A 55,856-nucleotide genomic window follows, 5' to 3' on the forward strand; every position below is an offset into this window, starting at 1 on the left:
TGTCGAGCGCCAGCGTTACCTTGGTGCGGTGGCCGCCCGCCGCGGCCATCTTCTCGAGCGCGGCGCGGCCGATGAACTCGTGATCGAACTTCACGAACGGCCCGTAACCCAGATCCCACGGCGTGGTGTAGTAACCCTCGACCGTTTCCGGCACCCAGCTGCCGCCGACCGAGCACTTCGCCTCATAGGAATTGGCCGTCAGCCACGCGCGATAAGGGGCCAGCGCCTCACCGGTGTAGATCGCGGGGAAGGGGGAGGGGATCCAGCCCGATTCCAGCGTGTTGGACGAGTAAGCCCGGCCGCCGACCAGCGCCATGCCGAATTCCTTGCCCGCATCGACCAGCGCGGCATGCACCGCGCCGTAATCTTCCCACGGTCCGAACAGCTCGAAGCCCGGTTGCCCCGCCATGCCGTGGCGCAGCGCGCGCACTTCCTTGCCGCCGATGCTCAGGCGGCACATGTGGAAGAACTTGAGCTCCGGCGGCGTCGCGCCGATGGCCTTCTCGATGATCTTCATCGCGTTGGGGCCCTGCACCTGAAAGCGGTACGAGTTGCGCTTCCCGTCGGTGCGCATCGCCCAGCGCTCGTCGCGCTCCACGGTCACGTTCCAGTTGCCGGTCGCGGCGTGGTATTCCACCCACTCGATCGTCGGCGCGCGGCCGACGAGGTTGAAGTGGTTCTCATCCAGATAGAACAGGATCACGTCGCCGATCACATAGCCATCGGGCGTGACGGGCACGAACTGCTTTGCGCGCTCGGGCTGGAAGTTCTTGAAAGAATTGATGCCAAGATGCTCGAGCATCGCGAAGGCATCCGGGCCTTTCACCGCCAGATCGACCATGTGGTACGACTGGTTGTAGAGCACCGCCGTATGCCCCCAGGCCCACTGCTCCGCACGCCAGTTGGAGTACTCCGCCGGCACGCCCGGATAGACGTTGGGGCCAACCTGCTGGTTGCGCAGGAAGTGGACGAGATCGCTCTGGCCGGCGATCACGGATTCAAGGGACTGGGTCATGGCAGGGCTCTCCCGGAATGCGATTACGGATTCGCCATGCCCGAATTTCATCAGGCTGAAAAGTTCAGTTATGTGAAATAGCGAAAAAAGTTAGTGGGAGCAGGAGGAGGGTTTGACGCAGAGGAGGCAGAGACCGCCGAGAGCGCGAGGCTGCGGCGCAGCCGCCTTCCCTCATTTCGAGCTCTATCCCGAAGAAGCTGAGCATTCGGCTCGTCCGGTCCTCTTTGCGGCTTCTACTTCCTCTGCGTCTCTGCGAGAAACACCTTTCTTCCCGGTCCGGAAACGCAAAAGGCCGGCCCAAACGGACCGGCCCCTTGGCAAACCTTGGCAAGCTGAAATCAGCCCTCGACGTGCTCGGCCAGCACAGTCAGGCCCTTCTCGCTCACCTCGGCAAAGCCGCCGGTGATGCGGATATCCTCAGGCGCCGCGCCTGCGCTGCGATAGACGCGCAGCGCGCCATCCTGGATCGTCGACATGAACGGCGCATGGCCTTCCAGCACGCCGAAGTTGCCTTCGGAGCCGGGGACTTCGACCATGAACACCTCTTCCGAACGGACGAGGCGGGCCGGGGTAACGAGTTCGAAGTGGAGCGACATGTCGGGTTCCTAAGGCCCCCTCCCGCTGGGCGGGAGAGGGCAAAGCAAAATCAGGCTTCGTCAGCCATCTTCTTGGCCTTGGCGATCACGTCATCGATGCCGCCGACCATGTAGAACGCGCTCTCCGGCAGGTGATCGTACTCGCCGTCGACCACCGCCTTGAACGAACGGACGGTGTCTTCGACCTGCACGAACTTGCCCGAGATGCCGGTGAACACTTCAGCGACGTGGAAGGGCTGCGAAAGGAAGCGCTGGATCTTGCGCGCGCGCGCCACGATCAGCTTATCTTCTTCCGAAAGCTCGTCCATGCCGAGAATGGCGATGATGTCCTGCAGCGACTTGTACTTCTGCAGCGTCTCCTGCACGCGGCGGGCGGTCTCGTAGTGCTCCTGGCCGACGACGGCCGGGGTCAGCACGCGGCTGGTCGAATCGAGCGGGTCCACCGCCGGATAGATGCCGAGTTCCGAAATCGCGCGGTTCAGCGTGGTCGTCGCGTCCAAGTGCGCGAACGAGGCAGCCGGTGCCGGGTCGGTCAAGTCGTCCGCAGGCACGTAGATCGCCTGGACCGAGGTGATCGAACCCTTGTTGGTCGAGGTGATGCGCTCCTGCAGCTGGCCCATGTCCGTCGCCAGCGTCGGCTGATAGCCCACTGCCGAAGGAATACGGCCGAGCAGCGCCGACACTTCCGAACCCGCCTGCGTGAAGCGGAAGATGTTGTCGACGAAGAACAGCACGTCCTGGCCTTCTTCATCGCGGAAGTATTCGGCCATGGTCAGGCCCGAAAGCGCGACGCGGGCGCGGGCGCCCGGCGGCTCGTTCATCTGGCCGAACACGAGTGCCACCTTCGAACCTTCCGGGGTCGGGTTGCCGTCGGCGTCCTTGGCGATAACGCCGGCGTCGAGGAACTCGTGGTAGAGATCGTTACCCTCGCGGGTGCGCTCACCCACGCCTGCGAACACCGAAACGCCGCCGTGGCCCTTGGCGATGTTGTTGATCAGTTCCTGAATGAGCACGGTCTTGCCGACGCCGGCGCCGCCGAACAGGCCGATCTTGCCGCCGCGCGCATAGGGCGCAAGGAGGTCGATGACCTTGATGCCGGTGACCAGAATGGCCGCCTCGGTCGACTGGTCGATGAATTCGGGAGCCTTGGCGTGGATCGGCGCGGTCTTTTCCGCGTTCACCGGACCCTGCTCGTCGATCGGCTCGCCGATCACGTTCATGATGCGGCCCAGCGTCATCGGGCCAACCGGCACCGAGATCTGCGCGCCGGTGCTCTTGACCGACTGGCCGCGGGTCAGGCCGTCGGTCGCGTCCATCGCGATGGTGCGCACGGTGTTTTCACCGAGGTGCTGCGCAACTTCGAGCACGAGGCGGTTGCCGTTGTTGTCGGTTTCGAGCGCGGTGAGAATCGCCGGCAGTTCACCGGTGAAGGTCACGTCGACGACGGCGCCGATGACCTGGCTGATCTTGCCGGTAGTGGTCTGGTTGAGGACGGCTGCGGTGGCCATTGTTCGTTCCTTGCCTGAAATGTCTTAGAGCGCTTCGGCGCCAGCGATGATTTCGATAAGTTCGGTCGTGATCGCGGCCTGACGGCTGCGGTTGTACTGGATGGTCAGCTTCTGGATCAACTCGCCCGCGTTGCGCGTCGCGTTGTCCATTGCGGTCATCGAAGCGCCCTGCTCGGAAGCTTCACGCTCCAGCAGCGCGCCGAAGATCTGCGTGGTGACATAACGCGGCAGCAGCGCTTCGAGGATTTCCTCCTCACCGGGCTCGTATTCGACAACCGCTTCGCTCGTCGAAGCCGCCGCCGGAGCGGGGACGGGGATCAGTTGTGCGGTGATCGGGTCCTGCTGCAGCGCCGACTTGAACTTCGGCGCGACGAGGTGGGCGACGTCGAACTTGCCGGCCGCGAACAGGGCAATCAGCTCGTGCGCGATGGCGCTGGCCTCATCGAAACCGGGCGTGCGCACCATGCTGGTGTCATAGCCGTCCGTCTTGGCATTGGGGTATTCGCGCTTCAGCGGCGCGCGGCCCTTCTTGCCGACGAGGTAGAAGCTCACATCCTTGCCAGCGGCTTCGAGCGCGCGGGCCTGGATCTTGGCTTCCTTGACGATGTTCGAGTTGAGACCGCCGCACAGGCCCTTGTCGGTGTTGACCACAACGAGGAGGTGGCGCTGGCTGGAGCCCGTCCCGCGCATCAGCAGCGGCGCGCTATCCTGACCCGCGACCTTGCCGGCGAGGCTGCCCATCACCGCGGCAAGGCGGCTGGCATAGGGGCGCGCAGCTTCCGCCGCCGTCTGCGCCTTGCGCAGCTTGGCCGCCGCGACCATCTGCTTGGCCTTGGTGATCTTCTGGGTCGACTTGACCGAGTTGATCCGGCCCTTGAGTTCCTTCAGCGAAGCCACTCTAGTTTCCTTCCTCGTTCGTCATTCCCGCGTAGGCGGGAATCCAGTCCGGCGTCCGCCTTTGGTGCTCTGGATCCCCGCCTGCGCGGGGATGACGAAGCGAACTTACCTACCGTCGATTACGCGAACTGCTTGCCGAACGCGTCGAGCGCGGCGACCAGCTTGCCCTTGGCCTCGTCGCCGAGATCCTTGGTGTCGCGGATCAGGGTGAGCAGGTCGGCGTGGCTGGAGCGCAGGTAGCTCAGCAGCTCGGCCTCGTACTCGCCCACGCTCTTCACCGGCACGCTGTCGAGGTAGCCGTTGGTGCCCGCGAAGATCACGCAGGTCTGCTCCTCGAAGCCCAGCGGCGAGAACTGCGCCTGCTTGAGCAGCTCGGTCAGGCGCGCACCGCGGTTCAGCAGCTTCTGGGTCGAGGCGTCGAGGTCCGAACCGAACTGCGCGAAGGCCGCCATTTCGCGGTACTGCGCCAGCTCCAGCTTGATCGAGCCGGCAACCTTCTTCATCGCCTTGGTCTGCGCCGACGAACCCACGCGGCTCACCGAGAGGCCGACGTTGATGGCCGGACGGATGCCCTGATAGAACAGGCCGGTTTCAAGGAAGATCTGGCCGTCGGTGATCGAGATCACGTTGGTCGGGATGTAGGCCGAAACGTCGCCGGCCTGCGTCTCGATGATCGGAAGCGCGGTGAGCGAGCCGTTGCCGTTCTCGTCGTTCATTTTCGCCGCGCGTTCCAGCAGGCGCGAGTGGAGATAGAACACGTCGCCCGGATAGGCTTCGCGGCCCGGCGGGCGGCGCAGCAGCAGCGACATCTGGCGATAGGCCACGGCCTGCTTGGAAAGATCGTCGTACACGATCACGGCGTGCATGCCGTTGTCGCGGAAGAACTCGCCCATCGTCGCACCGGTGTAGGGCGCGAGGTACTGCAGCGGCGCGGGCTCCGAAGCGGTCGCGGCCACAACGATGGAGTATTCCATCGCGCCATTCTCTTCGAGCTGGCGGACGATCTGCGCCACGGTCGAGCGCTTCTGGCCGACAGCGACGTAGATGCAGTAGAGCTTCTTGCTCTCGTCATCGCCCGCGTTGGCGGCCTTCTGGTTGATGAAGGTGTCGATCGCGACGGCGGTCTTGCCGGTCTGACGGTCACCGATGATCAGTTCGCGCTGGCCGCGGCCGACGGGTACGAGCGCGTCGATCGCCTTGAGGCCGGTCTGCACGGGCTCATGCACCGACTTGCGCGGGATGATACCGGGCGCCTTGACTTCGACGCGGGTGCGGACCGCATCCACGATCGGGCCCTTGCCGTCGATCGGGTTGCCCAGCGCATCGACCACGCGGCCGAGCAGGCCCTTGCCGACGGGGACGTCGACGATGGTGCCGGTGCGCTTGACCTGATCGCCTTCCTTGATCTCGGCGTCCGAGCCGAAGATCACGACGCCGACATTGTCGGCTTCGAGGTTGAGCGCCATGCCTTTCACCCCGTTCGCGAATTCGACCATTTCGCCGGCCTGGACCTGATCGAGGCCGTAGATGCGGGCAATACCGTCACCGACCGACAGCACCGAGCCGACTTCCGAGACCTGGGCCTCGGTGCCGAAGCTGGCGATCTGGTCCTTGATGACCTTCGAGATTTCAGCTGCGCGGATTTCCATGGAAACGCCTTTCGTAAAACTTTTGGAGCTTCAGCCCTTCATGGCCTGGGCGAGCGAATTGAGACGGGTGCGGATCGAACCGTCGATCATGCGGCTGCCGATCTGAACGACGAGGCCGCCCAGAATAGCCGGATCGACATGAGCCTTGACCGTGACGGAGCGGCCCTCGCGGGCCTTGAGCTTGTCGGCAAGCGCCGCAAGCTGCGCATCGTCAAGCGGGTGCGCGGTGGTCACTTCGGCGGTCACCTCTCCGCGCGCCGCAGCGGCGATCGCGGTGAACGCGCGCACCACATCGGGCAGCGAAGCGAGACGGCGGTTCGCCGCCAGCACGCCGAGGAACTTGCGGGTGAGGCCCGAAAGCTTGAGATAGTCGGCAACCGCGTCGATCGTCTTCGCGGCGGCATCGCGCGAGACTTCGGGGTTCTTGAGCAGCGCGGCCAGATCATCCGATTCGCGCACCGCCGCGCCAAGGGTGTCGAGGTCGGTTTCGACCGCCGTCACAACCCCCAGTTCGCCCGCCAAGTCATAGAGCGCGGCCGCATAACGTCCCGCCAAGCTGGCCGTAATCCCGCCGGAAATCTCCACGCGCCTTGGTCCCCTTCATCCAGGATGGATCGCAAATGTAGCTTGCATGGGCCATGGTGCCGCGCACAAAGCACGGCGGCCCGCAATGGGGGCGCGCCTAGCAACCAAGTCCCTGCCTGACAAGATGCCAGTTGCCGATTCCCGGGACAGGGTGAAAACCAAGCCCTTTCAGGCAGGCCCCTCCGAGCCGTCAGATGCCCCGCGCAATCATCCTCGCGCGATCAGGGCGCGGGCTTGCAGGTGTAGCGCAGTCGCTCGTTGGGCTCGGCCGGCAGCAGGGCCCGGATCGCGCCCTGCGCCTCGCCCAGCGCGCGCGCCGCGGCCTCGTCCACCCCGCCGCAGGCCGGTGCGCTCAGCTTCGCCCGCGCCGCCCGCGCGGCGGTCATTGCGTCGAGCCCCATGAGATAGCGCTCGACCGTATACTCGTGCCGATCCGGATCGAACCGCGTCACTGAAATCGTCGCCTCGCCCTGCGGCACCAGCACCCGGCTCCAGCCGTCCCCCGCCAACCCGTATTGCGTCCGCCCGTTGACGCAGCCGCCCGGCGCCCAGCTCAGCGGCACGTCGGTCACGTCGGAAACGGTCACCCGGCTGCGCTGCGGATCCAGCACGCAGACCAGCTTTTGCGGGCTTTCCGGCGCTGGAGCGCTGGCATCCGCTGCCGGGCTCGCCTCGGCTCTGGCCCTGGTTTCGGCGATGATGTCCTTGGCCCGCTCGTCGATCAGGCTGAGCGGCGGACGCAGCAGCCAGACGGCTACTGCGGCAAGCGCCAGCACCCCCGCCGCGCCGCCCGCGATCCTGAGTTCGCGCTGCTTGCCGCGCTGGAGGAAGGCGAACGCCGCCGCACCTGCCGCCACTGCCGCCACCAGCAGCACCGCCGCCAGCGCCAGCCCGTTGTCGCGCTCAGAAAGGATCTGCAGTTCCGCATCATGCTGCGCCTTGGCGGCAAATTCGGCCTGCGCGGCCTTGCGCGCTTCCGCCGTTGCCGCCAGCCGCGCCTGATCCTCGGCCCCGCGCGCCGCATCCGCCCGGTCGAGATCGGCGAGCGAAGTGCAGGGCGCGCCGCTCACATGCGGGCTCACCCCGGCCTCCTGCAGGAACGCGGAAAGCTCGCGCATCGAGATCGCGAAGTAGAACGCCGAATCGGTCGTGTTCTCGCTCACCGTGCCAAAGCTGTTGACGCCGAGCACTCGCCCGCAGGCATCGAGCAGCGGCCCGCCCGAATTGCCCGAACCGATCGGCGCGGTGTGCAGGATCGTGTCGAACGCGCGGCTGGAACGCCCCGCCGAAACATAGCCGCGCGTCTTCACCGCCGCCTGGGGGCTGACGAGGTCGCCCATCGAAAGCCCCTCGGCCATATCGACATTGCCCGGATAGCCCGCGGCATAAACGTCCTCGCCGTCCGTCGGCGCGCCGGAAAACAGCGTCAGCGCATTGAGCGAAGCGCCCGGCTTCAGCTTCAGCAGCGCCAGATCGCGCTGGGGCGAATAGGCGGCAATCGTCGCGGCATAGCCTCCGCGCCCCTCGGACGGGACGACGCCCGCCACGATCCCGTCGCTGCTGCGCAGGTCTTCCACGACGTGGGCATTGGTCACCACGAGATCGGGCGCGATGGCAAAGCCGGTGCCGTGGCTCACCAGCCGCGCCGCGCCGCCATCATACTGGATCAGCACCACCCGCACCACGCCCCGGCTTGCGGCGGCAATATCGCCCGGATCGGCCAGCGCGGGCGCGGCCAGAGCCAGCGTGATGGCGCCAAGGATGCAGATGATTCGGCGCAGCACGTCCATGCAGGCTAAGTTCCTTTGGCGACCGGGATTGCAGAGCAGCGGTTTCGCATTACACCTTGGGTTCCGCAAGGTGGGGGCATTCCATGGGTTCAGGTACGATTTCGCGCAGGCTCGCTGTGGCCTTGCTGTTGCTCGCGGCACCGGTTGCCGCGGCCGCTGCCGATCAGCCGGCCGAAGCGCCGTTCCGCATCGGTGAGGCGGCCATGGCCATGCCCATTCCCGCCGGGCTCTGCCTCCCGACCGGAGACTCGGCGGCCATTGCCCAGATGACCGCTGCCGCCGATGGCAGAAACGTCACCGTTGCCGATTTCTGGACCTGCGGCGCGGCAAAGCAGGCGGGCACGCACTATGTCCTGCTCAAGGTGCCTACCCAGGTCCTGCTCATGCGGCTGCCGAAGGACGATACGCTCGCCTCGCTTAACGCCACGCTCACCGGGCCGGATTCTCCCAAGTTCGGCGGAGATTTCGATCGCATGGCCAAGGAGGGGATCGACAAGGTCACCGGCCTGCAGACCGAGGTCGAAAGCGACTTCGGCTATATCAGCCGCGATGCAGACTGCATCTACATGGGCGGGCGCGTGTCCATTGCCTTTGAGGCGGGCAAGCCGGCAAAGCCCGGCCTTGTCGCCACCTGCATGACAGTCGTTGGCGAGAAGCTCGTCAACGTCAACGTCTACGACAATCGCCCGGACACCGGGATCAAGGCGGTGATGAACGAGGCGCATGCCATCGCGCTGACCATCCGCCGCACCAATCCGGCAAATTGACCGCAAGCGGCGGGAAGCCTGCCGGTTTCGGTGGCGCTACAAGGCCAGCCACACCCCTCAGCAGGAGCACGCCCATGAGCCGGACCGAACCCACCCCCTCCGCCTGGATCGATGGCGGCCGCGGCGCGGTGATCCGCTGGGATGTCGCGCAGACGTCGCTCGGCCCGATGTTCGTCGCCGCGACGGACAAGGGCGTCTGCCGCCTCTCCTTCGGTGAGGATCCCGCCGTTCTGGCCGATCGCTTTCCCAAGGCCGAACACGTGCGGGGCGGTGAACACTTCGCGCGCCTTCTCGCTGAAATCGTCGCCGCCGCCGAAGCCCCCGGCGAGGTCGATTTCAGCCACATCCCCGTCGATGTTGCCGGCACACCCTTTCAGCAGGACATCTGGCAGGCGCTGCGCCGCATCCCCAAGGGCGAGACGCGCACGTACGCGCAGCTCGCCGCCGAAGTCGGCCGCCCCGGCGCGGTGCGCGCGGCAGGCTCGGCCAACGGTGCCAACCACGTTTCGCTGCTGATTCCCTGCCACCGCGTGATCCGCACCGATGGCAGCCTCGGCGGTTATGCCTGGGGCCTCGATATCAAGGCCAAGCTCCTCCAGCGCGAAGGCGCACTCCTGCTCCTTTAAGCTCTCTCCCACGCTCATCCTGAGCTTGTCGAAGCATCTCGCACCACATTAGCCGCGCGATTAAATCGCCTTCCCATTCCGCCCACCCCTGATGTACGCTCCCCCGGAACCAGAACACCAAGGGAGACCCCACATGCCCATCGTCACGCTCGAACCGGGAATGCCGCAGACCATCGGCGAGGCCTTCGCCCACATCGGCACCGTCACCGCGCCCACGGTCATGGACATCAAGGTCATGTGCCTCGTCGAAGCCGCCAGCAAGGAGCTCTACCGCGCCACTGCTGCGGGCGCCGAAAACCCCGCCGTCGCCGATCTCCTGCGCACCAATGGCGATGAGGAATTCGTCCACGCCCGCCGCGCCGCCGCGGTGCTCAAGGTGCTGACGGGCGAAGACTTCACGCCCCCCGAGGCGGGCGACAACCCCTATCTCGCCAGCGGCGTGTTCCCCATCGGCGAACTCACCCCGCCCGCCCTGCGCAAGCTCGCGCAGACCGAATTCGACGGCGAAACGCTCTACGAAGGCTGGGCCGCCAGCATCGGCAACGAAGAAGCCGCCGCCCTCCTGCGCGCCAACGGGCGGGAAGAAACCGACCACGGCAACCGCCTGCTGCAAGCGGCTGCGCTGCTGGAGGGGTGAGGGAGCAAAGCCCCGCAATCGCAGCCTTCATGGCGGCTGAGGGGTTGCCGGAAACCTACCGCGCCACCATCGAGACGCACTGGCGCCCCCTTGCCGCCGCCATCGCGGCAAGGGCCACCGGCGGGCCGCTCGTCGTCGGTGTCAGCGGTTCGCAGGGCAGCGGCAAGTCCACGCTCTGCCGCATGCTCGAAGTACTCCTCGCCGAGGACCACGGCCTTCGCGTGGCCACGCTCTCGCTCGACGACCTCTATCTCACCCGCGCCGCGCGCGCCGAACTTGCCGCTTCGGTCCATCCGCTCTTCGCCACGCGCGGCGTCCCCGGCACGCACGATGTAGCGCTGGGCCTCGCGCTGCTGAACGCCGTGCGCGCAGGGCAGGCCGGCATCCACCTCCCGCGCTTCGACAAGGGGGCGGATGACCGCGTGCCCGAAACGCGGTGGCCGCTGCTCGAAGACCCGCTGGATGTCCTGCTGTTCGAAGGCTGGTGCATGGCCGCCACGCCCCAATCCGCAGCCGATCTCGCCGCCCCGATCAACCGCCTTGAAGCCGAGGAAGACCCGCACGGCACCTGGCGTACCTATGCCAACGCCGCGCTCGCCGGCCCCTACCGCGCCTTGTTCGATGCGCCCGATTACCTCGTCATGCTCGCCGTCCCCGGCTTCGAAGCCGTCCTCGGCTGGCGGCAACTACAGGAAAGCAAACTGCGCGCCCGCACCGGCGGCGGGATGACGGATGCCGAACTGGCCCGCTTCGTGATGCACTACGAGCGGATCACGCGGCACCTGCTGGCCGATCTGCCCGAGCGCGCTGATGTGGTTGTCTGGCTGGGGGAGGACCATACGGTCGAGACAGTCCGCTACACTATACCCCAGACGCAACCTTGAGCCATCTCCCCTTCAGGGGAGAGGGTCAGGAGAGAGGGCCGCAGAATCCATTTTCCTACAACGCGCCATCCATGGCACATCGGCTCTCTGCTCTTTGAATCGTCAAGCCGCTGAAATAAAACGATCCAACCGGATCGGATATTGTGCTCAGGACTGTGTCAACTGTGTCAACTTGCGCCCGATTTCAGACGAAGGAATAGGGGTCGATATCGACCGCCACGCGCACCCCCGGCGGGAAGCGCAGCGGGGCGAGCCAGCTGCGGATCAGCTTCTGCACTTCGGCCGAACGGCGCGCCGCGATCAGCAGGCGGTAGCGGTGCCGCCCCCGCAGCAAGGAAAGCGGGGCAGGGGCGGGGCCGAGGATCAGGACGCCGGGCTCATCCGGCCGGGTGCCGCCGATGGCGCGGGCCGCTTCGCGCGCTTCGGCCTCGTCCTCGCTCGAAACGATGATCGCCGCCCACCGGCCAAATGGCGGCGCGCCCGCCTCGCGCCGCGCTTCGGTCTCGGCCGCGTAGAACGCGTCGCGCGATCCGCTGGCGAGTGCGGCGATCACCTCGGCCTTGGGATGGCGCGTCTGGATCAGCACCTCGCCCGGCTTGGCTCCGCGCCCGGCCCGCCCGGCGACTTGCGCGATCTGCTGGTAGGTCCGTTCCGCCGCGCGCAAGTCCCCGCCATCTAGCCCCATGTCGGCATCGACCACGCCGACCAGCGTCAGCTCCGGAAAGTGGAACCCCTTGGTCACGAGCTGCGTTCCCACGATCACGTCGATCGCCCCCCCTTCCGCCTGCGCCACGAACTCGGCAGCAGCGGCGGGGCTCGCCAGCGTGTCGGAGGTGACCACCGCCACCCGCGCGCCCGGCAGCAGCTCGGCCACCTCGTCGGCGATGCGCTCCACGCCGGGGCCGCAGGCGACAAGGCAATCGGGCTCGCCGCACTCCGGGCAGACCGGCGGCGGTGGCACCTCGTGCCCGCAGTGGTGGCAGGCCAGCCGCTGCGAGAGCCGGTGCTCGACCAGCCAGGCCGAACAGTTGGGGCACTTGAAGCGGAACCCGCAGTGCCGGCACAGCGTCAGCGGCGCATAGCCGCGCCGGTTGAGAAACAGCAGGCTCTGCTCGCCCTTGGCCAGCCGGTCCTGCAGCGCTTCCACCAGCGGCGGCGCCAGCCAGCGCCCGCGCGGCGGCTGCAGTTCCGTCAGGTTGATGATCTCGATCTTCGGCAACTGCGCCCCGCCGAACCGGCTCGGCAGCACGAGCCGCTTGTAGCGCCCCGCCTCGGCCATCTGCAGGCTTTCGAGCGCCGGTGTCGCGCTTGCCAGCACCACCGGCACGCCCTCGAAATGCCCCCGCATCACCGCCACGTCGCGGGCGTTGTAGCGTACGCCGTCGTCCTGCTTGAACGCTACCTCGTGCGCTTCATCGACCACCACGAGCCCCAGATCGGCAAACGGCAGGAACAGCGCCGAGCGCGCGCCGACCACCACTTTCGCGCCGCCGAACGCCACTTGCCGCCACGCCCGCCGCCGCTCCGATGCTTTCAGCGAGGAATGCCAGGTGACAGGCGTCACCCCGAAGCGCGCCTCGAACCGGCCCAGAAACGCGGCGGTGAGTGCGATTTCGGGCAGCAGCACCAGCACCTGCCGCCCGGCCTCCAGCGCCGCTGCCACGGCCTCGAAATAGGTCTCGGTCTTGCCGGAGCCCGTCACCCCGTCGAGCAGGAACGGCTGGAACCGGTGCGCTGCGACGGCCTCCACCATCTCCGCTGCCGCCTCGGCCTGCTGCTCGGCCAGCGCCGGCGCGGCGAACAGCGGATCGGGCGCGGGGTAGGGCCGGTCGCTATCGACGAGCACCGGCTCCAGCAGCCCCTGGCTCAACATCCCGCGCAGCACGCCTTCGGAAACCCCGGCGATCTCAGCGAGTTCGCGCATCGTCGCCTGTTCGCCCTGCAGCAGATCGAGCGCCTGCAGCCGCTGCGGCGTCATCCGCGCGGGCTCCTCGCCAGTGAGGCGGTATTCGGTGACGGTCCCGCTACCCTTCAGCGCCGCGCTGCTCGACAGCGCCATGCGCGCCACGGCAGAGAGCGGCGCGAGGTAGTAGTCCGCCGTCCACGCGATCAGGCGGCGCAGCGGCGTGGGCAGCGGCGGCACCGGCAGGACTTCGAGAACGCTGCGCAGCTTGTGCTCGGGGTAGTCATCGCCCGGCAGGTCGCCATCGTCCCACACCACGCCGAGGATCTGGCGCGGGCCCAGCGGCAGCACCGTCACGCTGCCCGGCGGCGCATCCATCCCCTTGGGCACCCGGTAGTCGAGCGCGCCGAGGGCGGCGTTGAAGACGATGCAGCGCACGCGGGTCATGCACCCCATCTAGGGACTGACGTCCTTCGGGGCAAAGCCTGCCCATCACCTAAAGGGTGGAAGAATGACAGGCTACACAGCCGCCCCTCGCACGCTATAGGGTTGGCAGAATCGCATACAGGACACGCCTCTCCATGAAGTTTTTCGTCGACACCGCTGACACCGCCGAGATTGCCGACCTTGCCTCCACCGGCCTGCTCGACGGCGTGACCACCAACCCTTCGCTGATCGCCAAGGCAGGGCGCGATTTCATCGAAGTGACGCGCGAGATCTGCGGGCTTACCAGCGGCCCGGTCTCGGCCGAAGTCGTGGCGCTCGATCACGAAGGTATGATGCGCGAGGCGGAAATCCTGCGGAAGATCGCCGACAACGTCTGCATCAAGGTCCCGCTCACCATCGATGGCCTCAAGACCTGCAAGGCGCTCACCAGCGACGGCACGATGGTCAACGTCACGCTGTGCTTCTCGGCCAATCAGGCGCTGTTGGCGGCCAAGGCGGGCGCGACCTTCGTCTCGCCGTTCGTCGGCCGTCATGACGACAACGGCTTCGACGGCATGGATCTCATCCGCGATATCCGCCTGATCTACGACAACTACGCCTTTGGCACCGAAATCCTCGTCGCCTCGATCCGCCACGGCGTCCACGTGCTCGAAAGCGCCAAGATCGGCGCCGACGTGATCACCGCGCCCCCCGCCGTGATCAAGGGCCTGTTCAAGCATGTGCTGACCGAAAAGGGCATCGAAGGCTTCCTTGCGGATTGGGCCAAGACGGGCCAGACAATCGGGTGAAGCCGGCAATCGGCTGAAACCCAATGCGACGGATGTGGACTGACCTTGCCTGACGAAAGCCCCCTCGACCAGTTCCGCTCGGTTCTCGCCGGCACCGCGCGCGCCGTGGCCGATGTGCCCGAGCTCGAAGTCGCCTGGACCGCTGACGGGCCGAGCCAGACGGGGACGAACCTGCGCCTGCCGATGCCGGGCCGCGCGCTACCTGCCGCGCAAGTGGCCGAAGCGCGGGGCTTTGCCGATGGCATGGCGCTCAAGCTGCGTCTGCACAACGAGACCTTGCACAACCGGGCCGCGCCGAACGAACCGCTCGCCCGCGCCTGCTACGATGCGATCGAGCAGGTGCGCTACGAGGCGCTGGGGTCGGATGGCTATGCCGGTATCCGCGGCAACCTCGACGCCGCAACGACGATGCGCATCGCCTCCGATCCGATCGCCCGCGCGATCCGGCCCGAGGACGTGCCGCTGCCCACCGCGCTTGCCATGCTGCTGCGCGAGAAGCTGACCGGGCAGGCCGTGCCTCCCGCCGCCGAAATCGGCACCGCGATGGTGCGCAGCTGGATCGAAGCGCGCGCCGGGGCCGATCTCGAAGGATTCGCCGATCTGCTGGACGACCAGAAGGCGTTCCAGAACCTTGCGCTCGAAATGCTCGGCCACCTCGATCTCACCAAGTCCCCCGACGAGGCAGATGACGGCGGCGATGAGGACGAGGGCGAGCAGGCTGACGACGAGGCCGAGGACCAGCCCGACGCCTCCGACGACGGCGCCGAGCAGCAGCCTAGCGAAGTCGCCGGGGACACCACCGAAGGCGACGAACAGGGCGAAGAGCAGGAGCAGACCGAGACATCGGAAGACACCGCCGACGCCGACATGGCCGACGAGGGCGAGGAGGGCATGCTGCCCACGCGGCCCAACCGGCCGTGGACCGACCTGCCGGAAAGCTGGGAATACAAGGCCTACACCACGCAGTTCGACGAAGTCGTCTCCGCCACCGAGCTGTGCGACGAGGAAGAACTCACCCGCCTGCGCGCCTATCTCGATGCGCAGTTGAAGGGCCTGCAGGGCATTGTCACCCGGCTTGCCAACCGGTTGCAGCGCCGCCTGATGGCGCAGCAGAACCGTTCGTGGGATTTCGATCAGGAGGAAGGCCTGCTCGATGCCGCGCGGCTTGCCCGCGTCGTCATCTCGCCCGGCCATTCGCTGTCGTACAAGATCGAGCGCGACATCGAGTTCAAGGACACCGTCGTCACGCTGCTGATCGACAATTCGGGCTCCATGCGCGGGCGCCCGATCTCGATCGCGGCGATCAGCGCGGACATCATGGCGCGCACGCTGGAGCGCTGCGGGGTGAAGACCGAAGTGCTTGGCTTCACCACCCGCGCGTGGAAGGGCGGCCAATCGCGCGAGGCATGGCTTTCCGGCGGCAAGCCCGCGCACCCCGGCCGTCTCAACGATCTGCGCCACATCGTCTACAAGAAGGCGGACGAGCCCTGGCGCCGCGCGCGCAAGAACCTCGGCCTGATGATGCGCGAGGGGCTGCTCAAGGAGAACATCGACGGCGAGGCGCTGCTCTGGGCGCACACCCGCCTGCTGGCGCGGCAGGAGGATCGCCGCATCCTGATGGTCATCTCGGACGGTGCGCCGGTCGACGATTCGACTCTTTCGGTCAATTCGGCGGGCTATCTCGAACAGCACCTGCGCCGCGTGATCGACTGGATCGAGAAGCAATCCCCGGTCCAACTCGTCGCCATCGGCATCGGCCATGACGTGACGCGCTACTACCGCCGCGCTGTCACGATCATGGATGTCGAGCAGCTCGGCGGCACGATGGTCGAGCAGCTGGCGGGGCTGTTCGAGGATGACGACTGATCGGTCGGTCCGGATCGTCCTTTGCACCGCAATACCCTGAATGATCGGAATTCGCGCCTGGCCGGGCGCGGGCGTTTTTCACGCTATGCCGTGCGCCGGAATTGATGATACGCCCTGCGCGGGGGAGAGATGATGCGCCGTCGATTTGGGGTCCTGCCAGCACTGCTGCTGCTGTCCGCGCCGACGTGCCTGCCTGCACAACCGGTGCCTGCCCAAGCGGCGGAACCGGCAGAGCCCCCTGCGACTGTGGTGGCGGCTACCCCGGCATTGCCCTGCGATCGATGCATTCCCGCGCTCGCGCCGGTCGACCTCGTGCTCGATACCGATCTGGGCAGCAAGATCAGCAAGACGGGCGAGACCTTTGCCTTCCACCTTGCGCGGCCGATCGTGATCGATGGCCACGAACTCGTGCCCGCGGGGACGCCGGGGCAAGGGGAAGTGATCCATGCCAAGAAGGCGGGCGGCAGCGGGACGGCGGGCGAACTCGTGCTGGCTGCACGCTACCTTTCCGTCGGCTCGCAGCGCCTGCGGCTGCGCTCCATGCATATCGCCCAGCGGTCCGAGGACGCGATTGGCAAGGTCGATGCTTTCAACGCCGCCACCGTGATGAGCCCGGTGCCGGTGGCCTTGGTGGGCTTTGCCATCACCGGCCGGAACAACGTTTTCCCCAAGGGAACCCCGGCAATCGCCAAGACAGCAGAGGTCTTCCATGTGCCGTCATCGGATGGCGGCGGGGCGACATCGGATACATCAACCCGGCCGGCAACTCCGCCCGTCGGTCCATAAAAGGAGAGGAAGCAGGATGATCAAGGCAGCAACAAGGGCGGGACTGATCCTGTTGGCGACGGCCACGATGGCGACGTCGGCCCACGCAGGTGACAAGCCTCCGGTGCGCATCCCTGCGCCGCCCGCAGGCAAAGGCCAGATCGTGTTCTACCGCACCGGTACGATCATGGGGGCGGCAATGGGTTGCGCCGTGAATGAGGGCGGCCAGAAGATAAGCTCGCTCGGCTCGGGCCGCTATTTCATCCTCGTGACCGATCCGGGTCGCCACGAATACACCGTGAAGAGCGAAGCCAAGGACGTGCTCGCGCTTGAGGTCGAGGCCGACGAGACGCAATACGCCATGTGCCGGATCAAGATGGGCGTGATGGCCGGACGGCCCGACCTGCGCCCCTCGACCGCCGAGGAATTCACCAAGGCCGGCACCAACCGGATGGTCGATGCGGACGACATGGGGCCAGCGCCCGGCGCACTGCGCGCGGATCAGGTCGAAGCTGCCCTTGCGGCCACGCCGGCTCCGGCGGCCCCGGCCAACTGAGATCGCGCCAGAGCAAGGCGGCCAACCGTCCATGCGCGGTTGACCACCTTGCCTTAATCGGTCAATTAAACTCCAACCCACATCCCTGCGCTGGTGCCTGATACTGGCGCAGGGATGTCTGCATAAGCCGGAGAGATTGCCCATGAATGTTGCCGAAGCCGTACTCACGCGCCGTTCGATCCGGGCGTTTCAGGACAAGCCCGTTCCGCTCGATGTGCTGCGCCGGGTGATGGACACCGCGCGCTGGGCGCCTTCGGGCTGCAATTTCCAGCCGTGGGAAGCGACCATCGTCACCGGTGAGCCGCTCAAGGAACTGCAGGCGAAGATGATGGCGACGCCGCCGCAGAACCCGCGCGAGTACAGCTGGGACGATCCGGAAGTGATCCCCGAATGCAAGGCGCGGCTCCACGGCGTCGGCAAGGCGATGTACAGCGCGATGGGCATTGGCCGCGAGGATGTCGAAGCGCGCAACAAGTTCATGGGCGCCAATGTCGTCTCGTTCGGCGCGCCGGCGGTGCTGCTGTGCTATTTTGATCGCCGCATGGGGCCGCCGCAGTGGTCTGACGTCGGCATGTGGCTGCAGACGATCATGCTGCTGCTGCGCGGCGAAGGGCTCGACAGCTGCCCGCAGGAAGCGCTTTCGCTTTATGCCAAGCTGATCAAGGACTTCCTCGGCGTCTCGGATGAAACCCACATCTTCTTCTGCGGCATCGCCATCGGCTACCGCGAGGAGGAAAGCCCGGTGAACAACTTCGCGCGCGAGCGCGAGCCGGTGGACGGCAACGTCAAGTTCCTCGGCTTCTGATGGGATAGCATGCGCCGCTGCATAGGCAGTGGCGCATGGGGGCGCTAATCAACCGCAGAACGCGTTGGGTTGGCGATGCCTGATTCCAGAGGCACATCGGCGCAGGCGCTGCGGCAGGGGCTGCGCGAGCTCGGCTGGCAGCGGCTGACTGTGGCGGCGCAGCTCCTCGCGTTCGCGGCGTTTCCGTTCCTTGTCGCGCAAGCGGGCTTCGATACGCTGGGCTTGCCGGCGGTCGGCTGGCCGGCTGATCGCCCATGTCGCCATCAGCGCGGCGCGGCTGGGCGGCCATCGCGATCTATCACGCGGGCGAGGACTTCCGCCGCAATGCGCCTGCCAGAGTGCCGCCGATTGGCCGCACGCGCGTCGGCGTCCATTTCGGCGAGGCGATTGTCGGCAATTTCGGCGGCGAGGGGCGCATCCAGTACACCGCGCTTGGCGATGCGATGAACACTGCTGCCCGGCTTGAAGGTGCGAACAAGCCGCTGGACACCACGATCCTTGTCAGCCGGAATAAATAGGGACAGTCCCCATTTATCGGGATGCGCGCGCGCTTGACCGGCAGGCGCGCGGGCTGGCAGAGCGCGGGGCATGGAAACGACTGCTCCCCTCACGCTCTTCAACAGCCTGACCCGCCGCACCGAACCGTTCGTGCCCGTCCACGCGGGCGAGGCGCGCGTTTATACCTGCGGGCCGACGGTCTACAACTACCCCCACATCGGCAACATGCGCGCCTATGTCTTCGCCGACGTGCTGGGGCGGACGCTGAGCTTCAAGGGCTACAAGCTCACCCATGTGATCAACATCACCGATGTCGGCCACCTGACCGACGATGCGGACGATGGCGAGGACAAGATGGAGCGCATGGCAGCGGCCCGGAAGCAGTCGATCTGGGACGTGGCCGAGCACTACAAGCAGGCCTATTGGGCCGATGTGCGCGCGCTCAATATCCGCCAGCCTGCGCAGTGGACCGTGGCGACGGACTACGTCGAGCAGATGATCGAGTTTGCGAAGGGGATCGCGGCGAAGCACTGCTATGAACTGGAAAGCGGGCTCTATTTCGACGTTTCAACCGTCGCCGATTATGGCCGCCTTGCCCGCGCCCAGACCGAAGACGGGGAGGGCCGGATCGAAGCTGTGGAAGGTAAGCGCAACGCTGCCGATTTCGCGATCTGGCGCAAGACTCCGCCGGGCGAGACGCGCCAGATGGAGTGGGACTCGCCCTGGGGCAAGGGTGCGCCGGGCTGGCATCTGGAATGCTCGGTCATGTCGGGCGCGGTGCTCGGCTTTCCCTTCGATATCCACACTGGCGGCATCGACCACCGCGAAATCCACCACCCCAACGAGATCGCGCAGAATCAGGCGCACTGCTGCACCAATGGCCTCGACGTACCCACCAATTCGGGCGCCAAAGTGTGGATGCACAACAACTTCCTCGTCGAACGCAGCGGCAAGATGTCGAAGTCCTCGGGCGAGTTTCTGCGGCTGCAACTGCTCATCGACAAGGGCTACCATCCGCTGGCCTACCGGCTGCTGTGCCTGCAGGCGCACTACCGCAGCGAACTGGAGTTCAGCTGGGAAGGGCTGGGCGCGGCGCTGACGCGGTTGAAGCGGTTGGTGATGGCGGTCGAGCAGTTACGAGCGCGCAACGAGGACACTGCCTCAACTGCACCCGGTCCACGCTTCCAGCCTTTCCTCGAACGTTTCGACGCGGCGGTGTCGGACGACCTCAATACGGCCATTGCGCTCACCGTGCTCGAAGAGGTTGCGGTGCTCAAGAAGGTCGATCCGGCGGAGAAGCTCGCTGCACTTGCCGCCATGGACTCCGTCCTCGGCCTCAATCTCCTCAGCCTCACCCGCACCGATCTGCGCATCCGCCCCAAGTCCGCGACCATCACCGAAGCCGAAATCGAAGAGACCCTCGCCGCGCGCAAGGAAGCCCGCGCCGCCAAGGACTTCGCCCGCTCCGATGCGCTGCGCGATGAACTCGCCGCCAAGGGCGTCGAGGTCATGGACGGCGATCCGCTGGGTTGGGAGTGGAAGCTTGTGCCGTGAAGCTCTGGCGGATCACTCGGTCCGTTCATACCGCGATTGATGGCGCAGGCGCGCTTGCGCACGGCGGGCGCTATTCGCCGCCGGGTCTCCCGGTGGTTCACTTCGCGTCGGAGGCCGCGCTCGCGGTGTTGATCGCGCTGCGCTATCAGCCGACCGATCCGGACGAGGGCGCGGCGGACCTTGTGCTGGGCTGGATCGACATTGCGGCAGCGCCGGAACGGGTGCCCGCCGGCCTTGCCGAGCCGGAGATCCAGACGTGGGTAACGGACTGGCTTGTGCAGCGCCGCTCGCTGGCTGCGGCATTGGCATCGAAAGTGCTTCCCGAAGGCGATGTCGTGTTGTTCAATCCGCGCCACCCTGATGCCGGGCAGGCTGGGCCGCTCGCTGTGCGCCCCTTCAGCTTTGCCGAGTGCCTGCACACCCCGCCGATGCGCGCGATCTATGGAACTGGTCTGTGATGATCTTCGCCGCGCTTGCTCTCGCCGCCGCGCCTCTAGACACACCTCAGGCCGCGATTATGGCCATCTACGCCCCTTTTCGCCGCGCCGACATGCACGATGCCGCGTGGGAGCGCCCGATCTTCACTCCGCGCCTCACGGCCCTGATCGCGAAGTGGCGCGCGGTCACACCCACCGATGAGGTCGACGACCTCTCCGATTTCGACTGGCTGTGCCAGTGTCAGGACTGGGATGCGGGCGGCCTTCATGAGCGGATCACGGGCCTGCGCAGGCTCGGCCGGGGGCGGCTCCGGGTGACGGTGTCGCTAGGCAAGGCGCCGGGCCGGCACGAGGTGCTGCGCTTCGAGCTGCAGCGCGCAGGTGATCGCTGGCTGATCGATGATATCCATGCCAGCGGCTTCAAAGGCGGTCTCCGCGCGACCCTGCTGCGGACAACCGCCGCCGATATTGCCCTGCGCCGGTCGCGCTAACGCCGCGGCACGATCACCAGCTTGTAGGGAATGAACAGCAGCACTTCCGAAAGGCCCGCCCGGTTCCATTCCACCGGGCGGTTGAGCCCCTCGATTTCCACCCCGTAGTCCGGCCCGAGCTTGGCCGCCATGGCCTTGGCATCCGCTGCAATCACATCGGCAATCGCTGGGCGGTACTGGTCAGGATCGACGATCGAGAAAGTGAGGTCGTCGCTCGTCTCCATCAGCGCACGCCCTTCCAGCCTGACAGCCTTGACGAATGCGGTGATCGCTGCCTCTGCGGCCTGTGCGTCCCGGCCGTTCTGCAGTGGCGCCTTGATCAGCAGGGTCAGCTTCTGCGAATCGGGCCGGCTATCGCGCGCAAGGGTTAGATCGCGGTAGTTTTTGAGCGTGATCGGCTGGATCGTCTGCGCGCCATAGGCAAGCTGCACGCCCGATTTCGGCGCCTGGGCGATGGCATTGGCGAGGGTTGCGTAGATCTCGTTCGAGCGGCCTTTGGGATCGCGCGTATCGCCGGTGATGGTGACTTCCTGCACTGCGAAATCGGCCGTCCGCTTGAGACCGACGGCGGGCTGGGCGGAATTGTAGTCGTCCGCCGATCTGCGCTGGGCGGTGACGATCACTTCGTCGGCCTGCGCCATGGCCAGATCCGGCGCGGTGACCAGCGCAATGCTCATCATTGTAAACAATAGCTTCATGTCGTCGCTCGCCTCGCTATCGTACGGAAAATCCAGACTGCCGGAGCGGAGTGCCAATGACAACGCCATCCAAGACCATTCTCGTGATGCCCGCGCTCGCCGCGCCCGTGCTGCAGCAGCATCTGCCGGACTGGATCGAGCCACGCTTCTTCCGCCACACCGCCGAACTGATTGAAATGGCGCCCGAGGCCGAGATCGGCTGGTTCGATCTCGACGACAAGGCCAAGATGGTCGAGGCGATCACCCGCGCGGAAAACCTGAAGTGGCTTTCCAGCATCTACGCCGGGGTCGATGGTTTTCCGCTGCAGATGATGGCCGAGCGCGGGGTGGTCTTCACCAATGGCGTCGGCATCAATGCGATCACCATCGCCGAATATGTCGTCATGGGCATGCTCAATGTCGCCAAGGGCTACCGCGAAGTGGTGCGCGCGCAGGACCGGCACGAATGGCTCGGCGATTCGCCGGGCAAGGTCGAACTCGCCGGGAGCAAGGCGCTGGTGCTGGGTTATGGCGCTATCGGGCAGCGCGTGGACAAGATCCTGACGGCCTTCGAGGTTGAGGTGACCAAGGTGCGCCGCTCGCCCGGCGAAGGCACGCTGCTGCCAGACCAATGGCGCGCGCGGCTGGGTGAGTTCGACTGGGTGATTCTGGCTGTGCCCGCCACGCCCGAAACCGACGGCATGATCGGCGCGGCAGAGCTTGCGGCGATGAAGCCCGGCGCCGTGCTGGTCAATGTCGCGCGCGGCAGTGTGGTCGATCAGGACGCGCTCGTCGCCGCGCTGACCGAGCAGCGCATCGGCGGCGCCTTCCTTGATGTCACCACGCCAGAGCCGCTCCCGGCGGATCATCCGCTGTGGAGCCTGCCCAATGCGCATGTCACCATGCACCTTTCCGGGCGGGCGCAGACCGCGATGTTCCACCGCTCCGCCGCGCGCTTCCTCGATAATCTCGCCCGCTATGGCCGGGGTGACGCGCTGGCACATCAGGTTGATCTTACCCTCGGCTACTGAACCGGCGTGCAGGGGTGACTCGCGCCTTTGCCTTTGATACCCCTCAAGCATCCGTCGGCGAGGCAGCTTGCTGTAACCGCCGGGTGGTCTTGGCCGTATTGGACTGAGGGAGGCGCGGCTGCGGGCTCTCGCGGTGGAGCAAGCATATGAGCGACGGCGCTGGCAGTGTTTCCGGGGGCAAGAAAGCCTCTGACCTGTTTGTCGAATGCCTCGAGGAAGAGGGCTGCGAATACATCTTCGGCGTGCCCGGAGAAGAAAACCTCGATTTTCTCGATTCGCTCTCGCGCTCCACGAAGATCAAGCTGATCCTTACGCGCCACGAGCAGGGGGCGGGCTTCATGGCCGCGACTTATGGCCGCCACACCGGCAGGACCGGCGTGTGCATTTCGACGCTGGGGCCGGGCGCGACCAACCTCGTGACCGCGGCGGCCTATGCCACGCTGGGCGGCATGCCGATGCTGATGATCACCGGCCAGAAGCCGATCAAGAAATCGAAGCAGGGCCGCTTCCAGATCCTCGACGTCGTCTCGATGATGGGGCCGATCACCAAGTTCACCCACCAGATGGCGAGCTCCGACAATATCCCCAGCCGGGTGCGCGAGGCCTATCGCCTTGCCGAGGAAGAGAAGCCGGGCGCCACGCATATCGAATTGCCCGAAGATATCGCCGATGAGCGCACGGAGGCACACCCCCTCAAGCGCTCGATGGTCCGCCGCCCCAGCGCCGATCCCAAGTCGGTGCGCCAGGCGGTCAATGCGCTGGAGGCGGCGAAATCGCCGGTGCTGGTGATCGGCGCGGGTGCGAACCGCACGATGACCGGGCGCATGCTGCTCCAGTTCGTCGAAAAGACCGGCATCCCCTTCCTCACCACCCAGCTTGGCAAGGGGGTGATCGACGAGCGCCACCCCAAGTTCCTTGGCTGCGCGGCGCTCTCTGCCGGAGATTTCGTCCACCGCGCGATCGAGGACTCCGATTGCATCGTCAACATCGGCCATGATGTGATTGAAAAGCCGCCGTTCTTCATGCGTGAGGGCGGGCCGACGGTGATCCACGTCTCGTCCAAGACGGCCGAAGTCGATCCGGTCTATTTCCCGCATATCGAAGTGATCGGCGATATCGCCAACGCGATCTGGCAGATGAAGGAGGACATTGTCCCCAATGGCAGCTGGACCTGCGGCAAGATGCTGGAATATCGCGCCGCCGAACTGGCGCACAATGGCCCGCTCGCCGCCGATGCGCGCTTCCCGATCTTCCCACCACATCTTGTCCAGCAGGTGCGCGAGTGCATGCCCGACGACGGGATCATCTGCCTCGACAACGGCGTCTACAAGCTCTGGTTCGCGCGCGGCTACACCGCCTACCGGCCGAACACCGTGCTGCTCGACAATGCGCTCGCCTCGATGGGGGCAGGGCTCCCTTCAGCCATGATGAGCGCAATGCTCTATCCCCAGCGCAAGGTCATGGCGATCTGCGGCGATGGCGGGTTCATGATGAACAGCCAGGAGATGGAAACCGCGGTGCGCTTGCGGCTCAATCTCACCGTGCTGATCCTGAATGACAGCAGCTATGGCATGATCCGCTGGAAGCAGGCCAACATGGGCTTTGCGGATTTCGGCCTGACTTATGGCAATCCGGACTTCGTGAAATACGCCGAGGCCTACGGCGCGCATGGCCACCGCGCGCAAAGCGCCGCGCACCTCAAGGAACTTCTCGCGCATTGCTGCGATACACCGGGTGTCCACCTGATCGATTGCCCGGTCGATTATTCGGAGAACGACCAGATTCTGAACAAGGATATCAAGGCGCTTTCGAGGGCGCTGTAAGCACCACGAAACAAGAGGGGCGGCTGGCCCCAAGCAGAGGCAGACCATGACCCACCTCAAGGACGTCTACCCGCTCTATCTCAACAACAAGGCGGTCCAGCCCAACACCGATCTTGTCGTGACGGACAAGTTCACCGGCGAGGCCGCGTTCCGCACCGCTCTCGCCACGCCCGACGTGATCGACGCCGCGATTGCCGGCGCGGTGCGCGCGGCAGAGCCGATGGCGCGGCTGGCGAGTTACGAGAAGCGCGATGTCCTCGCCCACTGCGTGCGGCGCTTCATCGAGCGGTTCGACGAACTGGCCTACGCGCTCTGCGTCGAGGCCGGAAAGCCGATTGCGGACGCTGAAGGCGAAGTCACCCGCCTGATCGATACGTTCCGCATCGCCAGCGAGGAAGCAACGCGCAGCTACGGCGAAGTCCAACCGCTCGATATTTCTGCGCGGGCAAAGGGTTACATGGGGATGTGGAAGCGCGTTCCCATCGGGCCGTGCAGCTTCATCTCGCCGTTCAACTTCCCGCTCAATCTGGCCGCGCACAAGATCGCGCCCGCCATTGCGGTGGGCTGCCCCTTCGTGATGAAGCCCGCCAGCCTCACGCCGCTCGGCGCGATCATCATGGGCGAAGTGCTGGCCGAGTGCGATATCCTGCCCGAAGGCGCCTTCTCGATTCTTCCCGCCACCCGCGACGGGGCGGAGCTCTTCACCACCGACGAGCGGCTCAAGCTGCTTTCCTTCACCGGTTCGCCGGGCGTCGGCTGGGATCTCAAGGCCAAGGCGGGCAAGAAGAAGGTCGTGCTCGAACTCGGCGGCAATGCCGCCGTGATCGTCGATGCCGATGCCGATCTCGATCACGCCCTCGCCCGGATCGTGTTCGGCGGGTACTATCAATCGGGCCAATCGTGCATCCACGTGCAGCGCGTGATCATTCACGAAAGCATCTACGATACCTTCCGGGGCATGCTGGCGGCCAAGGTGAAAACACTCATCTCCGGCGACCCCAAGGCGCGCGATACCTTCATCGGTCCGATGATTTCGGCCAAGGAAGCCCAGCGCCTCAAGAGCTGGATCGATGCAGCCGTGGCCGGCGGCGCAACGCTGCTGGCCGGGGGTGGCTGCGAGGGCGCGATGCTGGAAGCCACGCTGCTCGAAGGCTGCAGCCGCGACATGGACGTCTATACCGAGGAAGCGTTCGGCCCGGTCGTCCTCCTCTCGAAATTCAGCGACTGGAACGAAGCGCTGGCCGAGGTCAACGACAGCAAATTCGGCCTGCAGGCCGGTATCTTCACCCGCGATATTCACAAGGTGCTCGAGGCCTGGGATCACCTCGAGGTCGGCGGCGTGGTGGTCAACGACGTCTCCAGCTACCGCGTCGACAACATGCCCTACGGCGGGGTCAAGGATTCCGGGCTCGGGCGCGAGGGCGTGCGCTTTGCGATGGAAGACATGAGCGAGATCCGCAATCTGGTGATCCGCAGGGTCTGACCGGCAGGTACCTCGCAAATGGAGGAAGCTGGCGCCATTTGCCGCTTGAACGGCCCAGCGTAACCAGTGGTTCAAGGGTCGCCCTGTCAGGTCGCGTCCTGCGCGCGGTGAGAGCCGCAATGGTGCCTCCGCACTGAGCGCCGGGCGCAGGGAACGCGGGGCAATGGGGGGCGTTCGACACTGGCGCGGCCGCTCGAGGCTGCCCTTCGCGGTGGGCTGAGAGCCCCGTTCATGGCAGGCTTGGCATGTCTGGCGCTCGCGTTGCTTGCGTTGGGCGCGGCGCTCGCGCTGCATCCCGCACCGCTCAAGGCGCAGACCGTCTCCGATGGCGGCACGGCGCGCACACACATGGGCGTGGCAAGCTGCGCCGGCTCGACCTGCCATGGCCGCAGCGTTGCCAGCGGCACCCCGATCCGTCAGGATGAACTCCTGCGCTGGCAGGAGGAAAGCTCCCCCACCGGCGCGCACAGCCGTGCCTGGCGCGTGATCGGCGAACCGCGCGGAGTCGCGATTGCCCGCCGCCTCGGCTCGCGCCCGTTCAACCGGCAGGAGATGGAAGCGCTGTTCCTCGGCAAGTCCGGCACGCCGTTCAAGGTGAGCAACGCGGTGGATATGAGCCTGTGGGTGGGGGCGAAGACCGCGCCGCAGCTGATGGCGGTCAAAGTTGGAAGCATGAAGCACAGGTAGTAGGCGTGATCACTCAAACATAACTGACTGAGGCGGGCCATACATTCGCTCATTTGTAGATTTGATGCGAGCCGCGCCAAGGTCGCTCAACGCCTCCGCCAATGAGTAATTCTTTTCCTGAAAACAAATCAGCAAGGCTAATATGTTCAATTATGTCAGGAAAATCATTATTCTGGCAGAGCAACTCTTCATGTTTGATTTTGCAATCACAGGGCCAATTTACATAATAATTATGATGGTATTTTCTATTAATAAAAACAATAATTCCGTCGTTCTGGTGACCTGTTTCCGGTCCTATATTAACATAATACGCAATTGCGTTATTGTTTCTAATGTATAGAATTTTCAGTGTGGTTCCAGATGTTAAAGCGTTTGAAAATTGGCTATTTTTTAATTCTTTATATAAGTATTTTTCATCCATAATTTTTGGAATTTTTGCAAAAACTGGCGAGATTCCAAAAATAAGTAAGCAAAAGAATAAAAAAAGTGTGACATTTTTTTTACTAAGAAAAATACTGCCTATAATACAGTAAATAAATCTCGTAGACGTAATTATATTTGTGCGGATTACCATTGGAGTCAATTTTGTTTCGACCATTGTAGTTGTACAGCGTATATGTAAATCCTCTATACACGGTGGTTTTTGCGCCATTTTTGTAAACAATGGTGTTGTGGCCTTTTTTGTCAAGCCAACGTAAAGCCGCGTGAGCGCTAAGCGCCGGGCCGGGTTTTTTGCCCTTTTCCAACCCCAGTCTCAATTTTGAGTCTTCCCAGTCGCCTATGTTATTCACCTGAAACGGATCAGACAAGAACGCGTCCTTGCTTCCTCCACTTTCCACCATGGCCCAAGCTTTCATCAGTTGCGGGTCCATATACCTAGCATCGCCCGGCTTCAGGCCATTCTCAGTATTGAATTGATCCGCAACTCTTTCAAATATCGCGTCATGAGCCTTGCGCCAGGTATCCCTGCCGGTCTCGGGAAATCCGACAATCGGCCTTACGCGCGGCGTCCGGCCGGCTGCTTCCTGCAGAACGGTGGCCGTTCGCCGGCCCGCGGCCGGGGAAGATTTTGGCCCGTCCGGGCCGAAAGTGAAGCGGCCATTGCCCGGATCGTGATTGTGATTGAATTTGCGTTCGAAGCGCGATTGCCAATCGTCGTCGGTCAGGCGTTCGCCAGTCCGAATGTAGTTGTCGAACGCGTGTTTTGAATTACGTTGGATGATTATGCCTCGGGTTGTGCAAATCAGGATCGCTTTGGGGTGCATCTGCAAGCAGGGCCGTTAGTAGGTGCCTTCGAGCAATGCTGTCTCCTTGAAGGGGAGTGAGCTTTCCGCTCACGCATCGTCCAGCAGCAGAAGCCCCAGTTCCACCGTCATGCACGGTTCGGGCAGCAGCACCTGATCGAGCCGCACCACCGCCGCATCGGCCACCAGCGTGCGCGGAATCGTGAACTCGTGCTCGGGCAATTGCGCCATGAGCTCTTCGGCTGCATCGCAAGCCTCCCAGCCTTCGTAGCGCAGCATGATGGTGTGGCGCGTGCCGGCGAAGGTCACGCTCGCCCAGGGCGCTTCGCTGTGCTCCATCAGCTCCGCGTGCGGCCCTGCCAGTGCCAACACGGCGCGCAGAAGCCGCTCGCCCGGGCTGATCCGTACACGCGGATGCGGCCTGCCTTCTCCTTCCGATTTGCGCTCGAGGGGCAGGGTGGGAAAAAGATGATCAAGCCACATGGCGGGCGCTCCGATAAGTGTTCATGAAATGTTCTACACGTGCTTCTGTCGCGGGACGGGGTTCGCGGCCATTGCGCAAGTCGTCGACAAAACGCGGGTCGTGCGCGGCGAGGCGGCCGAAGCGCGTGCGCGGCATGCCATGGTGGGAAAGGAACCGTTCGATCTTCCTGATCAGCATGGCTGAACCTCCGTGACGACTCGATGTAAGATTTTTCTTATGTTGACGTGTTAATCCTACAGGTCTAGGAAAAATCCTTCGAATATGGAGCTAGGCCATGAATTCCCGATTCGAGACGCAGCAATCCGGTGAAACCCCGATGGACCCCGCCCGTGCGCGCCTCATCGCGCTGGCGGCGGAGCGGGGGGTGAGCCTTTCGGCGCTCTCGGGCCTGCTTGGCCGCAATGCTGCCTATCTCCAGCAGTTCGTGCGCAAGGGATCTCCGCGCAAGCTGGAGGAAAACGACCGCCGCACCCTCGCCGAATTCTTCGGCGTCGATGAGGCTGAACTCGGCGCGCCGCCGCGCGAAACCGTGCTCACGGTGGGGGCAGGGCAGCCTGCCCGCACCGCCGATTGGGCCGATATCCCGCGCCTGCCACTCGGCGCCTCCGCCGGGCCGGGCACGCTGGCGCTCGATGCCGCGCCGGTTGACCGCCTGCGCTTCTCGGGCCGCTGGCTGCGCCAGCAGGGGCTGGAGCCGGTCATGCTCAGTGTGATCGAGGTCGAGGGCGATTCGATGGAGCCCACCTTGCGCGATGGCGACGAGATCCTCGTCGACCGCTCACCGCGCCCCTTGCGCAGCGGGCTCCATGTGATCCGGCTCGACGATGTTCTGCTGGTAAAGCGGCTTGAGCCGGGCTCTGCAGGCACGGTCCAGATCATCAGCGACAATCCCGCCTACCCACGCGTGGAGCGCCCCCGCACCGAAGTCGCCGTGCTTGGCCGCGTGGTGTGGAAGGGCGGGCGCATCTAGGATTTTTACCCCTCCGACCCGCCTCTTGCTTTGGCGCGTGGTAGCCGCCACTTTGAAGCCCATGACCGAAACGACCGAACAGCCGCTCAAGGCCGCCATCATTCCCGTCACCCCGCTCCAGCAGAACTGCACGCTGATCTGGTGCACCAAGACCATGCGCGGCGCGTTCATCGATGCCGGCGGCGATATCGAGCGGCTGCGCGCGGCAATCGAAAAGTCGGGCGTCACGATCGAGAAGCTGCTCGTCACCCACGGCCATATCGATCACTGCGGCATCACCGGCGTGCTCGCCAAGGAACTCGGAGTGCCGATCGAGGGCCCGCACGAGGCGGACCGCTTCTGGATTGCGCGGCTCGATGAAGACGGCAAGCGCTGGGGCATCCGCGGCGAAGTGTTCGAGCCCGACCGCTGGCTCACCGACGGCGACACGGTGACGGTGGGCGAGGTTGAACTCGATGTGATCCATTGCCCGGGCCACACGCCCGGCCATGTGGTTTTCGTCCATCAGCCATCGCGCTTTGCGGTGGTGGGCGACGTCATCTTCCAGGGCTCGATCGGGCGCACCGATTTTCCCATGGGCAACCATGCGGAACTGATCGCCTCGATCACCGAGAAGCTATGGCCGCTCGGCAATGATATCATGTTCGTTCCCGGCCATGGGCCGAACAGCACCTTCGGCCGGGAACGTCAGACCAACAGCTTTGTCAGCGACTACAATCTGATGCAGTAGGCTTTATGCCAAGGCGCTCATGATCGCCCACACGGCAAGGCCAAGCTGGGTGAGCAGCGTGATTACCGTGCCGATCATGCGGCCGATGCCGAAGCTGCCCCCGTCCATGCCAAGCCCGTGCGCCACGCGGCCAAGCATGAACACACCCGCGACGGCGGCAAGCGGCGTGCTCGCCGGGTGCGCAAATTCGAGCGCGGCGATCAACACCAGCACGAGCGGGGTGTTCTCGTTGAAATTGGCATGCGCGCGCATGCGGCGGATCAGCTTGTCGTTGCCGCCATCGCCGACCGAGACCTTCTCGGCTGTGCGCACCTGGCCGCAGCGGATCGAGAGCCAGATGTTGATAAGCGCGGCCGCTGCGACGGCGGCGAGAGTGATTGGCAACGTGATGGGCAATGTCATGATCAGGTTATCTCCCCTTTGGTATTGTTGTTACACCCCGCGGTCCTCCTAGCGGCCCGGAGCTTGCAAAGCATCCAAAAATCCGTATAGGCGCGCCTTCGCCCGCGATTGGCGATTCCAGCTTGCTGCCGATCTTCAGTCGGGCCGCCACCCAAAAGGCGCCCCAACAGGGGTTGTGCGCTGGTTCGGATTTGCCTATCGCGCTTGCCCGTAGACGAATTCAAGATCAGGAACAGGTGCCGCGATGGCCGTCCCCAAAAGAAAGACCTCGCCCTCCCGCCGGGGCATGCGTCGTAGCCATGATGCGCTGAAGGTTGATGCCTTCCATGAGTGCTCCAATTGTGGTGAGCTCAAGCGCCCTCACATGCTGTGCGGTGCTTGCGGGCACTACAACGGCCGCGAGATCATCGCCGTCGGCCTCTGATTTCGGCTGAGGGGGGAGACAGCCGCATTATGGCTTTGCCGCGTATCGCCGTCGATGCGATGGGCGGCGATGTGGGCGTGCGCGTCATGATCGAGGGCGCCGCACTCGCGCGTCGCCAGCACGATCAGTTCAAGTTCCTGCTGGTGGGCGATGAAACCGCCATCAAGCAGGCGCTCGAAGCGCACCCGAACTTGCGTGCCGCTTCCGAAATCCTCCACGCACCCGATGTCGTTGCCGGCGATGAAAAGCCGACACAAGCGCTCCGCCGCGCGCGCACCACGTCGATGGGCCTTGCGATCGAGGCGGTGAAGAGCGGCAGCGCCGGCGCCGCTGTCAGTGCGGGCAACACCGGCGCGCTCATGGCCATGTCGAAAGTCGCGCTGCGTACGATGCCGGGGATCGACCGGCCCGCGCTGGCCGCGCTGCTCCCAACGTTGGGCGACCACGATCTCGTGATGCTCGATCTCGGTGCCAACACCGATTGCGATGCCCGCAATCTCGTGCAGTTCGCCATCATGGGTTCGGCTTATGCCCGGATCGTCCACGGCCTGGCCGAACCGCGTGTGCGCCTGCTCAACATCGGCACCGAAGAAATCAAGGGCACCGACGAACTGCGCGATGCCGCCGCAATGCTCAAGCAGGCGGGTGAGGCACTCGCCTTTCGCTTCGATGGCTTCACCGAAGCAGACAAGCTTTCGCGCGGCGATGTCGATGTGGTGGTGACCGACGGCTTCACCGGCAATATCGCGCTCAAGGCGATGGAAGGCGCGGCGCGCTTCGTCGCCGATCTCCTGCGCCGCAGCTTTTCCAGCTCGCTGCGCTCGAAGTTCGGCTTCCTGATTTCCAAACCGGCGACCGAGCTGCTCAAGCATCATCTCGATCCCAACAATCACAATGGCGCGGTGTTCCTTGGTCTCAATGGTGTCGTCGTGAAAAGCCATGGCAGTGCATCTGCGCTGGGCGTTGCCCATGCGGTCGCGGTCACCGCGCGCCTCCTGTCCGAACGGTTGACCGAGCGGATTGCGGCGGACCTTGCCCAGGCCGGGCAGGAAGCCATGCGCGGCGCGACAACCCGCGTGCGGACTGCGCCTGAAACGCCGGGGGCACCGGCATGACGTTGCGTTCAGTCATTCGTGGCAGCGGCTCGGCGCTGCCGGTGCGCGCCGTGTCGAACGCTGAAATGGCGACGATGGTCGAGACGACCGACGAATGGATCGTCGAGCGTACCGGCATCCGCAACCGCCACATCGCGGGGGAGGGCGAGACTACCGCCACCCTCGCTACCGAGGCCTGCCGCAAGGCGATCGAAGCTGCCGGCATCGATGCCACCTCGATCGATCTGATCGTGCTTGGCACCTGCAGCCCTGACCAGACCTTCCCGGCGACTGCGACCATTGTGCAGAACGCGCTCGGCTGCCGCGGCGGCATTGCGTTCGATGTGGCGGCCGTCTGCTCCGGCTTCCTCTACGCCTTCGCCACCGCCGATGCGCTGCTGCGCACCGGCGCGGCTAAGCGCGCGCTGGTGATCGGCGCCGAAACCATGAGCCGCCTGCTCGATTGGGACGATCGCACGACCTGCGTGCTCTTCGGCGATGGCGCAGGCGCAGTCGTGCTCGAAGCCGTGGACGTGGATGAAAGCGACCCCATGGCACCCGGCATTCTCGCCACCCGCCTTCATGCCGATGGCGCGCATGGCGATCTGCTGCACATGGATGGCGGTCCTTCCACCACCGGCACGATCGGCAAGCTGCGCATGAAGGGCCGCGAAGTGTTCCGCCATGCCGTGGTGAACCTCGCCGCGGTGCTCGAGGAAGTGCTCGTGGCGAGCGGTTACAAGGCGGATGATATCGATTGGGTCGTGCCGCATCAGGCCAATGCTCGCATTCTCGATGCCACCGCGCGCAAGCTCGGTCTGCCGGAGGAAAAGGTGATCATCACGGTCGATCGCCACGCCAATACCAGCGCCGCCTCGGTGCCGCTGGCCTTTGATACTGCCGTGCGTGACGGCCGGATCAAGCCCGGCGATCTCGTCATGTTCGAGGCGATGGGCGGCGGATTTACGTGGGGAGCGAGCCTCGTCCGCGTCTGATTCAGCCAAAGTGGAAGCTGTGGCCCTACAGTTTTCGTTGCGGACCAATGCATTGGCCGATAAAATAGTGTGGAAAGCGGATTGTAAAGCGCGGCGGACACTGTATGGTGTCAAGTCAGCTTGTCGCTTTTTTATCGGGGGAATCGGGGATGCGTTCGGTGGGGACTCTTACTCGCGCTGATCTTGCAGAGAGCATTAATCGCCGTGTCGGCCTGTCTCGGGCGGATTCGCTCGGCATGGTCGAGTCCATTCTCGACCACATGTGCGAGGCGCTCGCTGAGGGCGAGAATGTAAAGATTTCCGGTTTTGGAACATTTCTGTTACGAGACAAGGCCGAACGCGTCGGTCGCAATCCCAAGACCGGTGTCGAAGTGCCCATCACCCCGCGCCGCGTCATGACGTTCCGCGCCAGTCAGATGCTGAAGGACCGGATTGCTGCCAGCAGTTGATTCCCCGGGTTCCGCGCCAAACACCGCTCCTGCGTTCCAGGACGGCAAGGCGCCCGATGCCCTGCGCACGATTGGCGAGGTAGCGAAGGCACTCGGCCTCAAGCAACATGTGCTGCGCTACTGGGAAGAACAGTTCCCGATGCTCCGCCCGCTGACCCGTGCGGGTGGCCGTCGCTACTATCGCCCTGAAGACGTCGCGCTCGTCGCGCGGATCGACCAGCTCCTCCACCGCGAAGGCTACACGATCCGCGGCGCGCTGCAGGCGCTTTCGGGGAAGGGCGGCGCCAAGCCTGCAGTTGCGCCCGCGCCGGTTTCCGAGCCTGCGACGAGCGCTGGCACCATGCCGGCTGAAGACGAAATCATCTCCGCCCTTCGCGTCCTGCGCCGCCACCTCGAAACGATCCGGGGCGGGCTGGCCGCGGCGCTGGAGGATTGAGGGCTCAAAGAAAGTAGAGCGTTTCTCGCAGAGACGCCGAGGAAACAGAGCGCGCAAAGATGATGCGCCAAGCAAAGGGCTCCTGCTTTTTCGATGCTTGCACCTGCCGCCGTGAGGTCGATTTGGTGCCGCTTCGCCGCCCCGATCAGCTCTCTGCGCTCTTCTTTCCCTTGGCGTCTCTGCGAGAAACAGAATCCAGCACCACCTCAATCGTTGAGCGTCGGCCCCAGGTCCGGATCAAGATCGCGCGGCCGCTTCATCGAAATCAGCCGCCCGCAGTGTTCCTCCAGATCGGCCCAGCGGTCGATGTTCAGCTCCATCACCGCAAAGGTCGCGGTGGGGAACTTCACTTCGACTTCCTCGCGCAGCGGGCTCGTGCCATCGTCGGGCACGAGGTCGAAGATCAGGTCTTCCAGGCCGGGGTTGTGGCCGATCATCAGCACGCTGGCCGGCTCGCCCGAAAGTTCGCGCAGCAGATCGATCAGTGTGGCCGAACTCGCCAGGTAGATGCGCCGGTCCCATTCGACCGGAAAGGTGTGGCCCCAGGCCTTGCTCGCTTCCTCGATCGTCTCGGCCACGCGCACGGCGGGCGAGGCGATGATGCGATCAAAGCGCAGGCAGGTGCTCTTGATATAGTGCCCCATCGCCTGCGCCCCGCGCACCCCGCGCGCATTCAGGGGCCGGTCGAAATCTCGCGCCCGCGCATCGGACCAATCGGACTTCGCGTGGCGCAGAAGAGCCAGGGTTTTCAAAGGCGGGTCTCGTCAATCGGGCTGGTCGGCGCAGGTGCTGCGGCGCTCTCTGAAACACGGCCCGCCACGCTTTGTAAAGCCGCATCAAGCGTCACGCGGCGCACCGGTGTGCCTGCTGGAAAGGCGGAGAGGAGGCGCGAGGGAAAGGCGGAGGAGAGCACCACGAAATGCCCCCGGTCCGTTCCGGTGCGGATCAGCCGGCCGAACGCCTGCGCCAGCCGCGCGCGGATGATGCGGTCGTCATGCGCCTGCCCCCCACCACGCTGATCGCCGCCGAATTTCTCCGCATGGGCCAGCCGCCGCGCGCGGTGGAGGATCGAGGGCTTGGGCCAGGGCACTTGCTCCATCACGACAAGGCGCAGCGAATGACCCGGCACGTCCACCCCGTCGCGCAAGGCATCGGTGCCGAGCAGCGAGGCACGCGGATCATCGCGGAAGATGTCCACCAGCGTGCCCGTATCGATCGGATCGACATGCTGGGCAAACAGCGGCAGCCCCCCGCGCGCCAGCCGGTCGGCAATCCGGCCATAGACTGCGCGCAGCCGCCGGATCGCGGTGAACAGCCCCAGCGCGCCGCCGCCCGAAGCCTCGATCAGCCGCCCATAGGCATTGGCGAGCGCGGGGATATCGCCCTTGGGCACGTCCGTCACGATCAGCACTTCGGCATTGCGCGCATAGTCGAACGGGCTTGCCGCCGCGAAGACCTGCGGCCGCACATCGAGATGCGGCGCGCCGCTGCGCGCGACGGCGCTGCTCCAATCGCCGCTCTGGGTCTCCGCGCCGTCGGTCAGCGTGGCGGACGTCATCATCACCCCGTGCGCGCCCGCCAGCACCGCCTCGGCAAAGGGCTTCATCGGATCGAGGTAGCGCCGGTGGAGGCCGATATCCCATTCGCGACCTTCCGATCGCTCGAGTGCCAGCCAGTCAACAAATTCGGGATCGCCCGGCCCGCCCAGCCGTGCGAGCAGGCTGACCCATCCGGCAAGCAGATCAGTGCGCCAGCCAATTGCCCCCCGCGCCCCTTCGATCCGCGCCCGCGCCGGGCCGTCGAGCCAGTCCGGCCCGTCCTCCATCAAGGCTTCCAGCCGCAGCGCAAGGCGCATCAGCGGCTGGCGCAGCGCTTCCAGCGCTTCCTGCGCGCGGCCTGCCACTTCGATGAAGCTGCCGCCAAGCTGCGCCGCTTCGGTCTCCAGCCCGTATCCCGCTTCCTGGCCCCCGCTTTCGTCACGCGCGAGCACCAGTTCGCGCGTTTCGGCCAGCAGATCCTCGATCGGACCGAACGGGGCGCCTTCGACAACCCGCGCCAGCCAGCCATCGCCCGGCAATGCGCTGGCCGCCTCGCGCGCATCGGCGATCGCGCGGGCACCTTCGTCGTCATAGCTCGCGACATCGGCGAGCCGCGCGGCGAGGCCCCGGCGGCGTCCGCGCTGGCTGCCTTCGGGGCCGATCACCCAGCGCCGCAGTTCCACCGTTTCAGCGCCGGTCAGCGCGGCGGCAAAGGTGCTGTCCGCTGCCTCGAACACATGGTGGCCTTCGTCGAACACGATCCGCGTCGGCCGCTGCGATTGCTCGCGCGCGCGGGCGGCGTTGATCATCACCAGCGCGTGGTTGGCGATCACCAGTTCCGCCCCCGTCGAAGCCCGCGCCGCGCGCTCGATGAAGCATTTGCGGAAATGCGGGCACCCGGCATAGACACATTCGCCGCGCTGGTCGGTCAGCGCGGTGATCCCCCGCTTGCGAAACAGCGTGCCCAGCCAGCCTGGCAGATCGCCGCCGATCATGTCGCCATCCTGGCTATAGGCAGCCCACCGCGCGACCAATTGCGCCATGATCGCTGGCCGCCCGGTAAAGCCGCCCTGCAGTGCGTCTTCAAGGTTCAGCAGGCAGAGGTAATTCTCGCGCCCCTTGCGCACCACCACTGGCGGGCCGGAGCGTCCGGCCTGCACTGCGCGCTCGGGCGGGAAGGCCGCCCGGCTTTCGCGCCGCAGCTGCCGCTGCAGGGCCTTGGTGTAGGTCGAAACCCACACCGTCCCGCCCGATTGCTCGGCCCAGAGGGAGGCGGGTGCGAGATAGCCGAAGGTCTTGCCGGTCCCGGTTCCCGCTTGCGCCAGCACCATGTGCGGCTGGCGCTGGTGCCCGCGCGGTGCAAACATCGCGCCCGCCGCCCGTGCATAGGCCTGCTGCGCCGGGCGCGCTTCCGCCCCGCTGCCGGTCAGCTCGGCGAGCCGCGCTGTGATCGCATCCTCATCGAGCGTGATCTGCGCCGGCTGTGGCCGCTCTGGCGCCTCCTCCCATTCCGGCAGGCGCGAGAACAGCCAGCGTTCGGCGCGCTGCGGCTGCGCAACGCGGGGGCTCAGCAGCCCCGCCCAGGGCCAGCGCAGCCGCACCAGCGATTGCAGCGCGCTCCACGCGCCTTCGCGCTCCGGCCAGGCAGGATCCTCGCAGACGGCGAGCAGCGCATCCGCCGCCGCCTGCAGCAGGGCGGGTACGCCGTCGTCGCTCGCCGGCTCTGCCAGCCTCAGCGCCTGTGCCAGCCCCTTGGGCGTCGGCACCATGAAGCGCGCGGGGTGGATGAAGGCGAAAAGCTCCAGCAGATCGAGCCCGGAGAGGTCCGGATAGCCCAGCCTGCTCGCCACCAGCGGCGCATTCAGCAGCAGCAGCGGCGTATCGGCCGCCGCCATGATCGCCTCGCCTTTGCCCACCGGCCGGGTGCCGGCAAAGTCGCGCAGCCAGCAGCCACTATGGCTGGCGTGGATCGCCGGGACGGGGATCGCGGGGAGGGAAGTGGCAGCCATCGCCCGCGCACTAGAGAGGAAAGCCCGGAGCGGGGCAAGCCGGGGGCTTACGTGCTTTCCCCCATTGGCTTCACACCAGCTTGCAGGGCGCATGCCTTAAACCCGGCAAGGTTCGGCCGTTCTGGCCTTTCGGGACATGAACGGAGCCCCACGCTCCGGCCCATAGTGGAGAATGGGAATCATGGCAGTTATCAATACCAATATCAGTGCGATCCGCGCTTCGAACGCCTCGAATTCTGCCTCGAAGATGGCGGGCGTCGCGATGGAGCGGCTCTCGACCGGCAAGCGCATCAACGGCGCCAAGGACGATGCCGCGGGCCTTGCGATCACCACCACCATGACCTCGCAGATCAAGGGCATGAGTCAGGGGATCCGCAATGCCAACGACGGCATCAGCTTCGCGCAGACCGCCGACGGCGCGCTCAATGAAGTGACCGCAATGCTGCAGCGCATCCGCGAGCTGGCCATTCAGGCCAAGTCGGCGACCTATACGGACACCGACCGCACCTCGATGCAGTCGGAAGTCGCCAACCTCACTTCGCAGGTCAGCGAAGTGCTCGAAAAAACCACGTTCAACGGCACCAGACTATTCACCGTAGTCGGCGCGGCTCCTGCGGCGAATGGCTCGGACGATGCCACGTTCTCGATCCAGACGGGCAGCAACACCACCGACACGGTGGACCTGCGCAGCAAGGCGATCGACGGCACCAAGCTGTTTGGCGCCGCCAACACGACTTACGATCCGGCGACGAGCCCGCAGGCCATCGACGTCAGCACCGCCACGGCGGCCGGCACGACCATGGACAACGTCGATGCCTCGCTCACCGCAATCAACGTCGCGCGCGCGGAGTTCGGTTCGGGCCAGAACCGCCTCGAATCGGTGATCAACAACCTCACCGATAACGTGACGAACCTCTCGGACGCGCGCAGCCGCATCCTCGATACCGATTATTCGGCGGAAACGACGATGATGGCCAAGGCCCAGATCCTGAGCCAGGCTTCGACCGCGATGATCGCGCAGGCCAATCAGGCCCAGCAGAACGTCCTCTCGCTGCTGAAGTAACCCTCTCACCCCTCCCGCTTGCGGGAGGGGCCGGATGAGGGCGTGCTTGAACTCAGGCCGTCCGCGCCCTCTGCTCCAGCAGCAGGCCTTCCAGCCGGTTCACCCCCGGCACGCCGAACACCTCGAAACGTTCGGTTACCCGGTCGCCATCGCTGTCGCGGCTGGTGCCGGTCTGGATGCGCAGGGTGCCGTAGCCATCGGCATCGGCGGTCACGTCGATGGGGCCCATCTGGCTGATCAGCACGCTGGCGCTTTCACGCTTGGTGCCGGCCGAAACGCGCAGCAAGCGCTGGTCGGTCAGGCCATAGATCGTCTGCGCCGCCTTGCGCCGCGCCTTGAACGGCATCCACAACATGGTCAGGCCAATGCCGATAAAGGGCAGGCCGAAGAGCGGGAAGATGATCCCGAAGCTCCACTGGATGCCGAGCGGCGTGTGCGTGCTGGCCATCCACGGCAGCAGGGCCATGGCTTCCCAGAACAGCGCAAAAGCCGTCCATGGCACCGCAAAAAACCAGATCGCGAACACGGCGCGCAGCCGCGACGGGTCCGGCCTGCCGCTCCACAGCAGACGTTCCCCGGGCATCAGTTCGCGCCGCAGGATCGATTCGAGTTCGGGCGAGGGCAGGTTAGGTGCTTCCATGTCGCCGAAAATGCCACGCGCCGGTTAGGAGGACGTTACAGCTTCAATCGAACCCCACGAACGTCGCCGCCTCCGCCACCGACTTGCGCTCGGAAACCACGGCATTGGCGGGGAAGCTCTCGTCCGGCCAGCCGAGCGCGATGCTTTTCATGATCACCTGATCGTCGGCGATCCCGGCATGTTCGCGCACCACTGGCGATTGCATGATGCCCTGGCTGTTGATCACCGTGCCGAGCCCGCGCGACCACGCGGCATTGACCAGCGCGTTGACCACCCCGCCGCAATCGAACGGTGTGTCGTCGCTCCCCTGCAGCACTTTGTCATAGGTCACGATCACGCAGACCGGCGCATCGAACTGGCGAAAGCCGCGCAGCACCCAGTCCTGCCGCATCGCCGCGTCATCGCGCGCGATGCCCATTGCCGAAAACAGCTGCTTCGCCACGCCGATCTGCCGCTCGCGGTGAACGCCCGCAAACGGTTCGCCCTTGCGGAACTCGCGCGAATCCGGCTCACCGGCAAGAATGCGCTCGGTGTTGCCCCGCCGGATACGCGCCAGCGGCTCGCCGGTGATCACGTAGAAATTCCAGGGCTGCGTGTTCATCGAAGTCGGCGCGCGCATCGCGATTGCCAGGATTTCCTCGATCAGCTTCTGTGGCACCGGATCGGGCTTGTAGCCCCGGATGCTGCGGCGCCCAAGCATGACCTCATCGTATTCCATACCGTCTCCCAAACCCTGTTTCCCGATGCGGTAGCGACCCAGCGCCCGCCCGCACAAGCTTTTCCTTGCGCTCAAGTGGGGCATCCGCAAAAGGGAGCCCGCTATGGAAAACGCAGAAAACCCCGCACCGCTTGACGTCTTCACCGCCAGCCAGACCTCCAAGGCCTGGCCGTTCGAGGAAGCGCGCAAGCTCATCAAACGCTTCCCCGGCGGCAAGCGCGATGCGAATGGTGATCTCGTCCCCGTGCTGTTCGAGACGGGCTACGGCCCCTCGGGCCTGCCGCATATCGGCACCTTCCAGGAAGTGCTGCGCACCACGCTCGTCCGCCGTGCTTATGAAACGCTGACAAGCGGCCACCCCACGCGCCTGATCGCCTTCTCGGACGACATGGACGGGTTGCGCAAGGTGCCGGACAACGTGCCCAACAAGGCCGTCCTTACCGCGAAGCTCGGTCATCCGCTCACCCGCATCCCCGATCCCTTTGGCACGCACGAAAGCTTCGCGCACCACAACAACGGGATGTTGTGCGATTTTCTCGACCGGTTTGGCTTCGAGTACGAATTCGTCTCGGCCAGCGACCGCTACAACTCCGGCGCGTTTGACGATGCGCTGAAGAATGTCCTGCGCAAGTTCGATGCGATCATGGGCATCATGCTCCCCACTTTGCGCGAAGAGCGCCGCCGCACGTATTCGCCCGTCCTCCCGATCAGCGAAAAGACCGGCGAAGTGCTGCAAGTGCCCGTTGAAGTCGTCGATGCCGAAGCTGGCCTCGTGCGCTTTGAAGATCAGGGCGAGATGGTCGTCCAGTCGATCCTCGGCGGCAAGTCCAAGCTGCAGTGGAAGGTCGATTGGGCCATGCGCTGGACCGCGCTGGGCGTCGACTACGAGATGTGCGGCAAGGATCTGACCGACAGCGTCACCCAGTCCGCCCGCATCACGCAGGTCCTTGGCGGCAAGCGCCCCGAAGGCCTGATCTACGAGCTGTTCCTCGATGAGAACGGCGAGAAGATTTCCAAGTCCAAGGGCAACGGCCTCACCATCGAGCAGTGGCTGGAATACGGCAGCGAGGAAAGCCTCGGCTTCTACCTTTTCCGCGAGCCCAAGAGTGCCAAGTCGCTCCACGCCGGGATCATCCCGCGCGCGGTCGATGAATACTGGCAGTTCCGCGAAAAGCTCCCCAGCCAGCCTATCGAACAGCAGCTCGGCAACCCGGTGTGGCACTTGCTGCGCGCCAATGGCTACCACGGCGGGGACGGCGATACGCTCCCCGTCACTTATGGCCTCCTGCTCAACCTCGTCGGCGTGCTCGGCGCGCAGGCAACACGCGCGCAAGTCTGGTCCTACCTCGCCAACTACGTTGCAAACGCTGATCCCGCCGCGCACCCCGCGCTCGATACGCTGGTCACGTCAGCCTTGGCGTACAACCGCGATTTCGTCGCCCCGACGCTGAAGCGCCGCAAGCCCGAACCCAATGAGGCCGCCGCCCTCGCCGCGCTCGACGCCGAACTGGCCGCAACCGACGACAGCGCCAGCGCCGAAGACCTCCAGACCATGGTCTACGAGATCGGCAAGGACCCGCACTACGGCATCGGCGCGCTGCGCGATTGGTTCAAGGCGCTCTACGAAACGCTGCTCGGCTCGAGCCAGGGCCCCCGCATGGGCAGCTTCATCGCGCTCTATGGGATCGAGGGGACTCGGCGCCTCATCGCAGAAGCGCTGGAAGGCGTGGAACTGCCGGCGGAGGAGTGAACCAGGTCGAAGCCATTCCGGCCCCCGGCGTCAGGTTGTGCTGAGTTTGTAGCAGAGGAGTACGTAAGTCAGGATTTTGTCCTGAAAATCCTGCCTCCTCGTCAGGACAGGCTCTGACCTGCCACAGATGCCAGACATGAAGCGCCGATCCAGCTGGATCGACATCGCCTTCAATTGTAGGTTTTCGGGCCTCAATGCACCAGAATGCTAGCGATTTTTGCCGAAATCGGCTGGGCCGCACCGTCCGTGTTGGTGAGGACGATGATCGTGATGCCTTCAGCGACATAAGTCTGCATGTCAGAATCGAAACCGGCGATTGACCCGCTGTGGCCGATGATCTGGCGGGCGTTTTCTGTGTGGTGATCGAGGCCGAATGCGTAAAAGCCGGGAACCAGTCCCGGGGGCGGCGGCGAAGCCTTGCCGCCCGGCCACGCGATAGCGGATTGGTTCAAGGCGCCGCCCCGCAGAAGGCCGGGAGCCAGCATTTCCTTCAAGGACTGCGCCTTCAGCAGCCTGCCGCCGAACAAGGCGGCGTGCCAGCGCGCTACGTCGATCACGGTCGAACGCAAGGCGCCCGCGGCGAAGGGAACGCTCATGTCCGTGAAGTCGGCATTGCGAAACCGACCTGGCGTCCCGCCAGCAAGGCTGTAGCCCGATGCGCGGCCGGGTACGACATCATGCGCATCGTCTGCCGCCGTGTCCGCCATGCCGAGCTTGTCAAAAATCTCGGCCTTCATGAAGGAAGGCCAGCTCACGCCGGAAACCTTCTCGATCACGGCACCAAGTATCGCGTAGTTGGAGTTGCTATACCACCAGCCCGTGCCCGGGTCGAAGTCATACGTTGGAGATTGGTGGGCAATCTCGTCAATCAATTGGTGCACGCTCGCGCCACTGGTGGAAATCCGGTCAATGACGGGTCCGTCGGTAAAATTGTGGATGCCGGATGTATGGTTCAACAGGTCTCGCAAGGTGACCTCGTTTGCCCTTGGAAAGTCAGGCAAATACGATGACAGCCTGTCATCGATCTTCAATTTTCCCTGTTCAGCGAGCAGCAAAACACCGGCGGCGGTAAATTGCTTCGTCAATGATCCGATGCGAAACACGGTCTTTGCGTCGACGGAGCGTCCCTGCTCGATGTTCGAGCGTCCAAAGCCTTTCGCAAAGACCAACTTCTCATTGCGGAGGATCGCCACCGCAATGCCCGCCGCCGCCCCGGACGAAACCTCCTGCCTTGCCGCTGATTCTATCGCTGCCTCTTCGGAGCGAGCTAGGACGGGTGCTCTCGAGAATGCCGCGATCGGCATGAGGCTTGCCGCAAACGCGACGACCATCCCGAGCTGAAGTTTCGTCAAGCGCACAGATCAGGCTCCAAGTCGGCAAAGACGGCGCCCGTACCTGTTTGGTCAGAGCCCTTCAAGGGGCGCTCTGGTCGGCCAAGCTCCCAGTGCCCCTGCCGAAAGAGAACCCTTCCTCCTTGCACTGAGCCGTTTTGCCGCCAAACCCGATGGCGCAGATTATGCGTTTACGGCCTAATACCACGGCCTCGCCCGGTACCACTTCGTCACGATATACTTGACGCCCCGCTCCACCGGCCGCCCGGCATGGATCGTCAGCGGGTTGGGCTTCCCGTCGCGCCCCATGTTGTTCCACACCAGCAGCGCGCCCTTCTGCGGCGGCACGGAAATCGGTGCCCTGGGAAATTCGGTCGCGCCGCCCGCCTCGACGTCCGAGAGGTAGCCCATCGCCGTCCACGTCCGCTGCCCGCCGCGGCCTTCCTCGGTCGGCCAGTAGCTGGCGGAGGTATCGAAGTAATCGAAGTGCGCGCGGAACTCCTGGCCCGGTTCATAGCGCTGGCCCTGGATCACCTCGCCATGCGCATGGTCGATGCCCATGAGATCGTCGATCCGCCGCTCCAGCATGCGGATAAACGGATCATCGGGATCGACATCGCCGGTGTAGCTCGTCCGTCCGCTATCGGCATTGCCATGATAGGTGGGGGAGGGCCGCGCCACTGCATCGACCATCCCGATCAGCCGCGCGCATTCTTCCGCAGTGAATAAATCCGCCACTCCGTAGATCTCTATGCCATCGACCGGCAAGCGATAGACGCTTGGATCAGCCTCAAGCCGCGCTCGCACCCGCTCGCCCACTTTGGCGAGTGCAGGGGCATCCTGGGTTGCGGGCTTGGGACGGCGAAATCCGATCATGCGCTGCTCATGCCGCAGCGGCCGTTCTCTGCCAAGTGGCAGGTGATCAAACCCGGTCCGGATTACGTATCACCGGCCTGACATCGATGAGTTATGAAAAATAACTAAAGTTGCAACCGATCTGGACCAGATTTCTTGGCGGAAGGCTTACCAATAATGCGCAACATGGTTACGTATATTGCATGAACGATTGTTGATTGATCATGAGATTCCCAAGGGTCGCGTAACGACAAGACTGACCGCGAAAACAGTCAGCGCCATGTTTCCGATAGCCCGGCGGCGGGGGCGAACGAGCTTGGCGGCGAACGTCCCTTGGCATGCGAGGAGTTGGCATTGGACGGTCATGTCGATTTGGATGCGGAGACACTCCGCATCGCAAGATTGCTTTATGAAGCGCGCCGCCGCCGCGATGCGGCAAGCCCGATCAAGGGCCTTTTCGGAGAGCCCGGCTGGGATATTCTTCTGGACCTGTTCATTGCCCGCAAGACCCGCACGGCCTTGCAGGTTTCCAGCGTCTGTGCGGGTGCGGGCCTGCCTTCGACCACCGTTCTGCGCTGGATAGCCCGGCTGGAGCGTGAGGGGCTGATCGTCCGCGTGGCCGATCAGGAAGATGCCCGCCGCCGCTATGTCAGCCTGACAACGCGGGGCCTCCGGCTCACCACTTCGCTGCTCGACGCGGTCGGTCCGCTGGGCTGATGGCCTAGGCCAGCTGCGCCAGCAGGTCGCGGGCGAAGGCCGACAAGGTGTCATCCCGCGCGCCCATGATCACGATGCGGTCACCGGGCGCAGCCAGTTCGGCAATGCGCAGGGCGCAGTCGGCGCGGGCCGGGATATGCTCGGCGGTGCCGCCGTGGGCGCGTATCATGTCCACGATGCGCTCGCTGCCCACCGATCGGTCCACCGTGCCGCCGAAGTAGACCGGATCGCACAGGATCGCGGCGTCTCCGGCGCCGAGCCGCGTTGCCAGCACTTCCGCCAGTTCCGCCCCCATCTGGCGCAGCGGGCCATAGCCGTGCGGCTGGAAGAACGCGATCACCCGGCCGGGATGTGCTTTCAGCGTGGCCAGCGTTGCGGCGATCTTTTCCGGATTATGCCCGAAATCATCGATCACGGTCACATCGGCTGGGCTTGTCCCTACCACGTCGAACCGGCGGGCAAGTCCTGCATAGGTTCCCAAGGCCTGCACCGCATCGCCCAGCGGCACGCCCGCCGCGTGTGCCGCCGCCAGCGCCGCCAGCGCGTTGGAGAGATTGTGCCGGCCCGGCACCCCCAGCGCCAGCGCATGGCGTTCGCCAGTGCGTTGCAGCTCGATCAAGGCTGAAATCCCCAGGGGCGATTCGGCCACGCTGCCCTCCACCACGCCGAGATCGGCCTTGCTAGACCCTATGCCGAAAGTGAGCGCGCCGTCTAACGCCCGGCTGGCCAGCGCGGCGCTTTCCGCGTCGTCGAGATTGACCACCGCCGTACCGGCCCGCGCCAGAAAATCGCCAAACAGGCCGCGCAGTTCCTCCAGGCTCTTGTGGTCGAGGCTGACGTTGTTCAGCACCGCAATGCTCGGCCGGTACGCGGCGATCGAGCCGTCGCTTTCGTCGACCTCCGAGACGAACGGGCCGTCCGTCGCGCCGACCCGCGCGCTGGCAAAGGGCGCGTCAGGCCCTGCGAAGTTCTTCATCACCGCGCCGTTCATGATCGTGGGATCGCGCCCGCAGGCGGTGAGGATCCATCCGAGCATGCCGGTCACGGTCGATTTGCCGCTGGTCCCGCCCACGGCAATGCTCATCGGCGCCGCGTTGAACAGGGTGGAGAGCAGTTCGGCCCGGCGCATGCGGCGGCACCCCAGCTCTGCCGCGCGCACCATTTCCGGCACGGTATCCTCCACCGCGGCGGAGGCGACGAGGATCTGCCCTGCCGACGTGATGCCGCTGCCATCCTGCGGATGCAGCGTGAAGCCCAGACTTTCCAGCCATGTAAACTTTTCCGGCGTCCGCCCCTGATCGCGGCTGCGGTCCGATCCCGCGATCTGCGCGCCCTTGCCCTTCAGGATCAGCGCGAGTGGCAGCATGCCCGAACCACCGATGCCGCAGAAGAACCAGGGCTGTGCGGTGAGGTTCACACTCTCGTTCGCCGTATCGTCAATGCTCATGGCGCGAAGCGGTATGCGGCCTTGCAGCGCAGCGCAACCGGGTTAGGAAGCGTCATGCCAAGGATTGCGATCTGCGCGCCGGCCCGGCCGATCACCCATGAAGACGCTGCCGCCGTTTCCGCGCTAGCGGCGGACATTCCGGGCCTTGCGCTTTCGTTTCATCCGCAGTGCTTTCTGAAAGCGGGGCATTTCGCCGGCACCGATGCGCAGCGCCTTGAAGCCTTGCTCGAATGCGCAAACGATCCTTCGTTCGATGCCGTCTGGTTCGCGCGGGGCGGTTATGGCTCCAACCGGATCGCCGCCGATGCCGTCGCCGGGCTGGGCGAAGCTGCCCGCAGCAAGACCTATCTCGGCTATTCCGATACCGGCTACCTCCTCGCCGCGCTCTATCGTGCGGGGGTGGGGCAATCTGTCCACGCCCCAATGCCCGGCGATATCCGCCGTGAGGGCGGGCATGAGGCCGTGCGGCGCACCTTGCACTGGCTTGCCGGAGACCGTTCCGGCGTCGAGCGGGCGCAGGATGGCCGCCCCCGCGCCGCCTTCAATCTCACCACGCTCGCCATGCTCTGCGGCACGCCGCTGCTGCCCGATCTTTCAGGGCACGTGGTGATGGCCGAGGAAGTCTCCGAGCATCTCTATGCGGTGGACCGGTTGTTTTTCCACGTGACCGCGCAGCTTCAGGGCATAGCCGGGCTGCGGCTTGGCCGCATCGGCGATGTGCCCGAAAACGACGTCCCCTTCGGCGCCGACGAGGAGGCGATTGCGCGCGATTGGTGCGCCCGCAGCGGCATTCCCTATCTGGGCCGCGCCGATATCGGGCACGATGTTGATAACAAGATTGTCGCATTCGGGCTTGAGGGCACCCCCGCGAATCACTAGGCGCGCTCCGTCACAGCAGGAGTGTGTTGATGCGGGCATTCGTTTTTCCGGGGCAGGGCAGCCAGAAGCTGGGCATGGGCGCAGACCTCGCCGCCGCCAGCGCCGCCGCGCGTGAAGTTTTCGAGGAAGTCGACGACGCGCTCGGCCAGAAGCTCTTTGCGCTGATGACCGAGGGACCGGAAGACGAGCTGACCCTCACCGCCAATGCCCAGCCTGCGATCATGGCCAATGCCATCGCCGTGCTGCGCGTGCTGGAAAAGGAATGCGGCCTCGTCCTGGCTGACAAGGCGCAGTTCGTCGCCGGCCACAGTCTCGGCGAATACACCGCTCTCTGCGCCGCCGGAGCCTTCAGCCTCGCCGATACCGCCCGCCTGCTGCGCCTGCGCGGGTCCGCGATGCAGGCCGCCGTGCCGGTGGGCGAGGGTGCGATGTGCGCGCTGCTTGGCGCCGAGATCGATCAGGCCGCCGCGCTGGCTGAAGCCGCGGCGCAAGGTGAGGTTTGCACCGTCGCCAATGACAACGCGCCCGGCCAGGTCGTGCTTTCGGGCCACACTGCTGCGATCGAGCGCGCCATCGGCATGGTCAAGGAGCACGGCATCAAGCGCGGCATGCTTCTCCCCGTTTCCGCGCCCTTCCACTGCCCGCTGATGCAGCCCGCCGCCGATGCGATGGCCGAGGCGCTGGAGCGCACGCCGCCTGGCCCTCTGCGCGTCACCCTCATGGCCAATGTCACCGCCGCCGCCGTGACCGACCCCGCCGAAGTCCGCCGTCTCCTCGTCGAACAGGTCACCGGCCGTGTCCGCTGGCGCGAGAGCATGGTCGCACTGGGCGCTGCGGGCGTGGAGCACTTCGTCGAGCTTGGCGGCAAGGTCGTCGGCCCGATGATCACCCGCACCGTCAGCGATGTCGCAGTTGCCAGCCTCATCGGCATGGCCGATATCGAAGCCTTCGCGAAGGAGCTTTGAATTCAGGGTTCGCGCAGAGTTCGCAGAGATCGCAGAGGAAGAAGGTGCCAGCGATTGACGACATCAGCGCAAGAGTGGTTGGCGAAGCCATCAAGATTCATCGGGAACTTGGCCCCGGGCTCCTTGAAAGTGTTTACGAAGCAATTCTTGCAGCAAGCCTTGAGCGATCTGGCTACAAGGTGCAGCGTCAGGTACCAGTTTCCATCGAATACGACGGTATGAGGCTTGAGGGAGCGTTCAGGATCGACTTGCTAGTGGAAGAGAGTTTGATCGTCGAAATCAAAGCGGTCGAAACTTTGACCAAGGTGCATGCAAAGCAATTGCTGACCTATCTCAGGTTGATGAAGCAGCCCGTTGGGCTGTTGCTCAATTTTTCAGGGCTCACCATGAAAGAAGGCATCCGGCGGCTCGTGAACAACTACCAGCCCCCGTCCTGACTCTCTGCGATCTCTGCGATCTCTGCGCGAACCAAATTTACCGGAGCACACCATGGAACACCGCCTCTTCGATCTCGCCGGCATGACCGCCCTCGTCACCGGCGCTGCCGGCGGCATCGGCTCGGCGATCAGCCACGCCCTCGCAAAGCAGGGCGCACGCCTCGCGCTTTCGGGCACCAACCCGTCCAAGCTGCGTTCGTTCCGCGAGGAACTGAACGACACCTATGGTCATGACCACGTCGAGATCACCTGCGATCTCTCGAACACCGAGCAGGTCGAGCATCTGGTGCCTGCCGCGATCGATACGCTCGGCAAGGTCGATATTCTCGTCAACAACGCCGGCATCACGCGTGATAACCTCGCCATGCGGATGAAGGACGAGGAATGGGACGCCGTGATCCGCGTCAATCTCGAAGCCGCCTTCCGCCTGATGCGCGCGGCCTCCAAGCCGATGATGAAGGCACGCTTCGGGCGCATCATCACCATCACCAGCGTGGTCGGTGCCACTGGCAATCCGGGGCAGGTGAACTACGCCGCGGCCAAGGCGGGTCTCGTCGGCATGTCGAAGAGCCTTGCGCAGGAACTCGCCACGCGCGGCATCACCGTGAACTGCGTCGCCCCCGGTTTCATCCGCACCGCGATGACCGATGTGCTCCCCGATGCACAGAAGGACGCGCTCAACGCGCGCATCCCGATGGGCCGCATGGGCGAGGGGAGCGACATTGGCGCGGCGGTCGCCTATCTCGCCAGCCGCGATGCAGGCTACATGACCGGGCAGACGCTGCACGTGAATGGCGGCATGGCGATGCTCTCCTGATCGCCATGCGGCGCCCGTTGGCCTCTCTGGCGCCGCTCCTGCTTGCGCTGGCCGCCATGCCCTTTGCAGCGCAGGCCCGCGCGCCCCAGGCGCTTGCCTGCGCGGTGATCGCCGCGCCCGAGGGGCTCGATGCGCAGCTCGCCGACAGCATGCTCACGCTGGATGAGGCGCGCAGCAAGCCCGCACTCGATGCGCTTCATGCTCTCGTCGATCGCTGCGCGGCAGACCAGTTCCTTGGCGAGAAGGAGCGAGATGCCTATTTCGGTTACGTGCTCGGCCGGATGGCGCGCGATGGGCTCGATGCCTGGCTCAAGGCGGAGGGCATTCCGTCCGACCTCATCGACAAGGCGCTCGATATCGGCCCCGGCAATGCCAACAACCCGGCCACGCAAGTCACGCAGGGGGACCTGCGCCGCGTCTCCACTGCGCTCAGCGAGTCCGGCCGCGATCCGGCCAAGGTAACCCCTGTCGGCTGGGGCTTGATTACCGCGTGGATAGCCGCCACCGCGCAGATGTTCGATGCGCTGCGGGTGCTCGATTGAGGCCGCGGAGCAGCCCCGCCGTTTTCGCTGCATTTATGCACAGCTTCGCGGCTGCGAAGGCGGGTTGCGCTTGCCCGTGGCGGGGCGTGCGTTAAGGAAGATAGTCCAGTAACAACCCGTCTCCGCCCGCGATTCCATAGGCGCGGAGACGCCAGCTACACAGCCCTCAACGGTCCCGTGCCGGGACTCGCAAGGGCGGGGGACACGAGACGAGAATGAAGGCCACGATCGAACGCGCGACCTTGCTACGCTGCCTGTCCCATGTGCAATCGGTGGTGGAGCGTCGCAATACCATCCCGATCCTCTCGAACGTGCTGATCGAGGCTTCGCCCGATGGCTCGGTCCGCCTCATGGCAACCGACCTCGATCTCCAGATCATTGAAACGATGCCCGCGCGGGAAGTGGAGCGTGGCGGCGCGATCACGGTTTCCGCGCACCTCCTCTTCGATATCGCACGCAAGCTGCCCGATGGCAGTCAGGTCAGCCTCGATGCCGCCGATGGCCGCATGGTCGTCAAGGCCGGGCGCAGCCGGTTCCAGTTGCCCACGCTGCCGCGTGATGATTTCCCGGTGATCGTCGAAGGCGATCTGCCGACGAGCTTCGAAGTGCCCGCGCGCGTCCTCGCCGAACTGATCGACCGCACCCGCTTTGCGATCTCGACCGAGGAAACCCGCTACTACCTCAACGGCATTTTCCTCCACGTGGCGGACGAAGCGACGCCGGTGCTCAAGGCCGCCGCGACCGACGGCCACCGCCTCGCGCGCTATACCATTGCCCGGCCCGAAGGCGCTGAGGGCATGCCGGATGTGATCGTGCCGCGCAAATGCGTGGGCGAGCTGCGCAAGCTGCTCGATGATGTGCTCGATACCGCCGTGCTGCTTGATCTTTCGGCAAGCAAGGTGCGCTTCACGCTGGGTGGTGAACACGGCGTGGTGCTCACCAGCAAGCTGATCGACGGCACCTTCCCGGACTACAGCCGCGTGATCCCCACCGGGAACGACAAGCTGCTCCGCCTCGATCCGCGCAGCTTCTTCGAAGGCGTGGACCGCGTCGCAACGATCGCCACCGAGAAGACCCGCGCGGTCAAGATGGCGCTGGAGAACGACAAGGTTACGCTCTCGGTCACCAGCCCGGAAAACGGCACCGCCGCCGAAGAGATCGCCGCCGAATACCGCGCCGCAGGCTTCGAGATCGGCTTCAACGCCAATTATCTCAAGGACATCCTCAGCCAGATCGACGGGGACATCGTGGAACTCCACCTCGCCGATGCCGGCGCGCCGACGCTGATCCGCAAGGACGACAAATCGGCCGCGCTCTATGTGCTGATGCCGATGCGAGTGTGATCGCGGGCGGTGCAGGGGCTTCCTCAAGGCTCCCTGCACGGGCCCTGATCACGCGAACCTGCCCCAAAGGGCAGGCTTGGCCGATGGATGTAACTCTTAATCGATAAAGTCGCTGAATTGCGCGGGCAATTCGCCGGTCACCGACTGGCTGCTTCCATGGCCCGCTAGGCATTGGCGCGTAGCGGCCATATTGGCGTTTCGAAGTGTTGCCAGTTTATCCGAACCGGACACAAACCGGATGGATCACAATGATGGACAACCGCGACATCGCAAAAAAGCTGGCCTTCTTCTCGATCGGCCCGGACGACACGGTCCGACTTCCCGGAGTGGGCAAAGCCGTCGCCAGCGCGGGACCAGCTGCGCTTGACAAGCTCTACGACCGGATCGCTGCCACGCCCGAAACGGCCGGCTTCTTTGCTTCGAAAGCGGCCATGGGATCGGCCAAGGCCAAACAGATCGCCCATTGGCAGGCCCTCTTCGCGGGCGGTCCGACGGCCGATTATTTCCAGCGCGCCGAACGGGTCGGCAAAGTCCACGCCCGCATCGGCGTTTCCCCACAGTGGTACATCGGAGCCTATGCCAGCGTGCTGGAACCCATCCTCGGCACGATTGTTGGCCGGCTCTCGCGCGGCACGGCAAAGCGGATCGCCACGCTTGTCAAGATGGCGCTGCTCGACATGGAAATCGCGGTCGAGACCTACCTCGTGGTGGAGGAGGAGCGCCGGCGCGCGGTTATTGATGCCCTTGGCGCGGCACTCCAGCGCATGACCGATGGCAACTTCAGCACGCCGCTCGAAGCGCTGCCCCCCGAATTCGCCGCGATCCACAATGATTTCGAGACGATGCGCGCGCAGGTTGGCACCGCGCTCGGCGATGTCGCGCAGACTTCCCGCGCGGTCGACGTCGGCGCGCAGGAGATCCGGCAGGCGTCGGACGACCTCGCCCGCCGCACCGAACAGCAGGCCGCCAGCCTCGAGGAAGCCTCTGCCGCGATGACCGCGCTGGCCGCCAGTGTCGGCAGCACGGCGGGCGATGCCGCGCATCTCCATGATTCCGTGCAGGCCGCGCATGGCGATGCGCAGGCTGGCGGCGGCGTGGTCGACGAAGCGGTTCAGGCGATGACCGACATCTCCGTTTCCGCGCAGGAAATCGGCAAGATCATCAGCGTGATCGATGGCATCGCCTTCCAGACCAATCTCCTCGCGCTCAACGCCGGAGTCGAGGCGGCGCGCGCCGGGGATGCCGGGCGCGGGTTTGCGGTCGTCGCCAACGAAGTGCGCGCGCTCGCCCAGCGCTCTGCCGAAGCTGCGCTCGATATCAAGACGCTGATTGGGCAAAGCTCGGTGCAAGTGGAACGCGGCGTCGCGCTTGTCGGCCAGACCGGCGATTCCTTCGCGAGGATCGTACGCAAGGTCGGCGAAATCGCGCAGCTTGCGAGCAACATCGCCTCAGCCGCCAGCACGCAGGCCACCAACATCGGCCATGTCCGCGAGACCGTGCGCGAACTTGACGTCATGACGCAGCAGAACGCTGCGATGGTCGAGGAGGCGACCGCTGCCTCGCGCAACCTGGCGGGCGAGGCGGATCGCATGGCCGCGCTCGTCGGCCGTTTTGCGCTGGCGGATGCAGGTCAGGTCGACGCGGCGGAGTTTCGCCGCGCCGCCTGAGCCGGTCAGATATCGACGACGATCTTGCCGAAGTGGGTGTTGCTCGCCTGATGGCGAAACGCATCGCCAAGGCTCGCCAGCGGGAAGTGGCTGTCGATGATCGGGCGGATGCCATTGGCCTCCACTCCGGCGATCATGTCGAGCTGCATTGCCCGGCTGCCCACGGTCAGCCCCTGTACGCGCAGGTTCTTGGCCATCAGCAATGCGGTCTGCACCGGCCCGGCAAAGCCTGCCAGCACGCCGATCAGTGCAACATGGCCGCCCACGCGGGTCGCCATCATCGATTGGTCGAGCGTGCCAGCGCCGCCGATCTCGACCACGCAGTCCACACCCGCACCGCCGGTCAGTTCCAGCGCCTTGAGGCCCCAGGCCGGCACCTCCTTGTAGTTGATCAGCTCGTCCGCCCCCAGCGCGCGTAGTCGCTCCAGCTTGGCGTCCGACGAGCTGGTCGCGATTACCCGCGCGCCCGCTGCCTTGGCGAACTGCAGCGCGAAGATCGAAACGCCGCCGCTGCCCTGCACCAGCACGGTCGAACCCGGCTTGACCACTCCGTCCACGAACAGCGCACGCCATGCGGTAAGGCCCGCACAGGTCAGCGTTGCCGCTTCGGCGGCGGAATAGCCCTTGGGCACGCGGGTAAACCAGCCCTGCGGCGCAACGATTTCCTCGCGCGCATAGCCGTCGATGCCATCCCCCGGCACCGTGGTGAAGGCGGTAGCGGGCGGAGTGCCGTCGTCCCAGTTGGTGAAGAAGGTCGATACGACGAGATCGCCCGGCGCATAAGCCGTGACGCCATCGCCCACCGCCACAACTTCGCCCGCGCCGTCCGACATCGGAATGCGCCCGGCGGGAGCTGGCAGCATGCCTGTCACCACCGCGAAGTCATGGAAATTGAGCGAGGAGGCGCGCAGGCGCACGCGGATTTCGCCCGGACCGGGATCACCGCAATCGGGCAATTGGTCCAGATGCAGGCTATCGAGCGTCGCCGGGGCGCCGATACGGATCGCTGCATTGCTCATTCTGCGGCCTCCAGCATTTCGGCTTGTTGCGGCCCGCGCACCAGCACACCCGGCACCGCACCCGTCCAGATGCCCTGCTCGAAGGTCACCTCGCCCGATTTGATCGTGTAGAGATAGCCGTCCGCCTTCTGCAGCAGCCGCTTGCCGCCCGCCGGCAGGTCGAACGCCAGCCAAGGCTTGCCCAGCTTCAGCGCCTCCATGTCGATCACGTTGATATCAGCGAGTGCGCCGGGCGCGATCACGCCGCGATCGTTCATGCCATAGAGCCGCGCCGTATCGTGGCACTGGCGCTTCACCGCCTGCTCGAGGCTGAGCCGCCCGCCGCGCTTGCGATCACGCACCCAGTGCTGGAGCATGAAGGTGGGCGAGGCTGCATCGCAGATCGTGCCGCAATGCGCGCCGCCGTCCGAAAGCGAGTTCACGCAATCATCGCGTGATTGGAGTTCCTCAAGGAAATCAAGGTTTCCGTCAGCGTAGTTGAGGATCGGCAGATAGATAAACCCGGTGCCGCCATCCGCCAGCATCAGGTCATAGGCATAGCTTTCCGGCGTCACACCAGCCGCCGCCGCGCGTGCTGCAATGCTCGCGTCCGCCTGCGGCTCGTAGTCGAAGCCTTCGTCCATCTCGTACTGGTTCGCCCAGCCTTCGCCGATCACGCGGTAGAGGTGGACGATGTCGCTTTCGGGATAGACGTTGCTTTCCGAAAGGATGATCTTCTTGAACACCGGATCGGCAAGGTGGGTGAGCTGGTCTTCCCACGGCATCGCCGCAAGCGCGGCCCAGGTCGGGCGGAACATGAAGGGATGCACCGTCCCGCGCCAGTTCATCACGATGCCGTTGCCGCGCAGCGCGATCTGCGCGACGATGTTTGCGCCCGCCGCGTTCTGGCGGGTCATTTCCTCGATCTGTTCGGACAGCGGCAGTTCCTTGGCGATCGACTGCAGCGCGGCGAAGGTGACGGGGAGGCCCGTCTCGCGGCTCATCGCGCCCATCCAGCCGAACTCGTCCCATTCGCGCTTCATGTCGCTGGCCATTTCGAACACGCCGTGGCCCACGCGGCCCATGGCGCGGCCGATGCGGATCAGCTCCTCGGCTGTGGCGGTCGTGCCCGGCACCACTTCGCCGTCGATCGACTTGTGGATCACCGTGCGACTGGTCGAGAAGCCGAGCGCGCCCGCGCGCACGCCTTCCTCGACAATTTTGGCCATGGCATCAATATCTTCGTCGGTCGGAATCGCGCCCGGCTTTTCGCGGTCGCCCAGCACATAGGCGCGCACCGCGCCATGCGGGACGTGGGTTGCAACGTCGACACTGCGCGGCAGCCGCTCCAGCGCATCGAGGTATTCGGGGAAGCTCTCCCAGTCCCACTTGAGCCCTTCGGCGAGCGCGGTGCCGGGGATGTCCTCCACGCCTTCCATCAGCCCGATCAGCCATTCGTGCCGGTCGGGCGCGGCAGGCGCAAAGCCCACGCCGCAATTGCCCATCACCACCGTCGTCACGCCATGCCACGAGCTCGGCGCCATTTCCTGATCCCAGGTCGCCTGCCCGTCATAATGCGTGTGAATGTCCACCCAGCCCGGCGCGACGACCTTGCCGCCCGCGTCGATCTCGCGCTTCGCGGTGCCGGAGACCTTGCCCACGGCGGCGATCAGGCCGCCCTGCACGGCCACATCGCCGGTAAAGCGCGGACGGCCGGTGCCATCGACGATGGTTCCTCCCCGGATGATGAGATCATAAGTCGGCATCAGCAGGCTCCTCTATCCCCGCGCAGCCGACTCATCGCGGAGGGCCGTCGCGTTTAACTGGCCGATTAAGTCAGAGGATCGTGCCGGGGTCAACGCCCGCGGCTATTCGCGGTTACGCGTCGAGAAACCCGGTCAGCTTTTTGATGAAAGCATCGGGGCGGGCCAGCATGAACAGGTGCCCGCCACCCTCGCTCATCTCCAGCTTGCTGCCGGGGATCGCGTTGTGGAGGAAATGCAGGTTGGCGGGCGGGATGAGCTGGTCGTCGTCATCGCCCATGACCATGACCGGCATGCCCAGCAGCGGCAGGAACGGCGCGCTGCTCCAGCCCGCAAAGGCCGCCAGTTGGCAGCTCCAGCCCAGCGGCGAAGGCGCCGTTGCGG

The 55,856-nt window shown here is 65.1% G+C and carries 56 protein-coding genes and 2 pseudogenes (2 of these 58 only partly in view); 34 read left to right on the forward strand and 24 right to left on the reverse strand.

What is annotated here, in order from left to right; genetic code table 11:
• The 7 genes from desA to ACO06X_RS19400 form a co-directional block, all read right to left on the reverse strand.
• Window positions 1–1,015: the 5' portion of a syringate O-demethylase gene (gene desA, locus ACO06X_RS19370; protein WP_421837762.1), read on the reverse strand. The gene continues 374 nt to the left of window position 1, outside the view; 1,015 of the gene's 1,389 nt are visible here — the first part of the coding sequence; it begins with the start codon at window positions 1,013–1,015; its stop codon lies beyond the left edge, outside the window.
• A gap of 338 nt (window positions 1,016–1,353) precedes the next feature.
• On the reverse strand, window positions 1,354–1,611 hold the full coding sequence (locus ACO06X_RS19375; protein WP_298166540.1) for an ATP synthase F1 subunit epsilon: 258 nt from the start codon (window positions 1,609–1,611) through the stop codon (window positions 1,354–1,356).
• Between the two features lie 50 nt (window positions 1,612–1,661).
• Window positions 1,662–3,119: a F0F1 ATP synthase subunit beta gene (atpD, locus tag ACO06X_RS19380; RefSeq protein WP_421837763.1), complete on the reverse strand. Its 1,458-nt coding sequence runs from the start codon at window positions 3,117–3,119 to the stop codon at window positions 1,662–1,664.
• A 24-nt stretch (window positions 3,120–3,143) separates the two neighbouring features.
• Window positions 3,144–4,016 (reverse strand): F0F1 ATP synthase subunit gamma, encoded by an 873-nt coding sequence (locus ACO06X_RS19385; protein ID WP_421837764.1) that lies wholly within the window; start codon window positions 4,014–4,016, stop codon window positions 3,144–3,146.
• Window positions 4,017–4,135: 119 nt separating this feature from the next.
• Entirely contained in the window at window positions 4,136–5,665 is a 1,530-nt protein-coding gene (gene atpA, locus ACO06X_RS19390) for a F0F1 ATP synthase subunit alpha (RefSeq protein ID WP_421837765.1), read from the reverse strand.
• A gap of 30 nt (window positions 5,666–5,695) precedes the next feature.
• Complete coding sequence (locus tag ACO06X_RS19395) at window positions 5,696–6,250, reverse strand: F0F1 ATP synthase subunit delta (RefSeq protein WP_421837766.1); 555 nt, start codon at window positions 6,248–6,250, stop codon at window positions 5,696–5,698.
• A gap of 221 nt (window positions 6,251–6,471) precedes the next feature.
• Window positions 6,472–8,040, reverse strand: a complete 1,569-nt coding sequence (locus ACO06X_RS19400; protein ID WP_421837767.1) for a S1C family serine protease — start codon at window positions 8,038–8,040, stop codon at window positions 6,472–6,474.
• 83 nt (window positions 8,041–8,123) lie between these two features.
• On the opposite strand from ACO06X_RS19400, the gene ACO06X_RS19405 reads away from it, so the two are divergent.
• The 4 genes and pseudogenes from ACO06X_RS19405 (at window position 8,124) to ACO06X_RS19420 (ending at window position 10,954) form a co-directional block, all read left to right on the forward strand.
• A complete protein-coding gene (locus ACO06X_RS19405; protein ID WP_421837768.1) occupies window positions 8,124–8,807 on the forward strand; it encodes a hypothetical protein in 684 nt (227 codons plus the stop codon).
• 20 nt (window positions 8,808–8,827) lie between these two features.
• Window positions 8,828–9,433, forward strand: a pseudogene (locus ACO06X_RS19410) (methylated-DNA--[protein]-cysteine S-methyltransferase); the annotation flags it as partial.
• A 133-nt stretch (window positions 9,434–9,566) separates the two neighbouring features.
• The gene (locus ACO06X_RS19415) at window positions 9,567–10,070 is read left to right on the forward strand and encodes a hypothetical protein (RefSeq protein WP_421837769.1); all 504 of its coding nucleotides are present in this window, start codon (window positions 9,567–9,569) and stop codon (window positions 10,068–10,070) included.
• Between the two features lie 29 nt (window positions 10,071–10,099).
• A complete protein-coding gene (locus ACO06X_RS19420) occupies window positions 10,100–10,954 on the forward strand; it encodes a kinase (RefSeq protein WP_421837770.1) in 855 nt (284 codons plus the stop codon).
• A 184-nt stretch (window positions 10,955–11,138) separates the two neighbouring features.
• On the opposite strand, the gene ACO06X_RS19425 is transcribed toward ACO06X_RS19420, so the two are convergent.
• Complete coding sequence (locus ACO06X_RS19425; protein ID WP_421837771.1) at window positions 11,139–13,304, reverse strand: primosomal protein N'; 2,166 nt, start codon at window positions 13,302–13,304, stop codon at window positions 11,139–11,141.
• A gap of 134 nt (window positions 13,305–13,438) precedes the next feature.
• Between ACO06X_RS19425 and fsa the strand changes: the two genes are divergently transcribed.
• The 9 genes and pseudogenes from fsa (at window position 13,439) to ACO06X_RS19470 (ending at window position 21,064) form a co-directional block, all read left to right on the forward strand.
• The gene (fsa, locus tag ACO06X_RS19430) at window positions 13,439–14,092 is read left to right on the forward strand and encodes a fructose-6-phosphate aldolase (RefSeq protein WP_421837772.1); all 654 of its coding nucleotides are present in this window, start codon (window positions 13,439–13,441) and stop codon (window positions 14,090–14,092) included.
• Window positions 14,093–14,137: 45 nt separating this feature from the next.
• Complete coding sequence (gene cobT / locus ACO06X_RS19435) at window positions 14,138–15,958, forward strand: cobaltochelatase subunit CobT (RefSeq protein WP_421837773.1); 1,821 nt, start codon at window positions 14,138–14,140, stop codon at window positions 15,956–15,958.
• A gap of 132 nt (window positions 15,959–16,090) precedes the next feature.
• Window positions 16,091–16,744 carry a hypothetical protein gene (locus ACO06X_RS19440; RefSeq protein WP_421837774.1) on the forward strand — a complete coding sequence of 218 codons (654 nt, stop codon included), beginning with the start codon at window positions 16,091–16,093 and terminating at the stop codon, window positions 16,742–16,744.
• A gap of 16 nt (window positions 16,745–16,760) precedes the next feature.
• A complete protein-coding gene (locus ACO06X_RS19445) occupies window positions 16,761–17,279 on the forward strand; it encodes a DUF2846 domain-containing protein (protein ID WP_421837775.1) in 519 nt (172 codons plus the stop codon).
• A 142-nt stretch (window positions 17,280–17,421) separates the two neighbouring features.
• Window positions 17,422–18,084, forward strand: coding sequence for a nitroreductase (locus tag ACO06X_RS19450; RefSeq protein ID WP_421837776.1), 663 nt, complete (start codon window positions 17,422–17,424; stop codon window positions 18,082–18,084).
• A gap of 281 nt (window positions 18,085–18,365) precedes the next feature.
• Window positions 18,366–18,590 (forward strand): annotated as a pseudogene (locus ACO06X_RS19455) (adenylate/guanylate cyclase domain-containing protein); the annotation flags it as partial.
• A gap of 82 nt (window positions 18,591–18,672) precedes the next feature.
• Window positions 18,673–20,136: a cysteine--tRNA ligase gene (gene cysS, locus ACO06X_RS19460; RefSeq protein WP_421837777.1), complete on the forward strand. Its 1,464-nt coding sequence runs from the start codon at window positions 18,673–18,675 to the stop codon at window positions 20,134–20,136.
• On the forward strand, window positions 20,133–20,594 hold the full coding sequence (locus ACO06X_RS19465) for an RES family NAD+ phosphorylase (RefSeq protein WP_421837778.1): 462 nt from the start codon (window positions 20,133–20,135) through the stop codon (window positions 20,592–20,594). Before cysS ends, ACO06X_RS19465 begins: the two co-directional genes overlap by 4 nt.
• Complete coding sequence (locus ACO06X_RS19470; RefSeq protein WP_421837779.1) at window positions 20,594–21,064, forward strand: DUF3828 domain-containing protein; 471 nt, start codon at window positions 20,594–20,596, stop codon at window positions 21,062–21,064. Before ACO06X_RS19465 ends, ACO06X_RS19470 begins: the two co-directional genes overlap by 1 nt.
• On the opposite strand, the gene ACO06X_RS19475 is transcribed toward ACO06X_RS19470, so the two are convergent.
• The gene (locus ACO06X_RS19475; RefSeq protein ID WP_421837780.1) at window positions 21,061–21,762 is read right to left on the reverse strand and encodes a TonB-dependent receptor; all 702 of its coding nucleotides are present in this window, start codon (window positions 21,760–21,762) and stop codon (window positions 21,061–21,063) included. The two genes, ACO06X_RS19470 and ACO06X_RS19475, sit on opposite strands and share 4 nt — an antisense overlap.
• Before the next feature lie 56 nt (window positions 21,763–21,818).
• On the opposite strand from ACO06X_RS19475, the gene ACO06X_RS19480 reads away from it, so the two are divergent.
• The 4 genes from ACO06X_RS19480 (at window position 21,819) to ACO06X_RS19495 (ending at window position 26,765) form a co-directional block, all read left to right on the forward strand.
• Window positions 21,819–22,772 (forward strand): D-2-hydroxyacid dehydrogenase, encoded by a 954-nt coding sequence (locus ACO06X_RS19480; protein ID WP_421837781.1) that lies wholly within the window; start codon window positions 21,819–21,821, stop codon window positions 22,770–22,772.
• Between the two features lie 146 nt (window positions 22,773–22,918).
• Entirely contained in the window at window positions 22,919–24,595 is a 1,677-nt protein-coding gene (locus tag ACO06X_RS19485; protein ID WP_421837782.1) for an acetolactate synthase large subunit, read from the forward strand.
• A 46-nt stretch (window positions 24,596–24,641) separates the two neighbouring features.
• Window positions 24,642–26,078, forward strand: a complete 1,437-nt coding sequence (locus ACO06X_RS19490) for an aldehyde dehydrogenase family protein (RefSeq protein WP_421837783.1) — start codon at window positions 24,642–24,644, stop codon at window positions 26,076–26,078.
• A 231-nt stretch (window positions 26,079–26,309) separates the two neighbouring features.
• Window positions 26,310–26,765, forward strand: a complete 456-nt coding sequence (locus tag ACO06X_RS19495; protein WP_421837784.1) for a hypothetical protein — start codon at window positions 26,310–26,312, stop codon at window positions 26,763–26,765.
• A 49-nt stretch (window positions 26,766–26,814) separates the two neighbouring features.
• Here ACO06X_RS19495 and ACO06X_RS19500 read toward each other — a convergent pair whose 3' ends face one another.
• The 4 genes from ACO06X_RS19500 to ACO06X_RS19515 form a co-directional block, all read right to left on the reverse strand.
• Window positions 26,815–27,186, reverse strand: coding sequence for a hypothetical protein (locus tag ACO06X_RS19500; protein WP_421837785.1), 372 nt, complete (start codon window positions 27,184–27,186; stop codon window positions 26,815–26,817).
• An 82-nt stretch (window positions 27,187–27,268) separates the two neighbouring features.
• The gene (locus ACO06X_RS19505; RefSeq protein WP_421837786.1) at window positions 27,269–28,030 is read right to left on the reverse strand and encodes a hypothetical protein; all 762 of its coding nucleotides are present in this window, start codon (window positions 28,028–28,030) and stop codon (window positions 27,269–27,271) included.
• 69 nt (window positions 28,031–28,099) lie between these two features.
• Window positions 28,100–28,492, reverse strand: a complete 393-nt coding sequence (locus tag ACO06X_RS19510) for a hypothetical protein (protein ID WP_421837787.1) — start codon at window positions 28,490–28,492, stop codon at window positions 28,100–28,102.
• Window positions 28,482–28,670 (reverse strand): hypothetical protein, encoded by a 189-nt coding sequence (locus ACO06X_RS19515; protein WP_298171769.1) that lies wholly within the window; start codon window positions 28,668–28,670, stop codon window positions 28,482–28,484. The genes ACO06X_RS19510 and ACO06X_RS19515 overlap by 11 nt, the downstream gene beginning before the upstream one ends.
• Before the next feature lie 97 nt (window positions 28,671–28,767).
• Between ACO06X_RS19515 and ACO06X_RS19520 the strand changes: the two genes are divergently transcribed.
• The gene (locus ACO06X_RS19520) at window positions 28,768–29,463 is read left to right on the forward strand and encodes a S24 family peptidase (protein WP_421837788.1); all 696 of its coding nucleotides are present in this window, start codon (window positions 28,768–28,770) and stop codon (window positions 29,461–29,463) included.
• Between the two features lie 61 nt (window positions 29,464–29,524).
• Entirely contained in the window at window positions 29,525–30,193 is a 669-nt protein-coding gene (locus ACO06X_RS19525; RefSeq protein ID WP_421837789.1) for an MBL fold metallo-hydrolase, read from the forward strand.
• Between the two features lie 3 nt (window positions 30,194–30,196).
• Here ACO06X_RS19525 and ACO06X_RS19530 read toward each other — a convergent pair whose 3' ends face one another.
• Window positions 30,197–30,595, reverse strand: coding sequence for an MAPEG family protein (locus ACO06X_RS19530; protein ID WP_421837790.1), 399 nt, complete (start codon window positions 30,593–30,595; stop codon window positions 30,197–30,199).
• Window positions 30,596–30,839: 244 nt separating this feature from the next.
• Between ACO06X_RS19530 and rpmF the strand changes: the two genes are divergently transcribed.
• The 5 genes from rpmF (at window position 30,840) to ACO06X_RS19555 (ending at window position 33,993) form a co-directional block, all read left to right on the forward strand.
• On the forward strand, window positions 30,840–31,019 hold the full coding sequence (gene rpmF, locus ACO06X_RS19535; RefSeq protein ID WP_292930218.1) for a 50S ribosomal protein L32: 180 nt from the start codon (window positions 30,840–30,842) through the stop codon (window positions 31,017–31,019).
• Window positions 31,020–31,048: 29 nt separating this feature from the next.
• The gene (plsX, locus tag ACO06X_RS19540; RefSeq protein WP_421837791.1) at window positions 31,049–32,134 is read left to right on the forward strand and encodes a phosphate acyltransferase PlsX; all 1,086 of its coding nucleotides are present in this window, start codon (window positions 31,049–31,051) and stop codon (window positions 32,132–32,134) included.
• A complete protein-coding gene (locus tag ACO06X_RS19545) occupies window positions 32,131–33,108 on the forward strand; it encodes a beta-ketoacyl-ACP synthase III (RefSeq protein WP_421837792.1) in 978 nt (325 codons plus the stop codon). Before plsX ends, ACO06X_RS19545 begins: the two co-directional genes overlap by 4 nt.
• A gap of 149 nt (window positions 33,109–33,257) precedes the next feature.
• Window positions 33,258–33,557 (forward strand): integration host factor subunit alpha, encoded by a 300-nt coding sequence (locus tag ACO06X_RS19550; RefSeq protein ID WP_147159236.1) that lies wholly within the window; start codon window positions 33,258–33,260, stop codon window positions 33,555–33,557.
• On the forward strand, window positions 33,544–33,993 hold the full coding sequence (locus ACO06X_RS19555) for a MerR family transcriptional regulator (protein ID WP_421839955.1): 450 nt from the start codon (window positions 33,544–33,546) through the stop codon (window positions 33,991–33,993). Before ACO06X_RS19550 ends, ACO06X_RS19555 begins: the two co-directional genes overlap by 14 nt.
• 206 nt (window positions 33,994–34,199) lie before the next feature.
• Here the strand turns inward: ACO06X_RS19555 and ACO06X_RS19560 are convergent, their stop codons facing one another.
• On the reverse strand, window positions 34,200–34,745 hold the full coding sequence (locus ACO06X_RS19560; protein ID WP_421837793.1) for a SixA phosphatase family protein: 546 nt from the start codon (window positions 34,743–34,745) through the stop codon (window positions 34,200–34,202).
• Window positions 34,742–37,540: an ATP-dependent DNA helicase gene (locus tag ACO06X_RS19565; RefSeq protein WP_421837794.1), complete on the reverse strand. Its 2,799-nt coding sequence runs from the start codon at window positions 37,538–37,540 to the stop codon at window positions 34,742–34,744. The genes ACO06X_RS19560 and ACO06X_RS19565 overlap by 4 nt, the downstream gene beginning before the upstream one ends.
• Window positions 37,541–37,721: 181 nt before the next feature.
• On the opposite strand from ACO06X_RS19565, the gene ACO06X_RS19570 reads away from it, so the two are divergent.
• Complete coding sequence (locus ACO06X_RS19570; protein WP_421837795.1) at window positions 37,722–38,603, forward strand: flagellin; 882 nt, start codon at window positions 37,722–37,724, stop codon at window positions 38,601–38,603.
• Between the two features lie 52 nt (window positions 38,604–38,655).
• Here ACO06X_RS19570 and ACO06X_RS19575 read toward each other — a convergent pair whose 3' ends face one another.
• Both ACO06X_RS19575 and ACO06X_RS19580 read right to left on the reverse strand, forming a co-directional pair.
• Entirely contained in the window at window positions 38,656–39,243 is a 588-nt protein-coding gene (locus ACO06X_RS19575; protein ID WP_421837796.1) for a hypothetical protein, read from the reverse strand.
• 43 nt (window positions 39,244–39,286) lie between these two features.
• Window positions 39,287–39,961 carry a nitroreductase gene (locus tag ACO06X_RS19580; protein WP_421837797.1) on the reverse strand — a complete coding sequence of 225 codons (675 nt, stop codon included), beginning with the start codon at window positions 39,959–39,961 and terminating at the stop codon, window positions 39,287–39,289.
• Window positions 39,962–40,064: 103 nt separating this feature from the next.
• On the opposite strand from ACO06X_RS19580, the gene ACO06X_RS19585 reads away from it, so the two are divergent.
• Window positions 40,065–41,711, forward strand: coding sequence for a lysine--tRNA ligase (locus ACO06X_RS19585; protein ID WP_421837798.1), 1,647 nt, complete (start codon window positions 40,065–40,067; stop codon window positions 41,709–41,711).
• A 191-nt stretch (window positions 41,712–41,902) separates the two neighbouring features.
• Here the strand turns inward: ACO06X_RS19585 and ACO06X_RS19590 are convergent, their stop codons facing one another.
• Both ACO06X_RS19590 and ACO06X_RS19595 read right to left on the reverse strand, forming a co-directional pair.
• A complete protein-coding gene (locus ACO06X_RS19590; protein ID WP_421837799.1) occupies window positions 41,903–43,063 on the reverse strand; it encodes a serine hydrolase domain-containing protein in 1,161 nt (386 codons plus the stop codon).
• 177 nt (window positions 43,064–43,240) lie between these two features.
• Entirely contained in the window at window positions 43,241–43,918 is a 678-nt protein-coding gene (locus tag ACO06X_RS19595; protein ID WP_421837800.1) for a prolyl hydroxylase family protein, read from the reverse strand.
• A gap of 381 nt (window positions 43,919–44,299) precedes the next feature.
• On the opposite strand from ACO06X_RS19595, the gene ACO06X_RS19600 reads away from it, so the two are divergent.
• Entirely contained in the window at window positions 44,300–44,614 is a 315-nt protein-coding gene (locus ACO06X_RS19600) for a winged helix DNA-binding protein (RefSeq protein WP_421837801.1), read from the forward strand.
• Window positions 44,615–44,618: 4 nt separating this feature from the next.
• Here ACO06X_RS19600 and ACO06X_RS19605 read toward each other — a convergent pair whose 3' ends face one another.
• Entirely contained in the window at window positions 44,619–46,061 is a 1,443-nt protein-coding gene (locus ACO06X_RS19605) for a glutamate ligase domain-containing protein (RefSeq protein WP_421837802.1), read from the reverse strand.
• Window positions 46,062–46,115: 54 nt separating this feature from the next.
• On the opposite strand from ACO06X_RS19605, the gene ACO06X_RS19610 reads away from it, so the two are divergent.
• From ACO06X_RS19610 to ACO06X_RS19640, 7 genes are all read left to right on the forward strand, one after another.
• A complete protein-coding gene (locus ACO06X_RS19610; RefSeq protein WP_421837803.1) occupies window positions 46,116–46,940 on the forward strand; it encodes an LD-carboxypeptidase in 825 nt (274 codons plus the stop codon).
• Between the two features lie 29 nt (window positions 46,941–46,969).
• Window positions 46,970–47,905 (forward strand): ACP S-malonyltransferase, encoded by a 936-nt coding sequence (gene fabD / locus ACO06X_RS19615; protein ID WP_421837804.1) that lies wholly within the window; start codon window positions 46,970–46,972, stop codon window positions 47,903–47,905.
• Between the two features lie 44 nt (window positions 47,906–47,949).
• The gene (locus tag ACO06X_RS19620; protein ID WP_421837805.1) at window positions 47,950–48,342 is read left to right on the forward strand and encodes a GxxExxY protein; all 393 of its coding nucleotides are present in this window, start codon (window positions 47,950–47,952) and stop codon (window positions 48,340–48,342) included.
• A gap of 52 nt (window positions 48,343–48,394) precedes the next feature.
• Window positions 48,395–49,159 (forward strand): 3-oxoacyl-[acyl-carrier-protein] reductase, encoded by a 765-nt coding sequence (gene fabG / locus ACO06X_RS19625; protein ID WP_421837806.1) that lies wholly within the window; start codon window positions 48,395–48,397, stop codon window positions 49,157–49,159.
• Between the two features lie 5 nt (window positions 49,160–49,164).
• The gene (locus ACO06X_RS19630; protein WP_421837807.1) at window positions 49,165–49,701 is read left to right on the forward strand and encodes a hypothetical protein; all 537 of its coding nucleotides are present in this window, start codon (window positions 49,165–49,167) and stop codon (window positions 49,699–49,701) included.
• Between the two features lie 215 nt (window positions 49,702–49,916).
• Window positions 49,917–51,044: a DNA polymerase III subunit beta gene (dnaN, locus tag ACO06X_RS19635; protein ID WP_421837808.1), complete on the forward strand. Its 1,128-nt coding sequence runs from the start codon at window positions 49,917–49,919 to the stop codon at window positions 51,042–51,044.
• Between the two features lie 251 nt (window positions 51,045–51,295).
• Window positions 51,296–52,711, forward strand: a complete 1,416-nt coding sequence (locus ACO06X_RS19640; RefSeq protein ID WP_421837809.1) for a methyl-accepting chemotaxis protein — start codon at window positions 51,296–51,298, stop codon at window positions 52,709–52,711.
• 5 nt (window positions 52,712–52,716) lie between these two features.
• Here the strand turns inward: ACO06X_RS19640 and ACO06X_RS19645 are convergent, their stop codons facing one another.
• The 3 genes from ACO06X_RS19645 to ACO06X_RS19655 form a co-directional block, all read right to left on the reverse strand.
• Window positions 52,717–53,730 (reverse strand): zinc-dependent alcohol dehydrogenase family protein, encoded by a 1,014-nt coding sequence (locus ACO06X_RS19645; protein WP_421837810.1) that lies wholly within the window; start codon window positions 53,728–53,730, stop codon window positions 52,717–52,719.
• Window positions 53,727–55,475, reverse strand: coding sequence for an N-acyl-D-amino-acid deacylase family protein (locus tag ACO06X_RS19650; RefSeq protein WP_421837811.1), 1,749 nt, complete (start codon window positions 55,473–55,475; stop codon window positions 53,727–53,729). The genes ACO06X_RS19645 and ACO06X_RS19650 overlap by 4 nt, the downstream gene beginning before the upstream one ends.
• Window positions 55,476–55,587: 112 nt before the next feature.
• Window positions 55,588–55,856 carry the 3' end of an alpha/beta fold hydrolase gene (locus ACO06X_RS19655; RefSeq protein WP_421837812.1) on the reverse strand. It continues 550 nt past the right edge of the window, so the window shows 269 of its 819 coding nt (coding positions 551–819); the start codon falls outside the window, past its right edge; the stop codon is at window positions 55,588–55,590.

It is taken from the genome of Novosphingobium sp., from assembly GCF_965229225.1.
Taxonomy (GTDB): Bacteria; Pseudomonadota; Alphaproteobacteria; order Sphingomonadales; family Sphingomonadaceae; genus Novosphingobium.

Bases quoted from the DNA above. Each gene is read 5' to 3' on its own strand.
- ACO06X_RS19375 (WP_298166540.1), bottom strand. From the start codon at position 1,611: ATGTCGCTCCACTTCGAACTCGTTACCCCGGCCCGCCTCGTCCGTTCG.
- atpD (WP_421837763.1), bottom strand. From the start codon at position 3,119: ATGGCCACCGCAGCCGTCCTCAACCAGACCACTACCGGCAAGATCAGC.
- atpA (WP_421837765.1), bottom strand. From the start codon at position 5,665: ATGGAAATCCGCGCAGCTGAAATCTCGAAGGTCATCAAGGACCAGATC.
- ACO06X_RS19400 (WP_421837767.1), bottom strand. From the start codon at position 8,040: ATGGACGTGCTGCGCCGAATCATCTGCATCCTTGGCGCCATCACGCTG.
- ACO06X_RS19405 (WP_421837768.1), top strand. From the start codon at position 8,124: ATGGGTTCAGGTACGATTTCGCGCAGGCTCGCTGTGGCCTTGCTGTTG.
- ACO06X_RS19415 (WP_421837769.1), top strand. From the start codon at position 9,567: ATGCCCATCGTCACGCTCGAACCGGGAATGCCGCAGACCATCGGCGAG.
- ACO06X_RS19420 (WP_421837770.1), top strand. From the start codon at position 10,100: ATGGCGGCTGAGGGGTTGCCGGAAACCTACCGCGCCACCATCGAGACG.
- ACO06X_RS19425 (WP_421837771.1), bottom strand. From the start codon at position 13,304: ATGACCCGCGTGCGCTGCATCGTCTTCAACGCCGCCCTCGGCGCGCTC.
- fsa (WP_421837772.1), top strand. From the start codon at position 13,439: ATGAAGTTTTTCGTCGACACCGCTGACACCGCCGAGATTGCCGACCTT.
- ACO06X_RS19440 (WP_421837774.1), top strand. From the start codon at position 16,091: ATGCGCCGTCGATTTGGGGTCCTGCCAGCACTGCTGCTGCTGTCCGCG.
- ACO06X_RS19445 (WP_421837775.1), top strand. From the start codon at position 16,761: ATGATCAAGGCAGCAACAAGGGCGGGACTGATCCTGTTGGCGACGGCC.
- ACO06X_RS19450 (WP_421837776.1), top strand. From the start codon at position 17,422: ATGAATGTTGCCGAAGCCGTACTCACGCGCCGTTCGATCCGGGCGTTT.
- cysS (WP_421837777.1), top strand. From the start codon at position 18,673: ATGGAAACGACTGCTCCCCTCACGCTCTTCAACAGCCTGACCCGCCGC.
- ACO06X_RS19470 (WP_421837779.1), top strand. From the start codon at position 20,594: ATGATCTTCGCCGCGCTTGCTCTCGCCGCCGCGCCTCTAGACACACCT.
- ACO06X_RS19475 (WP_421837780.1), bottom strand. From the start codon at position 21,762: ATGAAGCTATTGTTTACAATGATGAGCATTGCGCTGGTCACCGCGCCG.
- ACO06X_RS19480 (WP_421837781.1), top strand. From the start codon at position 21,819: ATGACAACGCCATCCAAGACCATTCTCGTGATGCCCGCGCTCGCCGCG.
- ACO06X_RS19485 (WP_421837782.1), top strand. From the start codon at position 22,919: ATGAGCGACGGCGCTGGCAGTGTTTCCGGGGGCAAGAAAGCCTCTGAC.
- ACO06X_RS19490 (WP_421837783.1), top strand. From the start codon at position 24,642: ATGACCCACCTCAAGGACGTCTACCCGCTCTATCTCAACAACAAGGCG.
- ACO06X_RS19495 (WP_421837784.1), top strand. From the start codon at position 26,310: ATGGCAGGCTTGGCATGTCTGGCGCTCGCGTTGCTTGCGTTGGGCGCG.
- ACO06X_RS19500 (WP_421837785.1), bottom strand. From the start codon at position 27,186: ATGGATGAAAAATACTTATATAAAGAATTAAAAAATAGCCAATTTTCA.
- ACO06X_RS19505 (WP_421837786.1), bottom strand. From the start codon at position 28,030: ATGCACCCCAAAGCGATCCTGATTTGCACAACCCGAGGCATAATCATC.
- ACO06X_RS19510 (WP_421837787.1), bottom strand. From the start codon at position 28,492: ATGTGGCTTGATCATCTTTTTCCCACCCTGCCCCTCGAGCGCAAATCG.
- ACO06X_RS19515 (WP_298171769.1), bottom strand. From the start codon at position 28,670: ATGCTGATCAGGAAGATCGAACGGTTCCTTTCCCACCATGGCATGCCG.
- ACO06X_RS19520 (WP_421837788.1), top strand. From the start codon at position 28,768: ATGAATTCCCGATTCGAGACGCAGCAATCCGGTGAAACCCCGATGGAC.
- ACO06X_RS19525 (WP_421837789.1), top strand. From the start codon at position 29,525: ATGACCGAAACGACCGAACAGCCGCTCAAGGCCGCCATCATTCCCGTC.
- ACO06X_RS19530 (WP_421837790.1), bottom strand. From the start codon at position 30,595: ATGACATTGCCCATCACGTTGCCAATCACTCTCGCCGCCGTCGCAGCG.
- rpmF (WP_292930218.1), top strand. From the start codon at position 30,840: ATGGCCGTCCCCAAAAGAAAGACCTCGCCCTCCCGCCGGGGCATGCGT.
- plsX (WP_421837791.1), top strand. From the start codon at position 31,049: ATGGCTTTGCCGCGTATCGCCGTCGATGCGATGGGCGGCGATGTGGGC.
- ACO06X_RS19545 (WP_421837792.1), top strand. From the start codon at position 32,131: ATGACGTTGCGTTCAGTCATTCGTGGCAGCGGCTCGGCGCTGCCGGTG.
- ACO06X_RS19550 (WP_147159236.1), top strand. From the start codon at position 33,258: ATGCGTTCGGTGGGGACTCTTACTCGCGCTGATCTTGCAGAGAGCATT.
- ACO06X_RS19565 (WP_421837794.1), bottom strand. From the start codon at position 37,540: ATGGCTGCCACTTCCCTCCCCGCGATCCCCGTCCCGGCGATCCACGCC.
- ACO06X_RS19570 (WP_421837795.1), top strand. From the start codon at position 37,722: ATGGCAGTTATCAATACCAATATCAGTGCGATCCGCGCTTCGAACGCC.
- ACO06X_RS19575 (WP_421837796.1), bottom strand. From the start codon at position 39,243: ATGGAAGCACCTAACCTGCCCTCGCCCGAACTCGAATCGATCCTGCGG.
- ACO06X_RS19580 (WP_421837797.1), bottom strand. From the start codon at position 39,961: ATGGAATACGATGAGGTCATGCTTGGGCGCCGCAGCATCCGGGGCTAC.
- ACO06X_RS19585 (WP_421837798.1), top strand. From the start codon at position 40,065: ATGGAAAACGCAGAAAACCCCGCACCGCTTGACGTCTTCACCGCCAGC.
- ACO06X_RS19595 (WP_421837800.1), bottom strand. From the start codon at position 43,918: ATGATCGGATTTCGCCGTCCCAAGCCCGCAACCCAGGATGCCCCTGCA.
- ACO06X_RS19605 (WP_421837802.1), bottom strand. From the start codon at position 46,061: ATGAGCATTGACGATACGGCGAACGAGAGTGTGAACCTCACCGCACAG.
- ACO06X_RS19610 (WP_421837803.1), top strand. From the start codon at position 46,116: ATGCCAAGGATTGCGATCTGCGCGCCGGCCCGGCCGATCACCCATGAA.
- fabD (WP_421837804.1), top strand. From the start codon at position 46,970: ATGCGGGCATTCGTTTTTCCGGGGCAGGGCAGCCAGAAGCTGGGCATG.
- fabG (WP_421837806.1), top strand. From the start codon at position 48,395: ATGGAACACCGCCTCTTCGATCTCGCCGGCATGACCGCCCTCGTCACC.
- ACO06X_RS19630 (WP_421837807.1), top strand. From the start codon at position 49,165: ATGCGGCGCCCGTTGGCCTCTCTGGCGCCGCTCCTGCTTGCGCTGGCC.
- dnaN (WP_421837808.1), top strand. From the start codon at position 49,917: ATGAAGGCCACGATCGAACGCGCGACCTTGCTACGCTGCCTGTCCCAT.
- ACO06X_RS19640 (WP_421837809.1), top strand. From the start codon at position 51,296: ATGGACAACCGCGACATCGCAAAAAAGCTGGCCTTCTTCTCGATCGGC.
- ACO06X_RS19645 (WP_421837810.1), bottom strand. From the start codon at position 53,730: ATGAGCAATGCAGCGATCCGTATCGGCGCCCCGGCGACGCTCGATAGC.
- ACO06X_RS19650 (WP_421837811.1), bottom strand. From the start codon at position 55,475: ATGCCGACTTATGATCTCATCATCCGGGGAGGAACCATCGTCGATGGC.